At 71.9% G+C, this 55,280-nt stretch carries 52 protein-coding genes (2 of these 52 running past the window's edge); 19 read left to right on the top strand and 33 right to left on the bottom strand.

Annotated features, from left to right (window positions below):
* The 5 genes from argH to QSJ33_RS11775 all read right to left on the bottom strand — a co-directional run.
* Positions 1-451 carry the 5' end (the start) of an argininosuccinate lyase gene (gene argH / locus QSJ33_RS11795; protein ID WP_285726346.1) on the bottom strand. 899 nt of this gene lie to the left of the window's left edge, so 451 of the gene's 1,350 nt are visible here — the first part of the coding sequence; the start codon lies at positions 449-451; its stop codon lies beyond the left edge, outside the window.
* Complete coding sequence (locus tag QSJ33_RS11790; protein ID WP_285726344.1) at positions 444-1,520, bottom strand: M20/M25/M40 family metallo-hydrolase; 1,077 nt, start codon at positions 1,518-1,520, stop codon at positions 444-446. Before QSJ33_RS11790 ends, argH begins: the two co-directional genes overlap by 8 nt.
* Complete coding sequence (gene argB, locus QSJ33_RS11785; RefSeq protein WP_285726342.1) at positions 1,517-2,452, bottom strand: acetylglutamate kinase; 936 nt, start codon at positions 2,450-2,452, stop codon at positions 1,517-1,519. Before argB ends, QSJ33_RS11790 begins: the two co-directional genes overlap by 4 nt.
* Positions 2,453-2,596: 144 nt before the next feature.
* A complete protein-coding gene (locus tag QSJ33_RS11780; protein WP_285726340.1) occupies positions 2,597-3,586 on the bottom strand; it encodes an N-acetylornithine carbamoyltransferase in 990 nt (329 codons plus the stop codon).
* Positions 3,587-3,705: 119 nt separating this feature from the next.
* A complete protein-coding gene (locus tag QSJ33_RS11775) occupies positions 3,706-4,845 on the bottom strand; it encodes an aspartate aminotransferase family protein (RefSeq protein ID WP_285726338.1) in 1,140 nt (379 codons plus the stop codon).
* Between the two features lie 162 nt (positions 4,846-5,007).
* Between QSJ33_RS11775 and QSJ33_RS11770 the strand changes: the two genes are divergently transcribed.
* Genes QSJ33_RS11770 through QSJ33_RS11760 form a run of 3 tightly spaced genes read left to right on the top strand, consistent with a single transcriptional unit; the run spans position 5,008 to position 7,364 of the window.
* On the top strand, positions 5,008-5,412 hold the full coding sequence (locus QSJ33_RS11770) for an arginine repressor (protein WP_420801398.1): 405 nt from the start codon (positions 5,008-5,010) through the stop codon (positions 5,410-5,412).
* 55 nt (positions 5,413-5,467) lie between these two features.
* Complete coding sequence (locus QSJ33_RS11765) at positions 5,468-6,217, top strand: hypothetical protein (RefSeq protein WP_285726335.1); 750 nt, start codon at positions 5,468-5,470, stop codon at positions 6,215-6,217.
* A 4-nt stretch (positions 6,218-6,221) separates the two neighbouring features.
* Positions 6,222-7,364: a murein hydrolase activator EnvC family protein gene (locus tag QSJ33_RS11760; RefSeq protein WP_285726333.1), complete on the top strand. Its 1,143-nt coding sequence runs from the start codon at positions 6,222-6,224 to the stop codon at positions 7,362-7,364.
* 6 nt (positions 7,365-7,370) lie between these two features.
* Here the strand turns inward: QSJ33_RS11760 and QSJ33_RS11755 are convergent, their stop codons facing one another.
* Positions 7,371-8,558, bottom strand: a complete 1,188-nt coding sequence (locus tag QSJ33_RS11755; protein WP_285726330.1) for a type II secretion system F family protein — start codon at positions 8,556-8,558, stop codon at positions 7,371-7,373.
* A 95-nt stretch (positions 8,559-8,653) separates the two neighbouring features.
* Here QSJ33_RS11755 and QSJ33_RS11750 point away from each other — a divergent pair, with 95 nt between their 5' ends.
* The 9 genes from QSJ33_RS11750 to QSJ33_RS11710 all read left to right on the top strand — a co-directional run bounded on the left by QSJ33_RS11750 (position 8,654) and on the right by QSJ33_RS11710 (position 21,995).
* Positions 8,654-11,131, top strand: coding sequence for a hypothetical protein (locus QSJ33_RS11750; protein WP_285726328.1), 2,478 nt, complete (start codon positions 8,654-8,656; stop codon positions 11,129-11,131).
* Between the two features lie 329 nt (positions 11,132-11,460).
* Positions 11,461-13,422 (top strand): proton-conducting transporter transmembrane domain-containing protein, encoded by a 1,962-nt coding sequence (locus QSJ33_RS11745; RefSeq protein ID WP_285726326.1) that lies wholly within the window; start codon positions 11,461-11,463, stop codon positions 13,420-13,422.
* Complete coding sequence (locus QSJ33_RS11740) at positions 13,419-15,353, top strand: proton-conducting transporter transmembrane domain-containing protein (RefSeq protein ID WP_285726324.1); 1,935 nt, start codon at positions 13,419-13,421, stop codon at positions 15,351-15,353. Before QSJ33_RS11745 ends, QSJ33_RS11740 begins: the two co-directional genes overlap by 4 nt.
* A gap of 1 nt (position 15,354) precedes the next feature.
* Entirely contained in the window at positions 15,355-16,278 is a 924-nt protein-coding gene (locus tag QSJ33_RS11735; protein WP_285726322.1) for a respiratory chain complex I subunit 1 family protein, read from the top strand.
* A 3-nt stretch (positions 16,279-16,281) separates the two neighbouring features.
* A complete protein-coding gene (locus tag QSJ33_RS11730) occupies positions 16,282-16,917 on the top strand; it encodes a hypothetical protein (protein WP_285726320.1) in 636 nt (211 codons plus the stop codon).
* Between the two features lie 3 nt (positions 16,918-16,920).
* Complete coding sequence (locus tag QSJ33_RS11725) at positions 16,921-18,384, top strand: complex I subunit 5 family protein (protein ID WP_285726318.1); 1,464 nt, start codon at positions 16,921-16,923, stop codon at positions 18,382-18,384.
* The gene (locus QSJ33_RS11720) at positions 18,381-19,898 is read left to right on the top strand and encodes a hydrogenase large subunit (RefSeq protein ID WP_285726317.1); all 1,518 of its coding nucleotides are present in this window, start codon (positions 18,381-18,383) and stop codon (positions 19,896-19,898) included. The genes QSJ33_RS11725 and QSJ33_RS11720 overlap by 4 nt, the downstream gene beginning before the upstream one ends.
* A complete protein-coding gene (locus QSJ33_RS11715; RefSeq protein WP_420801396.1) occupies positions 19,895-20,683 on the top strand; it encodes an NADH-quinone oxidoreductase subunit B family protein in 789 nt (262 codons plus the stop codon). The genes QSJ33_RS11720 and QSJ33_RS11715 overlap by 4 nt, the downstream gene beginning before the upstream one ends.
* Before the next feature lie 160 nt (positions 20,684-20,843).
* Positions 20,844-21,995: a DUF4382 domain-containing protein gene (locus QSJ33_RS11710; RefSeq protein ID WP_285726313.1), complete on the top strand. Its 1,152-nt coding sequence runs from the start codon at positions 20,844-20,846 to the stop codon at positions 21,993-21,995.
* A gap of 51 nt (positions 21,996-22,046) precedes the next feature.
* Here the strand turns inward: QSJ33_RS11710 and QSJ33_RS11705 are convergent, their stop codons facing one another.
* From QSJ33_RS11705 to QSJ33_RS11660, 10 genes are all read right to left on the bottom strand, one after another.
* Positions 22,047-23,615, bottom strand: coding sequence for a serine/threonine-protein kinase (locus QSJ33_RS11705; RefSeq protein WP_285726311.1), 1,569 nt, complete (start codon positions 23,613-23,615; stop codon positions 22,047-22,049).
* The gene (locus QSJ33_RS11700; protein ID WP_285726309.1) at positions 23,615-25,027 is read right to left on the bottom strand and encodes an OmpP1/FadL family transporter; all 1,413 of its coding nucleotides are present in this window, start codon (positions 25,025-25,027) and stop codon (positions 23,615-23,617) included. The genes QSJ33_RS11705 and QSJ33_RS11700 overlap by 1 nt, the downstream gene beginning before the upstream one ends.
* A gap of 40 nt (positions 25,028-25,067) precedes the next feature.
* On the bottom strand, positions 25,068-26,042 hold the full coding sequence (locus QSJ33_RS11695; RefSeq protein ID WP_285726307.1) for a DUF535 family protein: 975 nt from the start codon (positions 26,040-26,042) through the stop codon (positions 25,068-25,070).
* Positions 26,039-27,289 carry a Glu/Leu/Phe/Val family dehydrogenase gene (locus tag QSJ33_RS11690; protein WP_285726305.1) on the bottom strand — a complete coding sequence of 417 codons (1,251 nt, stop codon included), beginning with the start codon at positions 27,287-27,289 and terminating at the stop codon, positions 26,039-26,041. Before QSJ33_RS11690 ends, QSJ33_RS11695 begins: the two co-directional genes overlap by 4 nt.
* 12 nt (positions 27,290-27,301) lie before the next feature.
* Positions 27,302-27,673 carry a ribosome silencing factor gene (gene rsfS / locus QSJ33_RS11685; protein WP_285726303.1) on the bottom strand — a complete coding sequence of 124 codons (372 nt, stop codon included), beginning with the start codon at positions 27,671-27,673 and terminating at the stop codon, positions 27,302-27,304.
* A 17-nt stretch (positions 27,674-27,690) separates the two neighbouring features.
* Entirely contained in the window at positions 27,691-28,314 is a 624-nt protein-coding gene (gene nadD, locus QSJ33_RS11680) for a nicotinate (nicotinamide) nucleotide adenylyltransferase (protein WP_285726301.1), read from the bottom strand.
* On the bottom strand, positions 28,311-29,354 hold the full coding sequence (gene obgE / locus QSJ33_RS11675; RefSeq protein ID WP_285726299.1) for a GTPase ObgE: 1,044 nt from the start codon (positions 29,352-29,354) through the stop codon (positions 28,311-28,313). Before obgE ends, nadD begins: the two co-directional genes overlap by 4 nt.
* Before the next feature lie 143 nt (positions 29,355-29,497).
* Positions 29,498-29,758: a 50S ribosomal protein L27 gene (gene rpmA / locus QSJ33_RS11670; RefSeq protein WP_285726297.1), complete on the bottom strand. Its 261-nt coding sequence runs from the start codon at positions 29,756-29,758 to the stop codon at positions 29,498-29,500.
* A gap of 119 nt (positions 29,759-29,877) precedes the next feature.
* A complete protein-coding gene (rplU, locus tag QSJ33_RS11665; protein ID WP_285726295.1) occupies positions 29,878-30,189 on the bottom strand; it encodes a 50S ribosomal protein L21 in 312 nt (103 codons plus the stop codon).
* A gap of 128 nt (positions 30,190-30,317) precedes the next feature.
* Complete coding sequence (locus tag QSJ33_RS11660; protein WP_285726293.1) at positions 30,318-32,540, bottom strand: TonB-dependent receptor plug domain-containing protein; 2,223 nt, start codon at positions 32,538-32,540, stop codon at positions 30,318-30,320.
* On the opposite strand from QSJ33_RS11660, the gene QSJ33_RS11655 reads away from it, so the two are divergent.
* Positions 32,539-34,008, top strand: coding sequence for a menaquinone biosynthesis decarboxylase (locus QSJ33_RS11655; protein ID WP_285726291.1), 1,470 nt, complete (start codon positions 32,539-32,541; stop codon positions 34,006-34,008). The two genes, QSJ33_RS11660 and QSJ33_RS11655, sit on opposite strands and share 2 nt — an antisense overlap.
* 44 nt (positions 34,009-34,052) lie before the next feature.
* Here the strand turns inward: QSJ33_RS11655 and QSJ33_RS11650 are convergent, their stop codons facing one another.
* The 11 genes from QSJ33_RS11650 to QSJ33_RS11600 all read right to left on the bottom strand — a co-directional run bounded on the left by QSJ33_RS11650 (position 34,053) and on the right by QSJ33_RS11600 (position 42,924).
* Complete coding sequence (locus QSJ33_RS11650; protein WP_285726289.1) at positions 34,053-34,595, bottom strand: outer membrane protein; 543 nt, start codon at positions 34,593-34,595, stop codon at positions 34,053-34,055.
* A gap of 224 nt (positions 34,596-34,819) precedes the next feature.
* Positions 34,820-35,176, bottom strand: a complete 357-nt coding sequence (rplS, locus tag QSJ33_RS11645; protein WP_285726287.1) for a 50S ribosomal protein L19 — start codon at positions 35,174-35,176, stop codon at positions 34,820-34,822.
* A gap of 110 nt (positions 35,177-35,286) precedes the next feature.
* Positions 35,287-36,093 carry a tRNA (guanosine(37)-N1)-methyltransferase TrmD gene (gene trmD / locus QSJ33_RS11640; RefSeq protein ID WP_285726283.1) on the bottom strand — a complete coding sequence of 269 codons (807 nt, stop codon included), beginning with the start codon at positions 36,091-36,093 and terminating at the stop codon, positions 35,287-35,289.
* Complete coding sequence (locus QSJ33_RS11635; RefSeq protein WP_285726281.1) at positions 36,093-36,695, bottom strand: exopolysaccharide biosynthesis protein; 603 nt, start codon at positions 36,693-36,695, stop codon at positions 36,093-36,095. The genes trmD and QSJ33_RS11635 overlap by 1 nt, the downstream gene beginning before the upstream one ends.
* Positions 36,696-36,735: 40 nt before the next feature.
* Positions 36,736-37,914, bottom strand: a complete 1,179-nt coding sequence (rlmN, locus tag QSJ33_RS11630; RefSeq protein WP_285726279.1) for a 23S rRNA (adenine(2503)-C(2))-methyltransferase RlmN — start codon at positions 37,912-37,914, stop codon at positions 36,736-36,738.
* A gap of 2 nt (positions 37,915-37,916) precedes the next feature.
* On the bottom strand, positions 37,917-38,180 hold the full coding sequence (locus QSJ33_RS11625; RefSeq protein ID WP_285726277.1) for a hypothetical protein: 264 nt from the start codon (positions 38,178-38,180) through the stop codon (positions 37,917-37,919).
* Positions 38,181-38,226: 46 nt separating this feature from the next.
* Positions 38,227-38,790: a thiamine phosphate synthase gene (locus tag QSJ33_RS11620; RefSeq protein WP_285726275.1), complete on the bottom strand. Its 564-nt coding sequence runs from the start codon at positions 38,788-38,790 to the stop codon at positions 38,227-38,229.
* The gene (locus QSJ33_RS11615; protein WP_285726272.1) at positions 38,787-39,776 is read right to left on the bottom strand and encodes an aldo/keto reductase; all 990 of its coding nucleotides are present in this window, start codon (positions 39,774-39,776) and stop codon (positions 38,787-38,789) included. Before QSJ33_RS11615 ends, QSJ33_RS11620 begins: the two co-directional genes overlap by 4 nt.
* A gap of 35 nt (positions 39,777-39,811) precedes the next feature.
* Positions 39,812-40,903: a hypothetical protein gene (locus tag QSJ33_RS11610; protein WP_285726270.1), complete on the bottom strand. Its 1,092-nt coding sequence runs from the start codon at positions 40,901-40,903 to the stop codon at positions 39,812-39,814.
* Between the two features lie 81 nt (positions 40,904-40,984).
* Positions 40,985-41,914 (bottom strand): outer membrane protein assembly factor BamD, encoded by a 930-nt coding sequence (gene bamD, locus QSJ33_RS11605; protein WP_285726269.1) that lies wholly within the window; start codon positions 41,912-41,914, stop codon positions 40,985-40,987.
* Positions 41,911-42,924 carry an alpha/beta hydrolase gene (locus tag QSJ33_RS11600; RefSeq protein WP_285726267.1) on the bottom strand — a complete coding sequence of 338 codons (1,014 nt, stop codon included), beginning with the start codon at positions 42,922-42,924 and terminating at the stop codon, positions 41,911-41,913. Before QSJ33_RS11600 ends, bamD begins: the two co-directional genes overlap by 4 nt.
* A 94-nt stretch (positions 42,925-43,018) precedes the next feature.
* Between QSJ33_RS11600 and prfB the strand changes: the two genes are divergently transcribed.
* The gene (gene prfB / locus QSJ33_RS11595) at positions 43,019-44,125 is read left to right on the top strand and encodes a peptide chain release factor 2 (RefSeq protein WP_285726264.1); all 1,107 of its coding nucleotides are present in this window, start codon (positions 43,019-43,021) and stop codon (positions 44,123-44,125) included.
* Positions 44,126-44,143: 18 nt separating this feature from the next.
* Here the strand turns inward: prfB and QSJ33_RS11590 are convergent, their stop codons facing one another.
* Together QSJ33_RS11590 and QSJ33_RS11585 are read right to left on the bottom strand one after the other, a co-directional pair.
* Positions 44,144-46,186, bottom strand: coding sequence for a spermidine synthase (locus tag QSJ33_RS11590; protein WP_285726262.1), 2,043 nt, complete (start codon positions 46,184-46,186; stop codon positions 44,144-44,146).
* Between the two features lie 48 nt (positions 46,187-46,234).
* A complete protein-coding gene (locus QSJ33_RS11585; RefSeq protein ID WP_285726260.1) occupies positions 46,235-46,702 on the bottom strand; it encodes a DUF6677 family protein in 468 nt (155 codons plus the stop codon).
* A 131-nt stretch (positions 46,703-46,833) separates the two neighbouring features.
* Here QSJ33_RS11585 and dcuS point away from each other — a divergent pair, with 131 nt between their 5' ends.
* The 4 genes from dcuS (at position 46,834) to QSJ33_RS11565 (ending at position 51,241) form a co-directional block, all read left to right on the top strand.
* A complete protein-coding gene (gene dcuS, locus QSJ33_RS11580) occupies positions 46,834-48,417 on the top strand; it encodes a DcuS/MalK family sensor histidine kinase (protein ID WP_285726257.1) in 1,584 nt (527 codons plus the stop codon).
* Positions 48,414-49,130: a response regulator gene (locus QSJ33_RS11575; protein ID WP_285726255.1), complete on the top strand. Its 717-nt coding sequence runs from the start codon at positions 48,414-48,416 to the stop codon at positions 49,128-49,130. Before dcuS ends, QSJ33_RS11575 begins: the two co-directional genes overlap by 4 nt.
* 231 nt (positions 49,131-49,361) lie before the next feature.
* Positions 49,362-50,669 (top strand): C4-dicarboxylate transporter DctA, encoded by a 1,308-nt coding sequence (dctA, locus tag QSJ33_RS11570; protein ID WP_285726253.1) that lies wholly within the window; start codon positions 49,362-49,364, stop codon positions 50,667-50,669.
* A gap of 80 nt (positions 50,670-50,749) precedes the next feature.
* Positions 50,750-51,241 (top strand): hypothetical protein, encoded by a 492-nt coding sequence (locus QSJ33_RS11565; protein WP_285726251.1) that lies wholly within the window; start codon positions 50,750-50,752, stop codon positions 51,239-51,241.
* Between the two features lie 92 nt (positions 51,242-51,333).
* On the opposite strand, the gene rpsR is transcribed toward QSJ33_RS11565, so the two are convergent.
* The 4 genes from rpsR to QSJ33_RS11545 all read right to left on the bottom strand — a co-directional run bounded on the left by rpsR (position 51,334) and on the right by QSJ33_RS11545 (position 53,440).
* Positions 51,334-51,600, bottom strand: coding sequence for a 30S ribosomal protein S18 (gene rpsR, locus QSJ33_RS11560; protein WP_285726249.1), 267 nt, complete (start codon positions 51,598-51,600; stop codon positions 51,334-51,336).
* A complete protein-coding gene (gene rpsF, locus QSJ33_RS11555) occupies positions 51,597-51,986 on the bottom strand; it encodes a 30S ribosomal protein S6 (RefSeq protein ID WP_285726247.1) in 390 nt (129 codons plus the stop codon). The genes rpsR and rpsF overlap by 4 nt, the downstream gene beginning before the upstream one ends.
* Positions 51,987-52,093: 107 nt before the next feature.
* The gene (gene pth / locus QSJ33_RS11550; RefSeq protein ID WP_285726245.1) at positions 52,094-52,699 is read right to left on the bottom strand and encodes an aminoacyl-tRNA hydrolase; all 606 of its coding nucleotides are present in this window, start codon (positions 52,697-52,699) and stop codon (positions 52,094-52,096) included.
* Between the two features lie 93 nt (positions 52,700-52,792).
* Complete coding sequence (locus QSJ33_RS11545; RefSeq protein WP_285726243.1) at positions 52,793-53,440, bottom strand: 50S ribosomal protein L25; 648 nt, start codon at positions 53,438-53,440, stop codon at positions 52,793-52,795.
* A gap of 218 nt (positions 53,441-53,658) precedes the next feature.
* Here QSJ33_RS11545 and ppk1 point away from each other — a divergent pair, with 218 nt between their 5' ends.
* Positions 53,659-55,280: the 5' portion of a polyphosphate kinase 1 gene (gene ppk1 / locus QSJ33_RS11540; protein WP_285726241.1), read on the top strand. It continues 499 nt past the right edge of the window; the window shows 1,622 of its 2,121 coding nt (coding positions 1-1,622); its start codon is at positions 53,659-53,661; its stop codon lies off the right edge, out of view.

The raw sequence follows: 55,280 nt of genomic DNA, 5'->3' as shown, positions 1-55,280 counted from the left end.
GCGCGTCCTGGTGCGCCCGGGCGAAGGCCAGGAAGGCCTCGGCCAGGTCGGCCACCCGCAGGCCCAGCCGCAGGAGGGCGTCCCGCAGGTAGAGCCGCAGGGCCAGGATCACCTGGTCGTTCCGGGAACGGGCCAGGTGGATGCGCTGCCCCGCCGGGCCCAGCCAGCGGGTGAGGTCCGCCTCGATGGCCGTGTGGCCGTCCTCCTGCTCGGGCGTGATGGGGAAGGCGCCCTGCTCGGCCAGGTGCGCGATGCGCCGCAGGGCCCGCACCAGGGCCGCGGCGTCGGCCTCGGGGATGAGGCCCGTGGCCGCCAGCATCCGCGCGTGGGCCGCGCTGCCCTTGGCGTCCCAGGGCAGCAGCGCCAGGTCCGTGTCGGGATCCTCCCCCACCGTGAACCGGTGGACGGCCGCGTCCAGGGGCAGGTCCTTCGCCCAGAGGGTGCTACCCATGGAGCGCCTCCTTCACGGCCAGGGCCTTGAAGAAGGCGGGGGCGAGCTTGGCGTAGAAGGCGATGCCGGCCTCCAGCTCGGGAAGGGTGAGGTACTCGTCGGGGCGGTGGCTGCGGAAGGTGTCGCCGGGGCCGGCCTTCACGGCGGGCACGTCGCCCAGGAAGGCCCAGTCGGAGGTGGTGCCGGAGCCCACGGGGCCCGCCTTGGCGGCGGCCGAGAGCGCCGCCCGCACGATGGGGTGGTTGGGATCGGTGCCCTTGGGCAGGTAGCGCTTGGAGTGCACGGCCACCTCGCTCTCCAGGAGGCCCTGGAACTGGGCGGCGAGGGCGTCGTGGTCCTGGTCGGGGCCCGTGCGGAGGTCCACGAAGAACTCGCAGGCGTCGGGTACCTGGTTCCGCCGCAGGCCCCCCTGGATCTGGGTGACCTGGGCCTTCTGGGAGCCCAGCAGGGGGTGGGCGGGGAAGTCCATGCCGGCGATCCGGGAGATGTCCCGGGCCGCCTTGTGGATGGCGTTCTCGGCGCCCAGCATCTGGGCGTGGGCCACGTGGCCGCTCTGGCCCCGGGCCGTGCACTTCAGCACGAGGAGGCCCCGCTGCGCCGCGCAGACCCGCAGGCCCGTGGGCTCGCCCACCACGGCGCCGTCGAGGGGGCCGAGCTGGTCCAGGATGGTGGCGAGGCCCGCCCCGCCGGTCTCCTCCTCCGCCGTGAGGGCCACCACCACCTCGCCCGGGAGGGGCTGGGCGGCCAGCTCGAAGGCCGCGAGGAGGATGGCGGCCACGCTGCCCTTGGCGTCGTTGGCGCCGAGGCCCTGGAGCCGCGGGCCGTGCCAGGCGGGCGTGAAGGGATCGCCGGACCAGCCGGCGCAGGGGGGCACGGTGTCCAGGTGGGAGTTCAGCAGCAGCCGCGGCCCGCCCACCTTTCCGAGGGTGAACCAGAGGTTGGCCCCCGACCGGTGGACCTCGAAGCCCTTGGCGGCGACGAGATCCTGCACCTGGTCGGCCAGGGGGCCCTCCTCGCCGGAGACGCTGGGCGTGCCGACCAGGAGCGTGAGCAGCTCGGCGGGGTTCATGGCTGGACCCCGGCCGGCGCGGGGGCCGCTTCCGGCAGGCCGGGCACGAGCATCGTGCCGCTGCCCTCGTTGGTGAAGACCTCCGCCAGCAGGGCGTCCGGCGCCACGCCGCTCACCAGGTGGGCGCTGGGCACCCCCCCGGCCAGGGCGGCCTTCACGGCCGTGGCCTTGGGGCGCATGCCGCCGCTCACCACGCCCTTGGCCTCGTAGCCGGCCAGTTCCGCCAGCGTCGCGTGGGGGATGAGCGAGGAGGGTCGCGACACGTCCTTCAGCAGGCCCGGCACCGAGAGCAGGAAGAAGAGCTTCTCCGCCTTGAGGGCCACGGCGAGGCTGGCGGCGATGGTGTCGGCGTTGGTGTTGTAGATGGCGCCGTCCTCCCCGCCGGAGAGGGGGGCCACCACGGGCAGGAAGCCGCCCTCCAGCAGGTGGCTGAGGACGCCGGGATCCACCGCCTCGATATCGCCCACCAGGCCGTAGTCCACCAGCTGGGGCTCCGTGGCGCCATCCGGCACGACGGAGACGGGGGGCCGCCTGGTGGCCTTCACCAGCCCCGCGTCCAGCCCCGTGAGGCCCACGGCGGGCACGCCGGCGGCCTGCAGCTCCGCCAGGAGGTCCATGTGCACCTGGCCGGCGAAGACCATCTTGGCGGCGTCCAGCACCTCGGGGCTCGTCACCCGCCGGCCCGCCACCTTCTGCACGGGGATGTGCATGGCCTCGCACACGGCATCCAGCTCCGCGCCGCCGCCATGGACCACCACCACCCGGATGGAGAAGGACCAGAGCAGGGCCAGCTGCTCGCAGAGGGCCTTCCGGAGCTTGGGCTCCGCCAGCACCTCGCCGCCCACCTTCACCACGAAGGTCTTGCCGCGGAACAGGCGGACGTACTGGGAGGCTTCCTTGAGGGCGGCGTAGGGATTGGGCGAGAGCGGCATGTCGACTCCGAATTCGATCAGGGGGCTTTCAGGAACGGGAAATCAGGTCATTCACCACGAAGACGGGAAGACCTCGAAGAAAGGAACGCGGAGCAGGCATTCGTGGTCTTCCTGTCTTCGTGGTTGATCCCTTCCTTTTCGGGTTCATCCGTTCAGCAGGCTGTGGATGGTGGCGCGCTGGACGTGGAAGCGGTTCTCGGCCTCGTCCACCACGCGGCTCCAGGGGCCGTCCAGGACGCTGTCGTGGACCTCCAGGTTCCGGCGCACGGGCAGGCAGTGGAGGAACACGGCCTCCGTTGCGGCCTTGGCCATGTGGGCGGCCGTGGGCATCCAGGCGCCGAGCTCCTTCATGGGCGCGGCGGGCAGGCCCGAGGTCGTGGAAGGGCCCCAGGCCTTGGCGTAGACGGCGGCGCTGCCTTCGAGGGCGGCGGCCTGGTCGTCGGTGTAGACGATCTTCCCGCCCGTGGCGGCGGCATAGGCCTCGGCCTCGGCCCGCACCTCCGGGGCCAGCTCGTAGCCCTTCGGCGCGGCCACGCGGATCTCCGCGCCGCAGGCGGCGGCGGTGAGCAGGAAGGAGTTGGGCACGGCCTTGGGCAGGGGCTTCATGTGGGGCGCCCAGGTCAGGGTCACGGGCACCTTCGTCGTGCCGTGGGTCTCCTGGATCGTCAGCAGGTCGGCGAGGCCCTGGTGGGGATGCTCCCGGGCACTCTCCATGCTGAGCACCGGCACGGTGGAGAAGCGCCGGAAGGCGTGGATGACGGGATCGAGCTCGTCCACGTCGTCCCCGTCGCCATGGGAGAAGGTCCGCACGGCCAGGGCGTCCGCGTAGCGACCCAGCACGGGCACGCCCTCCCGGACGTGCTCGGCCCGGTCACCGTCCATCACGGCCCCGTCCCGGTCCTCCAGCTTCCAGGTGCCCGCGCCCACCTCCAGCACGATCGCGTGGCCGCCGTGGCGCAGCATGGCCGCCTCGAAGCTGGCCCGGGTGCGCAGGCTGGGGTTGAAGAACACCATGCCGAGGATGCGGTTCGCGAAGAGGGCGCCCGGCGGGTTCTGCTTCCAGGCCGCGGCGGTGGCGAGGATCCGCTGGACCCCCTCGGGGCCCAGGTCGGCGATGCGGGTGAAGTGCTTCATGGAAACCTCGAAAAGGCTGGAACCGCGAATGGCTCGAATTGAAAACGGGAAGAGGGACGGTTCAGACGTGAGGGCTGTTCAAGGCATTTGCATTCGCGACATTCGCGCCATTCGCGGTTTCAAGGCTCGAAGGCCTGGATGGCGGCGACGAGGGCGTCGAGGGCCTCGGCGCTGACGTTGAGGGGGGGCATGAGGCGCAGGACGGTGGGGTCGCCGGAGCCGCCCACGAGGAGGTGCGCGGCCAGCAGGTGCTGCTTCAGGGCCGCGGCCCGATCGCAGCGCAGGCCCAGCAGGAGGCCCTCGCCCAGCACCTCCGTCACGGCGGTGCCGGCCAGGTCCTTCCGCAGCCGCGCCGCGGCGGCGGTGGCGTTGGCCATCAGTCCCTCCGACCCGATCACCCCCACCGTGGCCAGCAGGGCGGCGCAGGCCAGGGGGCCGCCGCCGAAGGTGCTGCCCAGGTCGCCCGCCTTCAGCTTCGACGCGACCGCGGCGGTCATGAGCACGGCGCCCATGGGCACGCCGGAGGCCAGGCCCTTGGCGGAGGTCATCAGGTCGGGCCGCACGCCGTAGTACTGCGCGGCGAAGGGCGTGCCCAGGCGGCCCATGCCGGTCTGGATCTCGTCGAAGACCAGCAGCGTGCCCGTGGCGTCGCACTTGGCGCGCAGGGCCTGGAACCAGGCCTTCGGGGCGGTCTTGATGCCGGCCATGCTCTGGATGGGCTCGAGGATGACGGCGGCCACGTCGGAGAAGTCGGCGGCGGCCAGGGCGGCGGGATCGCCCCAGGGCAGCCGCAGGCAGGGCACGAGCTGGTCCGCGAAGGGCCCGGTGATCTTGGGATCGTCGGTGACGGAGAGGGCCAGGAGGGTCCGGCCGTGCCAGCCGCCCTCGAAGGCCGCCAGCTTCTTCCGCCCCGTGAGCAGCAGGGCCACCTTCAGGGCGTTCTCGTTGGCCTCGGCGCCGCTGTTGCAGAAGAAGACCGAGTCCATGCCGGCGAAGGCCGTGATGGCCGCGGCCGCGGCGTCCCGCACGGGGAGCGAGGCGGCGGCGGAGTAGAAGAGCAGGGTTCCCGCCTGCCCGGCCACGGCCTTCACCACGGCGGGGTGGCCGTGGCCCGTGGCGCAGACGCAGTGGCCCCCGTAGAAGTCCCAGTAGGCCCGGCCCGCGTCATCGAAGATGCGGTCGCCCTCGCCCCGCACCACCTGGAAGGGGTAGGGCGCGTAGGTGGGCAGCAGGGCGGGAAGCGTCGGGGTGGCGGTCATGCGGGATCCTCTGCATGGGCGTGCAAGGATCTGCATAATCCGGCACGAGATTGCATAATATGCACAGCTCTTTTCCGGTGTGCAAGTGAAAATTTTGGAATCCAAGGTTATTCCCGTGAATTCCGTCTTGCGGGGTCATGCACAGTCATGCACCGTATATGCATGCATGTGGATGAGCTCATCCTCCGGCTGCTGGAGGCCCACCCCATCGCGGACCAGACGGATCTGCTGGCCCGGCTCTCGGTCGAGGGCCACGCGCTCACCCAGTCCACCCTCTCGCGCCGCCTGAAGCGCCTGGGGGTGCAGAAGGTCCAGGGCCGCTACCGCCGCGTGGAGGCCGCTGCCCAGGCCATGCCGGAGGCGGAGGTCTCCGCCGTCCCCCCCAACCTGCTGGTCGTGCGCACGGCGCCGGGGTTCGCCCAGGCCCTGGGCCTGGCCCTGGATCGCGATCCCGTGGCCGGCCAGATGGGCACCCTGGCCGGGGACGACACGGTCTTCGTGGCCGTCCTGCCGGAGCGCATGGAGGACGTGCGGGCCCACCTCGCGCGGGTGCTGGCGGCGCGGTAGGCGGGCTCGGCGTCCCGGGGCCTGGGTATCATCGAACCTTCCCCGGGGAGTTCGCATGGACCGTTTCGGAAGCTCGAAGCTGCGCATCGGCTGGGCGCTGGTGTGCCTCTTCCTCACGGGCCTGGTGCTCATGGGCATCCGGGGGCAGCAGGGTCCGGACGGCTCGCAGGTCGTGGCCTTCGGGACGGCGGTGCCCCTGGGCGCGGACTCGCTCCGCAGCTACACGGTGGGCAACCTCCAGGGCGTGATGTACTGGCTGGTCTCGCTGGTGGTGCTGCTGGGGGCCTACGTGCCCGTGAGCCAGTGGACGGCCGCGGCGGCGCGGGGGGAGCGGCTCAAGGGCTTCTTCGCCGGCACGGGCCTGGGCTTCGTCCACGGCCTGTTCCTGTCCCAGGTGGCGCTCATCCCGGTGTGGGCCCTCTGCTGGCGGCTGGTGGGGGAGGCCTGGCCGCCGGAGCTGCTCCGGGCCGACCTGCACGGCCTGCTGCTGGGGCTCCAGATGCTGCTCTGGGCGGTGCTCCTCTCGCGGCTGCTGAAATCCAGCGCGGGCCTGGCGCTGCTGCTGACCCTGCTCCTGCGGGAGCTGGGGCCGCGGCTGAGCTTCTTCCTCGATTTCGGCCAGGACATGGGCTGGTCCGCGGGCCAGGTGAAGACGCTCGACGTGATCGTGCGGCTGCTGCCCATGGCCCAGCTGCCCTCCGACCCCTTCTCGCCCCTGGCCCTGCCCCTCTCCATCGGCGGTCCCCTGGTGCTGGGGGCGCTGGCGATGCTCCTGCCCGCGGGGGGCGCGAAGCGCGGCAAGTAGGCCCGTGCGTCGAGGCTGCGCCCTCCTCCTGCTCACCGGGATCCTCGGGGCGCAGTCCCGCCAGGATCCGGCGCAGCTGCGGCAGAAGCTGGCCGCCATCCAGGGCCGGATGGCCCAGGTGGACCAGCAGCTGGAGGCCCTGAAGAAGCGGCGGAAGGGCGTGCTGGTGGACCTCCAGGGCATCTCCCTCCAGCGCGACCGGGCCCAGGCGCAGGTGGACGGCGCCCGCCTGCGCCGGGACCAGGCCCAGAACGAGGTGACGCAGATCGTGAAGGAACAGGCCCGCATCCAGGGCGAGGTGGCCAGGCTGCGGGAGGCGCTGCGCAAGCAGGTGCGGTGGCTGCAGGCCCTGGGACCCCTGGGCGAGCTGGGCCTCACCACGACCCTCAAGGATCCCGACGCCTGGCTGGTGAAGGGCCGCATGCTCGCCTGGGCCCGGCTGCAGGAGCGCAAGCAGCTGGACCAGATCCAGCGCCTCAAGGGCGATCTCGCCGAGAAGGAGAAGGCCCTCCGGGCGGTGCTGGCCCGGCTGGCGGTGGAGGAGCGGCAGGCCGCGGAGTACCAGGCCGCCCTGCGGCTCCAGGAGGACCGGCTCAACGGCTTCCTGGATGGCCTCCAGAAGGACGAGGCGTCCCAGCGCCAGGTCCAGACCGAGCTGGCGGAGGAGGCCCTGCAGCTGGAGCGCATGCTGGCGGGCCTGCTGAACCGGCCCCGCACCGAGGCCTTCGAGTCCTCCGTCGCCTTCGCCTCCCTGCGGGGCGAGCTGCCCCAGCCCGTGGCGGGCACCCTCGCCCAGGGCTTCGGCGAGCACCTGCATCCCAAGTTCCACACGAAGACCATGCAGAGCGGACTCCTGGTGGAGGCGCCCCTGGGGTCGCCCGTGCAGGCGGTGGCCGAGGGCCGGGTGGTCTTCGCCGACTTCTACCAGAGCTACGGCCCCATGGTGATCCTGGACCACGGTGGTGGGTGGTACACGCTCTACACCCACCTCCAGGGCATCGCCGTGGCCAAAGGCCAGATCCTCAAGCGGGGCGAGGCCGTGGGCGCCGTGGGCGACACCGTGGACGGCCCCCGCCTGGGCTTCGAGGTGCGCCACCTGGCCCAGCCCCAGGACCCGCAGAAGTGGCTGAAGGCCAAGTACCGGTAGTTCCGGCTACTGGACCATGTTCCCGGCGTTGAAGAGCGGCACGTAGACCGCCAGCAGGAGGCCGAGGACCACCACGCCCATGAACAGGATGAGGATGGGCCCGATGAGGGTGGTCACGGCGGTGGTGGCCTTCTCCACTTCCTGGTCGAAGAAGTCGGCCACGTGGTCGAGCATCTCGGGCAGGGCGCTGCTCTGCTCGCCCACCCGCACCATCTCCACGGCCAGGGGGTCGAGCAGCCTGGCCCGCTCCAGGGCCTGGTGGAGGCTGCCGCCGGCCCGCACCTGCTCCGTCACGTCGTGCAGGCCGGCCTTCATGCGCTCCGAGGGGCTGGTGCGCTGGACCACCTCCAGGGCCTGCACCGCCGGCAGGCCGCCGGAGAGCAGGACGCCCAGGGTGCGCGAGAAGACGCTGGAGTGGTACATGCGGTAGAGGGTTCCGACCTTGGGCAGCTTGAGCAGGCCCCGCTCCGCCAGCTTCCGGCCGGCCTCGGAGGCGATGAGCCAGCGGATGAAGACGGCCAGGACCACCAGGAGGCCGCCCTGCACCCAGAGGGTGGAGCTGACGACGTTCCCGATGCCGAGGAGCACCTTGGTGATGACGGGCATCTCCACGTCGCCCCCGGCGTAGAACTCCGCGAACCGGGGCAGCACCACGTTGAAGATCACGCCCAGGGCGATGAGCAGCACGACCACCAGGAACCCCGGGTAGAAGAGGGCCTCGATGATCCGCCGCCGGCTGGACTGGGCGAACTTCTGGAAGGTGAGCCAGCGGGCGATCACCTCCGGCAGGGTGCCGCTGCGCTCGCCGGCCACCACGTTGCTGCGGTACACCGGGGGGAAGGTGCCCGCCTGCTCCAGGGCGTCGGAGAAGGACATGCCCTCGCGGACCAGGTCCACCACCTGGCTGAGGCTGCGCCGCAGGAGGGGATCCTTGCCGTGGCCCACCAGCAGCTCCAGGGACTGCAGCAGGGGGATGCCGGCCTTCAGGAGGGCCAGCAGCTCCTGGTTGAAGAGCACCAGGGATTCGGTCTTGAGCTGCGCCCGGTTGCGGAAGGCCGTGTCGGTGCGGGTGACCTCCAGCGGGAAGCCCCCCTCGGCCAGGACCCGGGCCTGCAGGGCCTCGGCGCTGTCCGCCTCGTAGTCCCGGACCAGGACTTCGCCATTGGCATGGGTGAGCTTGACCGTGAAGCGCATGTGACCTCCGAGCATAGCGGAAAGGGCGCGGGAACCAGGAATTCACCGAACGGCCCGCCGTCCCGCGCTAGCCTCTTGGGATGCCCGGAGGCCCCTTGGCTCGCCGCACCCCCTTTCTGGTCCCCATCCTCGTCCTCCCGCTGACGGCCCAGGCCCCCGTGAGGGTCGAGGCGCCCCGTCCCGCCGACCTCGACCTGAGGGGTGCGGACCTGGCGGCGCTGGTGCCGAAGGACAACCGGGACGCGGCCCAGCTGGAGGCCGTCCGCCGGGCCTGGATGCCCCTGGTGGGACCCCTCAGGGACGCTGCCACCGTGCGCCTGCGCCTGCCCCTCGGCGAGGGCCGCCTGCCGATCCTGCTGGGGGCCTCCCAGGCCCTGAAGGCCCAGAATCCCGCCGTGCGGATCTACGTGGCCTACGACCCCCAGGCGGCGCCCATCCTCGACGAGACCGCCTGGGGCGCGGTGGAGGGCGGGGCCCTGCTGCCGGAGGACCTGGGCAACGATCCCTCGGCCTGGCGCGGCCTCCTGGCCAAGGCCCAGGAGACCTTCCCGGGGCGGTCCTGGACCCTGTGGCTGCCCGCGGATCCAGGCCCCCTGGCCTCCACCCTGATGGGCGACGGGGGCCACCTGGTGGTGCCCGGCGGGGGGCCCACGGCGCGGCTGGCGGCCCAGCTCCCCACGGGCTTCGACGACGTGGAGGGCGGCCAGGGGGACCTCACCCTGCGCAACCGCGCCGGGGAAGCCCGCCGCTGGACCTACGCGGCCGGCGCCTGGAGCGCGGCGCCCCTGCCCAAGGAACGCAACGAGGTGGCCGTCACCGCCGCCGATGCCTACAACGTGGGGGCCCTGCTGGCGAAGATCCGGGCCGCCCAGCTGCGGGACCGGGCGGCCGTGCGCACGCTCCAGGCGGACGCCGAGCTGGACCTGCACATCCAGGCCCCCACGGGCCGGGGCGGGGACCTCGGCTTCAGCTTCGGCTACTTCGAGAAGGCCGGGGAGTGGCCCGAGATGCTGCAGAAGGAGGTCCGCCTCAACGGCGTGAAGGCCAAGCTGGACGGCGAGGTCCAGCTGCCCCTCATCGAGAGCCGCCAGTCCATGTCCCTGCCCGTGGCCCTGGGCCTCACGGAGCGCTACCGGTACCGGGACGGCGGGCCCGCGGGTCCGGGCCGGCGGCGTCTCCGCTTCGAACCCGTGGACAAGGACCCCCTCCTCTTCAGCGGCGACCTGGTGGCCGACGAGGCCACGGGCCAGGTGCTGGAGGAGCGCCGCGAGCGCTCCGGCCTGCCCGGCACGGTGAAGAGCGAGCGGGAGATCCTCACCTACGGCGAAGTGGCGCCCGGCGTGCTGCGCCCCGTCGCCGTCCAGACCTTCGAGCGCTGGGCCAGCGCCGACGGCGTCGTGCAGGTGCAGCGCCGGTTCCGGTACAGCGGCTTCCGCCTCAACGGCCCGGACTTCGAGGCCGCCCGCGCCGCGGCCCGGACCTCGAAGACCACCATGCTGAAGGTGACGCCGGACGGGACGCGGTACTTCACCCGCCAGGCGGACGGCACCCGGCGCATCGAGGAGAAGCCCAAGAGCAGCGGGCGCGCCCTGGCCGGCGTGATCCTCGTGGATCCCGGCCTCACCCCGCCGGTGGTGCCCCTGGGCGGGCTCCTCTACTTCGACTACAACGCCTTCGGCAAGGGCGTGCAGCTGAACGCCCTCACGGCCATCCTCTACAACACCGCCAGCCTGGCCATCCCCCGGGGGCTCGCGGGCTTCGACGTGAGCGCCGACGCCACGGTCATGCTCCTCAAGGGCACGGAGCGCCCCGTGGTGAACGGGAAGCTCTCGGACCAGGATGGCGTGGGCCGCCGCTTCGGCAAGATGGGCCTGGAGCTGGGCCACGACCTGGGGGCCGGGTTCCGCCTGGAGGGCCGCGGCGACTTCCGCTACGACGACTTCAGCGAGGGCGACCGCAAGTACCGCACCCCCGGCTACGCCCTGCCCCCCTCCGGCCTCACCCGCGTGGGCACCCTCCAGGGCTCCTGGCTCTTCCGGGGCTTCCAGGTGCGGGCCTTCCACGGCTGGGGCACGCGGCCCGACGGCACCTACGGCCTGGCCTCGAATCCCCAGGCCGTGCCCGACGGCGGCAGCTTCCGCCGCTGGGGCGGCAGCCTGGGCCTGGACCGGGAGCTGAGGCCCGGCCTCTGGTTCCATGGCGATGCGGGCTGGGCCGGCGGCAAGGCCTTCGACCGGTTCAACGCCCTGGATGTGGGCGGCATGGGGGGGGTGGTGCGCATCGCCGGCATCCGCGCCAACGCCATCGCCGCGGACCGCGTGGCCTACGAGAAGGTGGGCCTGGCCATCCCCACGGGGCCCAACCTGCGGCTGTCCCTCAGCCTCGAGCACGCCGACGCCCGCAGCCTGGACGACCAGAAGACCTACGGCGTCACCGGCGTGGGGATCACTGGCGACCTCCCCGGCTTCTGGTGGTTCACCGCCGTGCGCGTGGACCTCGGCCTCGGCGTCCAGAGCGACATCACGGGCGTCAAGTCGGCGACGGGGTACATCGCCCTGCTCAGGGTGTTCTAGACAGAGGGGGGAGCCGGTCCCTCGTCGGAGAGGTCTTGCGAATCGCCGGAGGCGATTCCAAGAGGTCGGCGACGGGGTACATCGCCCTGCTCAGGGTGTTCTAGACAGAGGGGGGAGCAGGTCCCTCGTCGGAGAGGTCTTGCGAATCGCCGGAGGCGATTCCAAGAGGTCGGCGACGGGGTACCTCGCGCGGCTCCGGGTCTTCTGACCCGGAGGGCCTGAATCGGGTACCATGGCCGGGAGCCCTCCCGTCCGTGCATGCATCCAGGCCCGTTCCGGGCCGCCAGGCCCCGTGGACGACCGGGAGCGCCCTCCTGCCCGGGAGCCCGATGTCCACCCTGGACGTGATCCTGATCCTCGCCGCCGCCGGCTGCTGGGTGGGGTCTGCGCTCGTGGCGCTGGGGGCCCGGGACGACCGGCCGGGCCTCCTCCTGGGCCTGGCCGGGGCGATCCTCGCCTCCGTGGGGGCCCTCCACGCCCTCCTCGGCGGGCCCCCCTCCCGGCTGGACGTCGCCTTCTGGGGCGTGCCCGCCCGGCTGGAGGTGGATGCGCTCTCCGCGGCCTTCCTGCTGCCCCTCCAGGTGGTGGCGGCCCTGGGGACCCTCTACGGGCGGGAATACTGGCCCCTGGCCGCGGCGAAGGGATCGGGGCGCGCGCTCCGCTTCTTCTTCGGGACCCTGGCCGCCGCCATGACCCTCCTGTTCCTGGCCCGGCAGGGACTCCTCTTCCTGGTGGCCTGGGAGGCCATGGCGATCTCGGCCTTCTTCCTCGTGAACACCGAGCACGGGAAGCCCGAGGTGCGACGGGCGGGCTGGGTCTACCTGGTCTGCACCCACACGGGCACCCTGCTGCTGACGGCCATGGTGATCCTCCTGGCCCGGCGGCTGGGGGGGCTCCTGTGGGTGCCGGTCCCGCCCGGGCCGCCCGCGGCCCTGGATGGCTGGATCCTCCTGCTGGCCGTGGCCGGCTTCGGCTTCAAGGCGGGGCTCTTCCCCCTCCACTTCTGGCTTCCGCCCGCCCATGCGGCGGCCCCCAGCCATGTCTCGGCCATCCTCTCCGGCGTGATGCTGAAGACGGGCATCTACGGGCTTCTCCGGGTCTCGGGCCTGCTGCCTTCCGTGCCGCGGGGGGTGGGCGGGGCGCTCCTGGCCCTGGGCGCCCTCACGGCCGTGTACGGCGTGGGGAACGCCCTGGCCCAGCGGGACTACAAGCGCCTCCTGGCCTACTCCAGCGTGGAGAACCTGGGGATCGTGGCCATGGGCGTGGGGCTGGGCTGGACGGGGCGCGCCACGGGCGATCCCTGGCTGGCCGCCCTGGGCTTCGGCGGCGCGATCTTCCACGTCTGGAACCACGCCCTCTTCAAGAGCCTGCTCTTCCTCGGCTCCGGCTCCGTCCTCCACGCCACGGGCACCCGCGACATGGAGCAGCTCGGCGGCCTGGGCCGGCGGATGCCCCGGACGGCCCTCCTGCTGGCGCCGGCCCTGCTGGCGGTGGCGGCCCTCCCGCCCCTGGGGGCCTTCCTCAGCGAGTGGTTCCTCTACCGGGGCCTCTTCGCCTCCCTGCACCGGGGCTATCCCTGGTCGGCGGGGCTGGCCCTGGTGGCCCTGGCCTTCACGGGCGGGCTGGCGGCCGTGGCCTTCGCCCGGTTCTACGGGATCCTCTTCCTCGGTCAGCCGCGGAGCCCGGCCGGGGCCCACGCCCACGATCCCGGGGCCGCCATGCTGGTCCCCATGGCCCTCCTGGCCTTCCTCTGCCTGGCCGCGGGCCTCGCGGCCCCGCTGCTGCCGCCGCTCCTGGACCGGGCCGCGGCCCCGGCGGGGCTCTCCCTCCCCGGGATCCTGGCGACCGGCCTGGCGAGGGACCTGCGCCTCCTCCTGGGCCTGGAGCTCCTCCTCCTGGGCCTGGGCGCCTCGGCCCTGGCCTGGCTGCGCCGCCGGCCCGCCTCGGAACAGGCGCCGCCCACCTGGGACTGCGGCTACGCCGGCGGGACCGCCCGCATGCAGTACACCGGCAGCTCCTTCGCGGAGCCCTGGGCGGCCCTGCTGCCGGGCCTGCGGACCCGGATGCGCCGCCTGAAGGCGCTCTTCCCGAGGCCCCAGGCCTTCCGCTCCGAGTTCCAGGACGCCGTCGGCGGGGGGCTGGTGGATCCCTGGATCGGCCGGCTGGCGGCCCGGGCGCTCCGGCTGCGGCGCCTGCAGCCGGGCTACCTCTCCATCTACATCCTCTACGTGCTGCTCACCCTCCTGGCGGTCTTCCTGTGGCCCCTCCTGAGAGAGAGGCTGCTGGGATGAGCCCCTACCTCCTCGCGGTCTTCCTGGCGGCGGTCTCGGGTCTCCCGGGGCTGTTCCTCCGGAGGCGGGGCGGGGCGGTGGCGGCGGGGCTGCTGGGGCTCGCCGCGGTCCTGGGGATCGGGGCCGCGGTGCGGGTGCTCGCGGGGGGCGGCTCCGGGCAGGCGCGCCTGCCCGCGGCCCCCCTGGGCACGGCCGGCCTGCTGGTCCTGGACCCCGTGGCGGCCTGGTTCCTCCTCCCGGTGCTCCTGGTCTCCGCCTGCGGCGCCCTCTACGGCCTGGGCACCTGGGAGGAGGGCCGGCCCGGCGCCCGCTTCCTCCGCCTGGCCTACGGCGGCCTCACGGCGGCCCTGGCCCTGCTGGTGGCGGCGGCCCACCCGCTGGTCTTCCTCCTGGGCTGGGAGGGCATGGCCATCGCCGCCTTCGCCCTCGTGATGATGGAGGACCGGCATCCGGAGACCCGTCGGGCCGGCTGGATCTACCTCGTCTGCACCCACACGGGGACCCTCTGCCTCTTCGCGGCCTTCGCGCTGCTGCCGGCGGGCGCCGGCCCCTTCGCCGCCTTCCCGGCGGGCTTCGCCGCCAGCGGGCGGGGCACGGCCCTGTTCCTCCTCTGCCTGCTCGCCTTCGGGGCCAAGGCAGGCGTCATGCCCCTCCACCTCTGGCTGCCCCCGGCCCACGCCGCGGCCCCCAGCCACGTGTCGGCGCTCATGTCGGGGGTGCTGATCAAGATGGGGATCCTGGGCCTGGTGCGCCTGCTGTCCTGGGTGCCCGATCCGCCCGTCTGGTGGGGCGGGGTCCTCATGGGCCTGGGCGTCCTGTCGGGCGTCCTGGGGGTGGCCTTCGCCCTGGGCCAGCACGACCTCAAGCGCCTCCTGGCCTACCACTCCATCGAGAACATCGGGATCATCCTCATGGGGCTCGGCCTCGGGAGCCTGGGCCGGAGCCTGGGGCATCCCGTGGTGGCGGCCCTCGCCTTTGGCGGCGCCCTGCTCCACGTGCTGAACCACGGCCTGTTCAAGGCCCTGCTCTTCCTCGCGGCGGGCTCGGCGGTCCATGCGGCCGGCACCCGGGACCTGGACCGCCTGGGGGGCCTCGGCCGTCGCATGCCCTGGACCTCCGCCGCGTTCCTGGTGGGGGCCTGGGCCATCTGCGGCCTGCCGCCCCTCAACGGGTTCGTGAGCGAGTGGCTGATCTACCTGGGCGCCTTCCGGGCCATGGCGGTCTCGCGCTGGGCCTGGTCCGCGGGGCTGCTGGCGGCCCTGGCCCTCATCGGGGCCCTGGCCCTGGCCTGTTTCGCCAAGGCCTTCGGCGCGGTGTTCCTCGGGGCGCCCCGGACGCCGGCGGCGGAGGGGGTGCACGAAGCCCCGCGCGGCATGCTCGTGCCCATGGGGGTCCTCGCCCTGGCCTGCGGGGCGATCGGCCTGGCCCCGGCCCTGCTGGTCCCGGCCCTGGACCGGGGGGTGGCGGCGCTGATGCCCGGGCCGGCGCGGCCGTCCCTGGGCGGCTTGGCGAGCCTGCCCCTGCTGACGGGGCTGGCCCTGGTCCTGCTGGGGGTGGCCCTCGCCTTCGCGGTCTGGCTGCGGCCCCGCCGCCGGACGGGGGACCTGCCCACCTGGGACTGCGGCTACGGCCGGCCCACGCCCCGGATGCAGTACACGGCCTCCTCCTTCGCGGACGGCCCGGTCTCGGGCCTCCGCTGGGCGCTCCTGCCGCGGATCCACGACGCCCGGCCCGGAGGCCTCTTCCCGTCGCCGGCCCGCTACGAGAGCCATGTCCCCGACCCCGTGCTGGACCGGGTGGCCGATCCGGCCCTGCGCCGCTCGGCCCGGGGCCTGGCCCTGCTGCGCGTCGCCCAGGGGGGGCAGCTCCCCGTCTACCTGCTCTACGTCCTGCTCACCCTGCTCGCGCTCCTGGTCTGGATGGTGGTCTGAGATGCCCGGTCCCCTCGTCTTCCCCGCGCACGTCGCCCTGCACCTCCTCGTGGCGCTGCTGCTCCCGCCCCTGGTGCCGGGGCTCATCGCCAAGGTGAAGGCCCGCATGGCGGGGCGCACCGGCCCGCCCGTGCTGCAGCTCTACCACGACCTGGCGAAGCTGGCCCGCAAGGAGGCCGTGTTCAGCCGCACCACCACCTGGGTCTTCCTGGCGGGGCCGGTGGCCACGGTGGCCGCGGGCCTGGTGGCCTCGCTGCTGGTGCCCTTCGGCCACACCCCCGCGCCCGTGGCCTTCGAGGGGGACGCGGTCCTCTTCGCCTACCTGTTCGGCCTGGCCCGCTTCCTCACCATCCTCTCGGCCCTGGATACCGGATCGAGCTTCGAGGGCATGGGCGCGGCCCGGGAGGCGGCCTTCTCCGCCCTGGCCGAGCCGGCCCTCTTCCTCGGCTTCGCGGCCCTGGCCAAGGCCACCGCCAGCCTCTCCCTCACGCCCATGCTGCTGTCCCAGGGCCTGGCGGCGGGCCGGCTCACGGGGCCCCTCATCCTGGTGCTGGCCGCCTGGGCCATCGTCTACCTGGCCGAGAATTCCCGGATCCCCGTGGACGATCCCAACACGCACCTGGAGCTGACGATGATCCACGAGGTGATGGTGCTGGACCACTCGGGCCGGCCCCTCGCCCTGGTGCTCTACGGCGCGAGCCTGAAGCTGGTGGTGCTGGGGGCGCTGCTCATCGATCCGCTGCTCCCCGCCACGGGCCGCGGCTGGCTGGACTGGCTGGTGTTCCTCGGCGGCCTGGGGCTCCTGGCCGTGGCCGTGGGCCTGGTGGAGAGCGCCACCGCCCGCTTCCGCATGACCAAGGTGCCCCAGTTCCTCGTGGCGGGGGTGCTCGCCTCCGCCTTCGCCTTCCTGCTGCTGCTGGTGTAGCCCATGTCGCCCGATCTCCTCATCGCCCTCGTCATGCTCACCAACTTCACCCTGGTGGCCACCAGCCGCATCAACAAGGCCATCCAGGTGGCGGTGGCCCAGGGGGTCATCCTGGGCCTCATGCCCCTGGCCATGGGCCTGGGCCGGCACGTCCACATCCTGGCCATGGCCGCCGCGGCCATCGCGGTGAAGGGCTGGTTCATCCCCTTCCTCCTCCGCCGGGCCCTGCGCCACGTGAAGATCCACCGGGAGGTGGACCCCTTCATCGGCTACACGGCCTCCCTCCTGCTCTGCGCCGCGGGCACAGGCCTGAGTCTGGTCCTGGCCCACAACCTCCCGCTGAAGCCTGGGGCCACGCCCGCCTTCCTCGTCCCCGCCGCCCTCGCCACGCTCTTCACGGGCTTCCTGCTCCTGGTCTCCCGGAGGAAGGCCCTCACGCAGGTGGTGGGCTACCTGGTGCTGGAGAACGGCATCTACCTCTTCGCCCTGCTGCTGGTGGAGGACATGCCGGTGCTGGTGGAGACGGGCATCCTGCTGGACCTCTTCGTGGGGGTGTTCGTGATGGGGATCGTCATCAACCACATCCGCACGGCTTTCGATTCCACGGACACCCGGCACCTGGCCGAGCTGAAGGACTGACCGATGGCCTGGATCCTCATCGCCCTCCCCCTGGCCGCCGCCGCGGCGGCCTTCCTCGTGGATTCGCCTTCGGTGCGGGCCCGGCTTCTGCCGGCGACGGGGAGCCTGCACCTCCTGCTCCTGCTCTGGACCCTCCGGCGCTGGGCGTCCCTGCCCGCCGGGGCCTGGCTGGGCCTGGACGCCCTGGGCGGCTGGGTGCTCCTCGTGATCAGCGTGCTCTTCTGCATCTGCGCCTTCTACGCGCCGTCGTACCTGGCCCTGCGGCCGGAGCGGGACCACCGGATCTTCTGCGTGAGCCTCCTGGGCTTCCTGGGCCTGGCCTCGCTCCTGGCCGAGGCCCGCCACCCCGGCGTGGCCTGGGTGGCCATGGAGACCACCACCCTGGTCACGGCCCCCCTCGTCTACTTCAACCGCAACCGCCGCTCCCTGGAGGCCACCTGGAAGTACCTGGTCCTCGGCTCCGTGGGCATCGCCCTGGCGCTCCTGGGGACGCTCTTCATCGCCTACGCCGCCCACATGGGCGGGGTGGAAGAGCCGCTCCAGTACCCGCGCCTGATGGCCGAGGCCGGGCGTCTCTCGCGGCCCTGGCTGCGGGCGGGCTTCGTGCTCACCCTGGTGGGCTACGGCACGAAGATGGGCCTCGCGCCCCTCCACACCTGGAAGCCGGACGCCTACGGCGAGACCCCGGGCATCGTGGGGGCCCTGCTGGCGGGCGGCGTCACCAGCTGCGCCTTCCTGGCCCTCCTGCGGATCTATGCCGTCATGGCCGCGGCGGGCGAGGACGTCTTCGCCCGGGAGATCCTGGTGGGCTTCGGCCTCCTCTCCATGGCCTGGGCCCTGGTCTTCATGGTGGGCCAGACGGACTTCAAGCGCCTGCTGGCCTATTCGAGCGTGGAGCACATGGGCATCCTCGTCCTCGGCATCGGCATCGGGGGCGGGGCCACCCGCTTCGCGCTCTACCACCTGGCGGCGAACGCCCTGGTGAAGTCCGTGCTGTTCCTCTCCGCCGGCAACATCCACCGCAGCTACGCGAGCAAGCAGCTGCCCCACGTGACGGGGGCCATCCGCAGGACCCCGGTGTCGGCGGGCCTCTTCCTCCTGGGCTTCCTGGCCATCACGGGCCTGCCCCCCTTCGCGCCCTTCATCAGCGAGTACAACATCGCCGCCGCGGCCCTGGGGGGCGGCCACGTCCTGGCGGGGGCCCTGTTCCTGCTGCTGCTGGCGGGCATCTTCCTGGGCATGAGCGACACCGTGGTGAAGGTGGTCTTCGGCACCCCCAGCCCCCAGCGCGTGCGGACGCCCTACCGGGACACGCCCGCCACCACGGCGCCCCTCATCGCGGCCCTGGGCCTGGCGCTGCTGCTGGGCCTGTGGCTGCCCGGCCCCCTGCGGGCCATGCTCGACGGCGCGGCGGCGACGGTGGCGGGGCACGGTCCTGTGGTCCGGATCGCGGAGGTGCGGCCATGAGCCCGACCGCGCTGCTCGTCCTCCGCAACGGCCAGGCTGCGCCTCTGCGGGAGGTGCCCGACCTTCCCCCCGCCGCCTTCCGGGAGGCCGTCCTCGAGGGCGTGCGGGACGGGCGACGCCTGGCCTGCCTCTGCGCCGAGTCGGACCGGCGGCTCATCGCCGTGCTGGCGGACGATGGCGCGGGGACCCTCCACGTGGCCCGCACCCGCCTCGACGAGCCCCGGTACCCCTCGCTCACGCCGGACTGCCCCCAGGCCCACCTCTTCGAGCGCGAGCTGGCCGAGCAGTTCGGGATCGTCCCCGAGGGCCACCCCTGGTTCAAGCCCGTGCGCAGCCACCGGCCCTGGAACGGGGCGGCGGACCCCTGGGACCGCCCGGCGGACCTCCCGCCCGCGGTGATGGACTTCTACCGGGTGGCGGGCGACGAGGTCCATGAGGTGGCCGTGGGCCCGGTCCACGCGGGCGTCATCGAGCCCGGGCACTTCCGCTTCCAGTGCCACGGAGAGACGGTTTTCCACCTGGAGATCGCCCTCGGGTACCAGCACCGGGGGATCGAACGGGCCCTCGTGGGCGGACCCCACCCTCTCACGTTCAAGATGGCCGAGACCGCTGCGGGCGACACCACCATCGCCCACGCCTGGGCCCACTGCCGGGTGCTCGAGGGGCTGTCGGGCGTCCAGGTGCCGGCCCGCGCGGACCGGGTGCGGGGCGTGGCCCTCGAGCTGGAGCGCATGGCCAACCACGTGGGCGACCTGGGTGCCCTCTCCGGCGACGTGGGCTTCCTGCCCACGGCCGCCTTCTGCGGGCGGATCCGCGGCGACTGGCTGAACCTCAGCGCCGAAGGCTGCGGCAGCCGCCTGGGCCGCGACTGGCTGCGGCCCGGTGGGCTGCGGCAGGACCTCGACCCGCTCCGGGCGGAGCGGATGCTCCCGCGGGTGGGGCGGAGCTGGCTGGAGACCCGGGATGCGGTGGAGCTGCTCTGGGGCGCCGCGTCCGTGATGATCCGCTTCGACGCCGCCGGCCGGCTCGATCCGGTCCAGGCCCGGGAGATCGGCCTGGTGGGCGTGGCCGCCCGGGCCTGCGGCATCGACCGGGACGTGCGGCGGGACCATCCATTCGGGCCCTACGGCGCCCATCCCGTGAAGGTCGCCCTGGCCCAGAGCGGGAACGTCCACTCCCGCGCCTGGGTCCGCTGGGAGGAGCTGGCCGCCAGCACGGCCTTCCTCTCGGCAGCGCTGGAGGACCTCGCGGGCTCCCCCGGCGACCCGAAGCCGGACCCGCTCCCGCCCCTCGCCCCGGAGCGCCTGTGCGTGGCCCTCACGGAAGGGTGGCGCGGCGAAGTGCTGCACCTCGGCATCACGGACACCGCCGGCCGCTTCGCCCGCTACAAGCTGGTGGATCCCTCCTTCCACAACTGGTTCGGACTGGCCCTCGCGCTCCGCGGCGAGCAGGTCTCGGACTTCCCGCTGTGCAACAAGAGCTTCAACCTCTCCTACTGCGGGCACGACCTATGATGCACATCCTCCTGTCCCGCTGGCGCCAGGGCCACCGCACGCTGCCCTATCCGAAGACGATCCCGCCGCTGCCCGAGCGCTTCCGGGGCCGCCCAGCCATCCACCCGGAACGCTGTCCCGAGGGCTGCGGGGCCTGCGCCGAGGCCTGCGCCACGGAGGCCATCACCCTCGAGGCCTCGGGCCCCCGCATCGACCTGGGGAGCTGCCTCTTCTGTCCCGACTGCGTGGAGGCCTGTCCCGAGGGCGCGATCTCCTACACGCAGGAGCATCGCCTGGCCACGCGGACCCGCGGGGACCTCGTCGCCTCGTCGGACGGGGAGTACCGCCTGGCCGCGGCCCTGGATGCGGAACTGATGCGGGTCTTCGGCCGCTCCCTGAAGCTGCGGGTGGTGAGCGCCGGCGGCTGCAACGGCTGCGAGGTGGATGTGAACGTGCTGGGCACCCTCGCCTGGGACCTGGGACGCTTCGGGATCCAGGTCGTGGCGTCGCCGCGCCACGCGGACGCCCTGCTCATCTGCGGCCCCGTGACGCGCAACATGGAACTGGCCCTGCGCAAGACCTACGAGGCCGTGCCCGGGCCCAAGCTCGTGATCGCCGTGGGCGCCTGCGCCATCGCGGGCGGTCCCTACTTCCGCCAGGAGGAGCAGCTCGGCGGGGCGGCCGCGGTACTGCCGGTGGATCTCTTCATTCCCGGCTGCCCGCCCCATCCCCTGACCATCCTCGACGGCCTGCTGCGCCTGCTGGGACGGCTGGAAGGGGAGGCCCGCATCGGGATTCCAACTTAAGGACTAACAAAAAAGTGAACACTCGCCCGCGGCTCCGGCGGTGGCGGCCGGCGGTGGCCTGTTCAAACACCCATTGCAGGCCGACTTATCGAATTTGCTGGCGCGCCGGGCCGCAGGGCCAACACTTGGCCCGGGTATTCGGATCCTGAAGGAGGAGCGCATGCGCACTTGGCGAGGCATGATCACCACCGCGGCGGGGCTGGGGCTGGCCCTCCTGGTGGCCTGCGGCGGTTCGTCCAGCTCCAGCAGCACCGGCGCGATGAATGTCCATCTGGTGGACGGCCCCATCAGCGGTTACCAGCAGGTCAACGTCAACATCCAGTCCGTGGAGATCGGCAGCGGCAGCGGCTGGATCACCCTCGGCACCCCGAACAAGACCATCAACCTGCTGAACCTCACGGGCGGCGTGAGCGAGACCCTGGCCTCCGGCGCGACGCTGCCCGCGGGCCACTACAGCCAGATGCGGCTCATCCTCGGCTCGGGCAACTCCGTGATGCTCGCCGACGGCACCACCCAGCCCCTCACCGTGCCCTCGGGCATGCAGACCGGCATCAAGCTCATCGTGAGCTTCGACGTGGCGGCCGGCACCACGGCGGATGTGTGGATCGACTTCGACGCGGCCCACTCCATCCAGGTGGTGCAGGCCGGGGCCTCCGGCCAGTACCTGCTGCGGCCCACGATCCGCGCCTTCGACAAGACCGTGACGGGTTCCATCCACGGAACGCTCACGGACGGCGCCACGGCGGCCGGGCTGCCCGGCGCCATGGTCTACGCCGAGACCCTGGACGGATCCGGCCACGCCGCCGTCGTCCGCAGCACGGTGACGGATGCCACCGGGGCCTACACCCTGGACCTCCTGCCCGTGGGCGCCACCTACTACGTGGTGAGCCAGCCGGTGGTGGGCACGACCCCGAAGGCCTATGACGCCAAGGCCAGCGACGCCTTCGCCCTCTCGGGCACCTCGCCGGTCTTCACCTACAACGCGGCCTTCGCCGGCGACGCGGCCACCGGGACGATCTCCGGCGGCGTGACCCCCGTGGCCACCAGCGCCCAGAGCGATGCGGTGAACCTCCTGCAGTCGCTGGCCACGCCGACCTCCGGGACCTTTACGTTCATCGTGGGCAGTGGCCTGGTCACCGTGGGCACCTCGACGGAGACCTATGCGTTCTCGAACGTCCCGGCCGGGGCGTACTCGGTCCAGGCCGTGCGGTCGACGCTGAACCCGGACGGCACCACCACCGTGTCCCTCTCGACGGTCCAGTCCGCCGCCGTGACCGCCGGGGCCACGACCACCGTGAACCTGGGGCTCTGAGCTCCGCGGGGTGCGGGACGGCCCGCCCGGTTCCGGGCGGGCCGTCCCGGCTCAACCTGCCAGGCGGGCCAGGACGGCGAGCACGTCCTCGTCCCCGGGGCGCTGGCCGGGATCCTTCCGGCAGAGCCGCTCGATGAGGTCCACGAGGGGTTCCGGCGCGTCCGGGCGCAGGGCGCGCAGGTCCGGCAGGGCGGTGCCGCGATGCTGGTCGAGGATCTCGAAGGGCGTCTCGCCGGTGAAGGGGGGGTGCCCGGCCAGGAGCTCGAAGAGCAGGATGCCGAAGGAATAGCGGTCGGCGGCGGGACCCACCTGGGTCTTCGTCTGGGCCTCAGGGGCGGCGTAGAGGGGCGTGCCCAGGAAGGCGTACGTGGTGGTGAGGGTCTCCGAATCCACCACCCGGGAGATGCCGAAGTCCATGATCTTGATGCGGTCGCCGGCGAGCAGGATGTTGCCGGGCTTGAGGTCGCGGTGGACCACGCCATGGGCGTGGGCGTAGGCCATGCCCTCGGCGATCTCCCGCGCAAGGCGCAGCAGGTCCGGCAGGGCGGGCGGGCCATCCTCGCGCAGGGCCTGGTCCAGCCGCCGGCCGGAGACGTATTCCATGGCGAGGTAAGGTGTTCCCTCCTCCGGCCCGGGATCGAGCAGGCGCACGATGCCGGGGTGGTCCAGCCGGGACCCGAGGCGGGCCTCCTGGCGGAAGCGGCCGAGGAACTCGGGGTCGTCCTGCCGGTACGGGTGGAGCACCTTCAGGGCCACGGGGGTGCCCTTGGCCTCGTGCCGCGCCAGGTAGGTGCTGGCGAAGCCGCCCCGGCCCAGCAGCCGTTCGATCCGGTAGGGGCCGATGCGGTCGGGATCCCGGAACCCCTGCGCCTGGGCCCGCCGACGCGTCCTCAGGAAGGCCCAGACGCCCCCGGCCAGGAGGGCCGCGCCGCCGGCCAGGAGCAGGGCGCTCCGCCAGGGATGGCCGCCGGACGGAGGAGCCGGCGCGGGGGGAGGCGCCGCGGCCGGGGCGAGGGCCGCGGGGGCCGGCGCAGGCGTCGCGCGGGCCCCCGCGGAGGCCTGGGGGCGGTCTGCCGCCGGATCGGGTCCCGGCTCCGGCCGCGGAGCCGCCTGCGGCGGCGCCGGCGCTGGGGCCGCAGGCACCTCGGGGGCGGGGGACGGGGTGGAAGGGGGGAGCTGGCGTTCGGTGGCCGGGGTGGGCCCCGGGGGCGGGGCCTGGCCCGGGCCCGGCGCGGTGGCCCCGGCCGGGGGCGGGGCCGGACGGGCCGTGGCCTGCGCCAGGCGGCGCAGGAGGTCCTCCCGTTCCGGGGCCGGCTCCCCCTTGGCGGCGGCCTGGGCCAGGAGGGTGGCCGCCGGATCCCGGTGCCCGAGCTCGAGCTCGCAGCGGGCCCGGCGGGTGTAGGGGTAGTAGTGGAGCAGGAGGTTGTTGCCGTAGATGACCACCCGCCCGGCGGAGGCGGGGCGGAGCTCGATCGCGCGGTGGTAGGCGGCGCTGGCGGCGGCCCAGTCCCCGCGCCGCTCAGCGTCCAGGCCGTCCTGGTAGGCCGCGTAGAAGGTCGGCTGGGCCTGGGCGAGGAGGGCAGGCCCGACGAGGAGCCCCAGCAGCGATCCGGCCTTCATCACCGCTCCCCGACGAAGAGGTACCGCAGCGCCCGCTCCACCGGCTGCCGGTCGAACTGGCAGATGAGGGAGAGGTCCAGCCGCTGCTCCCGGATCCGCTCCGTGCCGATGGAGGTGGGCGGCGTGTGGCTGAGGATCTGGTCAATCTCCAGGAACTGCGAGGCCTGGCGCCGCGACCAGCCGTAGCGGTAGGCCACGTCCAGGCTCAGCGGGCCCCGCTTGAACCCGCTGCCGATGGAGGCCCACTTCATCACCCGCTGCTCGCCCGTGTAGCGGTCCGTGACGGGCTGGGGTTCCCGGCTGAGCCCCGCCCGCAGCGGGATGACCCAGTTGCGGTCCGTGAGCCACAGGTATTCCACGCCGAGGTGGACCGCGGTGGCATCGGGGGTCCGGTCGCCCTTGTCGAAGTCGAAGAAGCTCTGGCCGTTCAGGTAGGCCGATCCGGACATGTACCGGGTGGTGGACCACAGCGTGTGGGTCAGGTCCGACGTGACCAGCCACTGGTCGGCGGGCCGGAAGGCGAATCCCACGCCCGTGCTGGAGGGCCAGTGCAGCCCGGTGGCGACCGAGGTCGGCCGCCCGGGGGCCCGGGGGAGGCTGGTCTCCAGGTCGGTGCTGAAGGTGTAGTCGGCGTGGAAGCCGGTCTGGTGGACCAGTCCCAGGCTCCAGGTGGGCCAGCGCCAGATGAGGCCGAAGTTGTAGTTCCCGCCGTCCAGGGCATTGGCCTGCCGGAAGGCCACGGAGGTGGTCGTGAGCCCCGAGGTCTGGACGCTGGAGGAATCGAGGCTCCAGCGCCCCCGCCACTGGTTGTAGGCCACCCCCAGCAGGATGCGCTGGGAGACCTCGTAGGCCACGGCGAAGGAATAGAGGTCGATCTGGCCGGACTGGTTGATGCTCTGGGCGAGGTGGGTGGGCACGCCGGAGCCCGTCGCGAGCGGGGACTCGTCGAGGGTCCGGTCGCCGTCCTCGTTCTGGGCGAAGGCCCGCTGGACCGAGAGCTGGAGCACCAGGTTCCGTCCGCCCACCCGGAGGGGCGCGGTGGCGGAGGCGAAGAGCGGGTCGAAGCGGGTGCTGCTGGTGAGGGTGTCGCTCACCGTCAGCGAACGGCCCTGGCCCGTGGTGGCGAAATCCTGGTAGCCCACGTTCCGCTGGGTCCCCCGGGCCACGAAGCTCACTTCCGGTTGGAGCAGCTGGGCCAGTCCGGCGGGGTTGAAGGAGACCGCGGTCGCATCGTCCGCCACGGCGATGAAGGCGCCGCCCAGCCCCATGGCCCGGGCCCCGGCCCCCAGCACCGTGAAGTTGGTGCGGGACTGCTCGGAGATCAGCATCCCGATGGGGCTCTGGGCGCCCAGGGAGAGGGCCGCCGCCCCGAGCAGGGCGATCCCGAGGCTGGATCGGAGGGGCAGAGGCATGGCAGCGGTTCCGGCGAACCTCCATCATGCCGTACCCGGATCAGGAGGCGGCGGGCCCCGGGTCGTGATCCTCCGGCGGGAGCGCCGGCGCCAGGGCCGTCCGGATCTGGGCCGCGAGGTCGTCGAGCAGGGCATAGCGCCGGGCGTACATCGTCCGCTTGTTGGGTTTGATCTCGTCGCGGGTGCGGCGGCGGGCCTTCCGCGGCAGGTAGAACCATCCGTCCAGGGCCGGGCGCCCGCCCAGCTCCTCCCAGAACGCGTCGTAGTCGAAGGTCAGCTCGTGGACCCAGGACAGGTGGATCAGGTGCTTCCGCCGGTGGACCTGGATGCTGTTGCCCGCGCCGAGGAACTCCCGGGCGCCCAGCCCCCGGGCGATCTCCTGGGCGGCGAACACCACCAGCGCCTTGGGACGGAGCCCGTGCATGGCCTTCTGCAGGGCCTTCATGAACCCGCCCTCGCCCTCGGAGCGCCCCTGGACGCAGCCGGCGTACATCACCAGCCCGTTCGGGCGCCACTCCAGGGCGAAGGAGAGGGAGGAGATCCGGCCGCCCTGCTCGGGGCACCGGAGGGTGACGGCGAACTCGCCCTCCTTCCGGAACCGGTTGTCGAAGCCCAGGCAGAGCTCCGCCGGCCCCAGCTCGCCCAGGTCGAAGCAGGCGAGCACGGCGCCCTCGCCCTCCTGACGGAGCAGGGCCTCGCGGATGGCGCCCCCCCGCCAGAGCACGAAGGAGTAGGTCTCCCGCATCACCTTCGTCCGGCGCGACTGGCCCCAGCGCGAAGAGAGGTACACCCGCATGGGCTTGAAACGCAGGAGCGGGTTCGCCTCGGCGAAGGGCTGCAGGTCGCGGGATTCCATGCGGGTGAACCACCCGAGGGCCTCCACCGGGCGGGCGGCGGCGATCAGGGCCCAGCGCAGGTTCTGCTTCAGGCGGCGGAGCAGGCCTTCGGCGCGGTAGGTTTCCGTGCTCAGCACCCAGGCGCGACGGGCGGCTACCCAGGTCGCGCGGAGCCTCATGCGTAGAAGCCGCGGTACTTCATGGCCTGGGCCACCCGGTCGAGGGCCAGGATGTAGGCGCCGATGCGGGGGTTGGTCTTGTACTTGTCCGTGGTGGCGAAGGTGGCCTGGAATGCGTGGGTCATGTAGTCCACCAGGCGCTCGTTGACCTCGCGCTCCCGCCAGTAGAAGCCCTGGCGGTTCTGCACCCACTCGAAGTAGCTGACGGTCACGCCGCCGACGTTCGCCAGGATGTCGGGCACCACGAGGACGCCGTGCTCCAGCAGGATGGGATCCGCCTCGGGCGTGGTGGGGCCGTTGGCGCCCTCCACGATGACCTTGGCCCGCACCTGGGCGGCGTTGGATTCGGTGATCTGGTTCTCCAGGGCGGCGGGCACGAGGATGTCCACCGCATGGGTGAGCAGGGCGGCGGGGTCCATGGGCTCGGCGCCCTTGAAGCCGGCCACCGTGCGGGTCTCGGCCACATGCTTGAGGAGGGCGTGGATGTCCAGGCCCCGGTCGTTCTTGACGGCGCCCTGGAGGTCGCTGACGGCCACCACGCGGGCGCCGGCCTCGTGCAGGAGGCGCGCGGCCTGGCTGCCCACGTTGCCGAAGCCCTGCACGGCCACCGTGGCGCCGGCCAGGGGCTTGCCCAGGCGCTGCATGGCCTCCCGGGCGGTGATGAGGATGCCGCGGCCCGTGGCCTCGGTCCGGCCGAGGCTGCCGCCCAGGCCCAGGGGCTTGCCGGTCACCACGGCGTTCTCGGTCTGGCGCACGTGCATCGAATAGGTATCCAGCACCCAGGCCATGGTCTGGGCGTCCGTGCCCATGTCCGGGGCCGGCACGTCGCGGTCGGGGCCGATGATGTCCATGATCTCGGCGATGTAGCGGCGGGTAAGCCGCTCCTTCTCGCCCAGGCTCAGGCGCGAGGGGTCGCACACGATGCCGCCCTTGCCGCCGCCGAAGGGCACGTCCACCACGGCGCACTTCCAGGTCATCCACGCGGCGAGGGCCTTCACCTCGTCCAGGGTGACGTTCATGTCGTAGCGGATGCCGCCCTTGGCGGGGCCGCGGGCGATGTTGTGCTGCACCCGGTAGCCCGTGAAGACCTCCCACTGCCCGTTGTCCATGAGCACCGGCAGGCTCACGATCATCGAGCGGCTGGGGGCCATGAAGACCTTGAAGAGCGCGTCGTCCAGGCCGTAGAGCTGCGAAGCCACCCGGAGCCGCGCCTGCATCGCCTCGAAGGGGTTCGTGTGATTCTGCATGGAGGGACTCTCCTATCGCGATTCGGAGGCGGGATGGACCTCGGCGGGCAGTTCCAGCTCCCGCCCGGCGCTCCAGAGGCCTTCAAGGTTGTAGTGCCGGCGGGTGTCCTCGTCCATGACGTGGATCACCAGGTTGCCGTAGTCCAGCAGGATCCAGGTGCCGTTCGAGGCGCCCTCGCTGGAGATGGGACGCTCGCCCGTCAGCTTCAGGGCCTCCTCGATGGCGTCCGCGATGGCGCGGTTCTGGCGGTCGCTGGTGCCGCTCATGAAGGCGAAGGTGTCGGTGAAGCTGGCGAGGCCCGTCACGTCCAGGAGGCGGATCCGGAAGGCTTTCTTGGACCGGGCGGCGTCGACGACCGCCGCGAGCCGGGAATCAAGGGACATGCGGGCTCCAGAGCAGGCTAACGATACAGGTTTTCAGAACGGATGGCAGCCAGAACTTGGGGGGGGAGACCCCCGGGATCCGCCGAGGGATCGGCGGCCAGGCGGCCCCTCAGCGCGGTGGACGCAAGGTCGAGGTCCGTGGGCGGCAGCCACACCCGCTCGCCGGGCCGGCCGGACCACTGGTCCGCGGGACGGAGCCCCGGCACGGCGAGGTCGTCGAGGCGGGTGCCGGGGCGGGGCGAGATGGCCACGGAGGCCAGCTGGAAGATGCGCGGGGCGCGGTGCCAGTGGGACAGGCCCGGCAGCTGGTCGCTGCCCATGATGAGGATCCAGCCCGACCCTGGTTCGCGGGCGGCCAGGTCCTCCAGGGTGTCCACGGTGTAGCTCCGCCCCCCGCGGGCCAGCTCCAGCGTCTCGATCCGGAACGGACCGTCCGCCGCCTCCAGGAGGCGCTCCAGCAGGCGCAGGCGGACGGGGCCCGCCGGGCCGCCGGGATCCGGCTTGTGGGGGGACAGGGCGGTGGGGATGAAGCGGAGCTCGTCCAGCTCCAGGTGTTCCAGGGCGAGGCGCGCCAATTTCAGGTGGCCGTCATGGGGGGGGTTGAAGGCCCCGCCCAGCAGGCCCACGCGCCGGCTGGTCACGCCTCCGCCTCCCGGGCCAGGTCGGCGCGGGGATCCGCCTTGAGGGCGCGGTCCACGGCGAAGGCCAGCTCGCGCAACCCCTCGCCGGTGACGCCGGAGATGTAGATGGGGGACTGGCCCCGCTCGGCGCAGAGGGCGGCGAAGGCGGCCTTCCGGTCCTCGTCCTGCAGGGCGTCCAGCTTGGTGCCCACGAGCCACCGGGGCTTGGCCGCCAGCACGGGGCTGAAGGCCGCCAGCTCGCCTTCGATCACGCGCACGGCCTCGGCGGGCCCGGTGACGGGGTCGGCGAGGTCCACCAGGTGCAGGAGCATGCGGGTGCGCTCCACGTGGCGGAGGAACTGGATGCCCAGGCCGGCACCATGGGCGGCGCCCTCGATGAGGCCGGGGATGTCGGCGATGACCCAGCTGTCCAGGGCGTCGCCGCCGAAGCGGTCGAGGCTCACCACGCCGAGCTGGGGCTCCAGGGTGGTGAAGGGGTAGCCGGCGATCTTGGGGCGGGCGGCGCTGAGGCGGCTCACCAGGGTGCTCTTGCCGGCGTTGGGGAAGCCCGCCAGCCCCACGTCCGCGATGAGCTTCAGCTCCAGGTCCAGGGTGCGCGCCTCGCCCTCCTCGCCGGGCTGGTGGTGGCGCGGCGTGCGGTTGGTGGAGCTCTTGAAGTGCGTGTTGCCCAGGCCGCCCCGCCCGCCCCGGGCCACGCAGACCGTCTCGCCCTCGGCCATGAGCTCGGCCAGGACCTCGCCGGTGTCCGAGTCGCGGGCCACGGTGCCCAGGGGCACGTCCAGCACCACGTCCTCGCCGTCCTTGCCGTGGCGCATGCAGCCCTCGCCCTGGCGGCCGCGGTCGGCGGCGAAGTCCCGCTGGTTCCGGTAGGGGTTCAGGGTGTTGAGGGCCCGGTTGGCCCGCAGGAAGACGGAGCCGCCCTTGCCGCCGTCGCCGCCATCGGGGCCGCCTTCGGGGGCGAACTTCTCCCGGCGGAAGCTCATGGCACCGGAGCCGCCATGGCCGGCGGCGACGCGGAGCTGGACGTGGTCAAGGAACATTCGGGCCTTTGGCTGGGGAGATCAGGTGGGCATAAGCATAGGCCGGGCTACGCCCGGCCTATGCGCAGGGAGATCGGGGTGTGCGCAGCGCGCCCTTAGATCCTTGAAGCGCATGCGCTGCAAGGAGAACCCCCGGACAACCTTCACCCCTCGATGGGATCGATGTGGATGAAGCGGCCGTGCTGGCCCTTGTCCTGGAAGCGCACCTTGCCGTCGATGAGGGCGAACAGGGTGTGGTCCTTGCCCATGCCGACGTTGACGCCGGCCTTGAACTTGGTGCCGCGCTGGCGGACGAGGATGGAGCCCCCGGGGACGACCTCGCCGCCGAACTCCTTCACGCCCAGGCGCTGGGAGTGGGAATCGCGACCGTTGCGGCTGGAACCGACGCCTTTCTTGTGAGCCATGGAATCACCTCTTCAGAAATCAGATGTCGTGGACAGGGAAGGATGCGAACGCGGGTTTCACCCGGGTGAGCATCGGGGGTTCCGGGGGTGTGCGCGCAGCGCGGAACCCCCGGAGGGCATCACCCCTTGATCGCCTTGATCCGCACTTCCGTGTAGCCCTGGCGATGGCCCTGGGTGCGCTGGTAGGTGGTGGTGCGCTTCTTCTTGAAGATGATCACCTTCTTGGAGCGGTCGTGGGTGATGACCTCGGCCTCCACCTTGGCGCCCTTCACGGTGGGCTGGCCCACCTTCAGGTCCCCGTTGTTGTCGATGAGCAGGACCTGCTCGAAGGTGACGGCCTGCTTGGGCTCCTTCTCCAGGAGCTCCACGCGGAGGATGTCCCCCTCGGCGACGCGGTACTGCTTCCCGCCGGTCTGGATGATTGCGTACATGGAAACCTCTTCGGTTGGGGCGTGCGGGCGGCACTCGGTCGGAGGCGCTTGGGTGCCCGCAGCCAGGGCAAGGCCCATCAGAATCGCGGGAAATCCCTTGAGGGTCAAGGCTAAATCTCGATCCCCACTCAGAAGGCGACGGTCAGGCTCAGCTGGATGGACCGTCCCGGCTGGGGGAGCAGCGAGTTGTAGTAGCTCCGGCTCCCCGTGTAGGCGGTGCCGTCCCAGGTGCCCGGGGTCGTGCCGGCCCCGGCGTCCCGGAGGCCCGGGTGGTCGTACGCCCGGTCCAGGAGGTTCGCCACCCGGAGGGCCAGCCCGAACCCGCGGGCGGGCAGGTCCCGGGCCTGGAGGGCCAGGTCCACGGTGAGGTAGCCCGGGACCTCCCCCACGGGATTGGTGGCCACCGTGGGCCGGCGCCCCTCGTACCGGGCCAGGAGGGAGCCGCTGAACCGGGCATCCAGGACCACGGTGCTGCCCAGGTAGACCTTGTGGTCGGCCAGGTCCCCGCTGCGGGCGGAGGCCGGGCCCCCGGGGCGGTTCCGGTCCTCCGCCCGGAAGATCCGGCTGTACCACCCCCAGACCTTCCACTGGCGGACCGTGTAGACCGGCAGGAGCCATTGGAAGCCGAGGTCCGCGCCGGTCACGTCCTGGTCGCCCGAATTGGCGACGAGGCCGTTGACCAGCTGGATCTTCCCCGTGTTCCGCACCTGGTAGGCGTCCAGGCTCACGGCATAGACCGGGTCCGTGTAGGCGAGGCTCAGCTCGGCGGTGTGAGAGCGCTCGGGGTCCAGGTCGGGGTTGGCCCCGGTGCCGATGGTGGCGCCGTAGAGCTGCCGGGCGGTGGGCTCCTGGTAGGCCTGGCCGTAGAGGGCCTTGAGGCCCCAGGCCCCGAAGGTACCCACGTAGCCGCCCCGCAGGGTGGTGGCGCCGCCGTAGATGCCGTTGTGGTCCGTCCGGAGGCCGAGGTTCAGCTGGTGGGCGGCACTGAGGCGGACCCGGGCCTGGGCGTAGATCCCCCGGTTCTCCACGCTGAAGTGGTTGGGGTCGGAGAGGCGGCCGGCCGGCGGGTCCTGCCGCGTGGCGTCGGCGCCGTAGAGGTAGGCCTTCTGCAGGGTCCGGGATTCGAAGCTCAGGCCCAGGTTCAGGGCCAGCCAGTCCTTCGCCTGGATCTCGACGTCCTGGCCGAAGGAGAGGCTGCTGTTGAGGCTCTGGTAGCTGGTGAGCCGCCAGCCGGGCGCGGAGGGCTGGCCGGTCTGGGCGTAGGCGGACTCCACGTCGTAGCTGTCGTTGGCGAGGTCGCTGCGGCGGTAGCGGGCCAGGGAGGTGGCCCTGATGGCGGGGGTCCAGTCCTCCGTGTGGCGGACGAAGAAGGCGGTGTCGGGACGGGCCCAGGTGCCCAGGCTCTGGGACTGGTCGCCGGGATAGGTGTAGCCGTAGCCCGAGCGGATCAGGAGGCTCTGGAACCCGAACTCGGTCTGGCCGAGGCCCAGCCGGAGGTCCACGGCCCGGTTCCGGTGTTCGGAGTCCGGCCGGCCCTGGAAGCCCCCCCAGATGTGGGGATCCTCGAAGTAGCGGGCATTCGTGAACTCGTACCGGTCCGCGGAGCCGGTGTCCAGGTGGCCGTCGTCCCCGCGGAGGGCGAGGGTCAGGGTGGCCCGTCCCCAGCGCGCCGCGGCCTGGGCATCGACGATGCGGGCGCCGAAGCTGCCGGCGGTGAGGCGGCCGCGGACGGAGGCCCCGTCCTCGGCGGGGGCCTTCCGGGTGATGAGGTTGATGACCCCCATGAAGGCGTTGGCCCCGTAGACCGAGGAGGCCGGCCCGTAGACCACCTCCACCCGCTCGATGGCCGCGAGCGGGTAGGTGACCAGGGGCGTGTCGGCGGTGCCGTACCAGAGGTGGTTGAGGGCCTGGCCGTCCACCATCACCAGGAAGGGGTCCCCGATGTCGTTGCGGTAGCCCCGCCAGTAGTCCTTGACGTAGTTGGCCCCGTAGGAGCGGCTGAGGTCCATGCCCGGCAGGTCGTCGAGGAGCTGGGACAGCTCGGTGTAGCCCCGCTCCTCCAGGTCGGACCGGCTGAGCACGATCATCGTGGCCGGGGCCTCGGAGAGCTGCTCCTTCGACCGGGACGCGGAGACCACGGGCGTCCGCAGCAGGGCCAGGAGGTTCCGGCCGTCGACCTCCTGGGCCGGGGCCACCGCGGCCACGGTCAGCAGGAACGGCAGGGGGAGGTACCGGGTGGCCAGGGCAGATCTCCAGAGTGAGGTGGAGGACCTATCGGCCGGGGCGGCCCGGACAGGAATTTTGGCCGTGGCTCCCCGGCCTTTTGGGAAGATGGAGGCCGGAGCATCCATGGGCCGCGACTTCCAGACCTTCCTCAAGCAGCTCGAGGCCGCGGGCGAACTGGCCCGCGTGGCCCCGGAGGTGGATCCCGTGCTGGAGATGGGGGCCATCGCGGACCGGGTGTCCAAGCAGCCCGGGGGCGGGAAGGCCCTCCTCTTCGAGAAGCCCCTCGGGAAAACCATGCCCGTGGCCATGAACGCCTTCGGCAGCCTCCGGCGCATGCAGATGGCCCTGGGGGTGGACCGGGAACCCCGGGGCCTGGACGCCGTCGCCGACCGCATCGAGAAGCTGGTGCAGGAGGCCATGCCCAAGCCCGGCACGGGCTTCTTCGAGAAGCTGGCCAAGCTGCCTGTGCTGGCCGAGGTCTCCAACTGGATGCCGAAGACCGTGCGGAAGGGGATCTGCCAGGAGGTGGTGCTGAAGGGCGACCAGGTGCGGCTCTCCGACCTGCCCGTGCTCACCACCTGGCCCGAGGACGGCGGCCCCTTCATCACCCTGGGCCTGAGCCACACGCGGAACAAGCAGACCGGCCACCGGAACACCGGCCTCTACCGCCTGCAGGTCTTCGACGACCGGACGCTGGGTTTCCACACCCAGCTCCACCACGACGGCGCCCGGAACCGCCACGGCTACGGGCGGGACGAGCGCATGCCCGTGGCCGTGAGCTTCGGCGGGGATCCGGCGCTGACCTACGCCGCCACGGCGCCCCTGCCGCCCTTCCTCAGCGAGGTGATGTTCGCGGGCTTCCTGCGGGGCGAGGGCATCGAGATGGTGCCCTGCGTGACGAACGACCTGGAGGTGCCCGCGGATTCCGAGATCGTCATCGAGGGCTACGTGAATCCCGGCGAGCTTCGGCGCGAGGGGCCGTTCGGGGACCACACGGGCTACTACTCCCTGGCCGACGACTACCCGGTGCTGCACGTCGAGGCCCTCACGATGCGGCGGAATCCCGTGTTCCCCGCCACCATCGTGGGCCGCCCGCCCCAGGAGGACGCCTACCTGGGCCTGGCCACGGAGCGCATCTTCCTGCCCCTCCTGCGCCTGGTGCTGCCGGAGATCCGGGACATGCACCTGCCCGCCGCCGGGGCCTTCCACAACCTGGTGATCCTCTCCATGAGGAAGGAATACCCGGGCCACCCCCAGAAGGTCATGAACGCCATCTGGGGCACGGGCCAGATCATGTTCACCAAGGGCATCGTGGTGGTGGACGAGGACATCGACCCCCACGACCTCACGGAGGTGCTCTTCCGCCTCACGAGCAACGTGGATCCGAAGCGCGACCTGCTCTTCACGGAAGGGCCCCTGGACGTCCTGGACCACAGCTCCGACCGCTTCGCCTTCGGCTCGAAGGTGGGCATCGACGCCACCCGCAAGAACCGGCCCTTCGACGGCTTCCCCCGCGAGTGGCCGCGAGACCTGGTCTTCCCGGAGGAGATCCTGGCGCGCGTCGACCGGCGGTGGAAGGACTACGGCCTTTAGCAACTCGGGCCCCGCGAGGGGCCCGAGCATAGACGAGGGACTGTCTAGAATCGAATCGTCACGCCGGCCTGGAGGGCGTCGGCGTTGAAGTTCGAGTCGATCTTGCTGTAGGTGTAGCGGAGCTCGGTGCCCACGGTGGCGTTCCACTGGTACCCGGCGCCGACGGCGACGCCCAGCTTGGTGGTGTCCGTGCTGATCTTGCCGTAGCCCGGGGCCTCCGAGGAGAAGGACCAGCGCACGGCGGAGAGGCCGCCCGTGAGGTAGAAGCCCTCGGGCTTGCCGGCGATGAAGAAGAGGTAGTCCGCGCCGAGGCCGAAGTTGGTGGCGTTGTTCTTGATGCCCGACAGCGTGGCCTCGGGGAAGTAGTTGAAGTCCAGGCGGGGGCGGATCATGTTGCCGGCGCCGAGGTCGAAGGTGCCGTGGACGCCCACGCCGAGGCCGGGCTTGCTGTCGACGAAATCCTTCAGGTCGCCCAGGGGGGCGTTCACCATGCCCTGCACGCCGAAACGGGGTTCCTCGGCCTTCAGGGGGGCCGCCAGGGCGGCGACGGCCAGGCTGGCCAGGGCGAAGCGGGAAAGGCTCTGCATGCATCCTCCGATGGGCACCGATCCGCAGTGCGCGGATCTTTCGCGCCGGGACCGATTCTGCCGCACCGTGCGGATCGGGTGTCGCGGAAATGTCATGGAACCGGGTTTCCTCTGGCTCCCATCTGGCTGTCTAACTGCGAGTTAAGTTGCGCGTTGCAACACGGCATGGGGCCCGTACAGAAGCAGGGCGCCCACCGGGCGCCCTGCTTCGGAGGCGGAAAGGCCTACTCCGCGTTCTCGCGGCGCTCCTTGAGGCGACCGGCCTTGCCCAGCTTCTCCCGGAGGAAGTAGAGCTTGGCGCGGCGGACCTGGCCGTGGCGGACCACTTCCAGCTTGTCGATGGTGGGGCTGTGCAGGGGGAAGATGCGCTCCACGCCCACGCCGCTCGCGATCTTGCGGACGGTGAAGGAGGTGCGCATGCCGCCGCCGCGGATGCCGATGACGATGCCCTGGAAGAGCTGGATGCGCTCCTTCTCGCCTTCCTTCACCTTCACGTGCACCTTGACGGTGTCGCCGGGGGTGATGCGGGGAAGGTCCGAGCGCTGCAGGCCCGCTTCCAGACGGTCGATGATGTGGCTCATGTGGGCTCCTGGGCCAGCGGTCCCAAGCCTTGGTTCAGGCGGACATGGCTCGATGGTCCCCGGAATGGGGAGTCCCCCAGTCTAGCGGAAGGACGGGAAAAGGGAAGGGTTCAGTCGGCGGGCCCGGCCCCCGGGCGCCACCCCTTCCACCCCTTGGGCTTGGGGCGGTCCCCGTCGGCCGGGTGCTCCACCTGCCAGGCGGCCCACTGGGCGGGCCGGTCCAGGGCGGGGAGGCGGTCCCGGAGGTAGGCGGCCCAGAGGTCGGGGCGCAGGCGCTTCGTCCGGGCCATGGCCTCCCGCAGGCGCCAGAGGCGGATGGCGCCGTGATCGCCCCCCTGGAGCACCGCCGGGACCTCCAGGCCCTCGAAGACCGCCGGCCGGGTGTAGTGGGGGTGGTCCAGGAGGCCCGTGGCGAAGCTGTCCTCCTCGGCGCTGGCCTCGTTGCCCAGCACGCCGGGGAGCCAGCGGCAGACGGCGTCGATGAGGACCAGGGCCGGCAGCTCCCCCCCGCTCAGGACCGCCTCCCCCACGCTCAGCTCCTCGTCCACGCAGCGATCCACGGCCCGCTGGTCCAGGCCCTCGTAGCGGGTGCAGACGAGGATCAGCTGGTCCAGGCGGGCCAGCTCCAGCACCTTGGCGTGGGTGAGGGGCGGGGCCGCGGGGCTGAAATGGACGACGCGGCCGAGGCCCGAGCGGGGCACGGCGGCCAGGGTGTCCCGCAGCACCTCGGGTCGCAGCACCATGCCCGGGCCCCCGCCGAAGGGGGCGTCGTCCACGTGGCCGAAGGCGTTCCCGGCGAAGGGCCGGTAGCTGTGGGTGTGCAGGGCGTGGCCCAGGTCCCGGAAGGCGCGGCCCGTGATCCCGAGGCGGGCGGCCTCGAAGAATTCGGGGAAGAGGGTCAGCGCGTCGAATCGCATCACTGCATGATCGCGTGGATGGCCTTCAGGGTGCCCCGGGCGATGAGGCCGAAGCTGGAGGCGAAGTAGAGGGTGTTGGCCAGGGCCGCCGCGGTGGCCACCCAGGCCCAGAGGGGGCGCTCCTCCAGGAGGGCGGCGCCCAGCAGGCAGAGGATGGCGGCGGGGAGCACGTTGCCGAAGGGCAGGGGGACGGGAATGGCCAGGAGGAAGCCCGTCCAGGCCGTCACGAGGCCCACCCAGCGGCGGTTCAGGGGGCGCTGTACGGAACCCGGCCACCGGAGCCGGTCCAGCTGGGTCTCGAAGCGGGCCAGGGCCTTCTTGATGTGGCCCTTGTGGATGGGCTGGGCCTGCACCCGGCGGGGCACCCAGGGATGGGGCACCCCCCAGGCCAGCTGGAGCCCCATGGCCAGGATGCCGAGGCCGCCCACGGGAGCCATGCCCAGGTTCACGCCCGGGATCAGGCTGGGCAGGGACAGGAGGAGGACCAGCAGGCCGTAGGTCTGCTCGCCCGCGGCATCCAGCAGCGCTCCGAGGGTGACGGCGCCTTCCGCGTCCAGCAGGGCGTAGAGGGTCTCGAAGAAGGGCTTGGGTCGGGAGGGCACGGCACCAGGATGACGGAAATCGGGCCCCGGTCCTCGGGCGTCAATCACCTTTGGCGGGCAGGGGTCCCCGGCGGAGGTCCCGGACCAGCTGGCCGCAGGCGCCCGCCACGTCCTGGCCCCGGCTGCGCCGCACGCTCACCGCCAGGCCGGCGTCCACCAGCAGGCGGCAGAGGGCGCCCACCCGGGCCTCGTCCGGGGGCTCGAAGCCGCTGCCCTCGTGGGGATTGAAGGGGATGAGGTTGACCTTGCTGGGGAACCGCCGGGCGAAGGCGGCCAGGCGCCGTCCGTCCTCCAGGCTGTCGGTGACGCCCTTGAGCAGGACGTACTCCAGGGTGATCCGCTCACCGGACTGGAGGGGGAAGCGGCCCAGGGCCGAGGCCAGGGCCTCCAGGTTCCAGACGCGGTTCACGGGCATGATGCGCGACCGGTGCTCGTCGGTGGTGGCGTTGAGGCTGAGGGCCAGGCGCGGGCGTTTCGCGAACGCCCCCAGCCGCTCGATGCCGCTCACGAGGCCCGAGGTGGAGACGGTGATGCGCCGGGGCGGGATGGCCAGGCCCTTGGGATCCGTGAGGAGGGCGAAGGCGGCCATGAGGTGGTCCAGGTTGTGGAGGGGCTCGCCCATGCCCATGAACACCAGGTTCACGGGGACCTTCGTGGTCCCCGCCCCTTCGGGGCCGTGCTCCGCACGGTGGGCCCCCGCCTCCTGCTGCGGGCTGACCGGCACGCCCTCGGGATGGCCGTGGTGGTTCAGCATGGCCACCACCTGCCCCACGATCTCGGCGGCCGCGAGGTTGCGGAGGATGCCCATCTGCCCCGTGGCGCAGAAGGTGCACCCCATGGCGCAGCCCACCTGGCTGGAGAGGCACAACGTCACCCGGCCCTCGTACGGCATGTGGACGCCCTCCACCTGCCGGCCGTCCGCAAGCTGGAAGACGTGCTTGGTGGCGCCGTCCTCCGAGGCCTGGCTCTGGAGGATCCCCGGCCAGCGGAGGTCCACCTCGGCGTCGAGCCGGGTCCGCAGGGCCTTCGACAGCATCGTGAACTGCGCCCAGTCCGTCCAGCGGTGCCGGTAGAGGCCCTCGAAGAGCTGCGCGCCCCGCCAGGCGGGCTCGCCGAGCCCGCCCAGCAGCCGCTGGAGTCCGGCCAGATCCAGACCCGCGGCATTGATCCGGCCCAGGGGCGCCGCTTCCGGTGCGGGCCGGTCCCAGGCGGCGGCCAAGCCTAGTCCATCCGGATCTTGAAGGATTTCATGAGGCGCTTGTCCGCCTCGGAGAAGGGGAGGGGCGGTTCCGGTCCCTCGGAGCCGTCCTCGAGGCGATCGGGGCGGAGCCGGATGGGGGCCGCCTCGAGGATGAGGACCAGCCCATAGCCCTCGGCCTGGATCTGGAAGGCCAGGCTCCGGCAGTGGTCGTCTTCCGCGAGGGCCTTCACGAGGGAATCCCCCAGCTCGCTCACCAGGTGATGCAGGCGCTCGGGCAGTTCCATGGGGGCCTCCGGGCCCCCATGGTAGCAGCGGGCCGGGGGCGCTCCCTCAGCGGTCCCAGGCCGTCCGGAATCCGGCCACGGCCGCGATCGGATCGCCGGTCCAGAAGGGGCGGAGGGCGGCCAGGCCATCCAGCCGGGGATGCCGCAGGGCCGGGGCGTCCCCGGGCGTCACGCCGCCCAGGGCGAGGATCCGCGGGCCCTCCGCGGGCAGGGCGTCCAGGAACTGGTGGAAGCGGGGAAGGCCCCAGGGCGCGCCCTTGCCGGGGCTGGGCAGGATGGGGGAGGCCAGCAGCTGGGCGCCGCCGCGCCGGTCTTCCCACTGGCCTTCGTCGTGCAGGGGGCGCGACAGGGGCAGGAGGCCGGGATCGACGGGGGGATGGTCCTCGGGCGCATGGAGGCCGCAACCCGCCGCGAGGGCCACGTCCAGCCGGCCCCCCACCCAGATCTCCACCTCGGGGGCCGTGTCGCGGCACCAGCGGGCGGCCTCGAGCAGGGCCCGGGCCTCCAGGGCCTTCTCGCGGAGGAGGAGGGCGTCGATGCCCGAGCGGAGGACGGGGCGCCAGCGGTCCGGCGCGAAGCCCTGGCCCGGCGTGATGGCCAGCAGGATCATGCGAAGAGGCCTTCCAGCAGGGCGGGGTCGGCCTTCGGGAGGGCCAGCACGGCCGCGTTCTCCGCCACGTGCTCGGGCCGGCCCATGCCACAGAGGGCGGTGGTCACCCCCGGGCAGGACCGCGCGAACTGCAGGGCCGCCTGGGCGGGGGTGCGGGCGCCGAGGGCCGCCACCAGGTCCGCGGGCAGCTGGGCCAGGATGCGGGCCTGCATGAGGGAGGCGGAGACCTGCACGGAGAGCCCCAGGGCCTGGGCGGCGCGGAGGGGGGTCAGGGCCTCGCCGCCGAGGGTCTGGGTCGGGGCCAGGAAGGCCTCGGGCAGGGCCAGGTTCAGGGGCAGCTGGATCCACCGGAAGTGGTGGTCCCGGCCGCCGGCGGCCTCGGCGGCGGCCCACAGCCGCTCCAGGCTCAGGTGGTCCGGGCGGCTGGCCGGCACCCTGAACCCGTTCCAGGTGGCGGTGCCGTAGGCCCGGATCCTCCCCGCGCGGACGAAGCCCTCGCAGGCCTCGAAGGCCTCCCGGATCATCCCGTAGAAGCGGTCGGGCCCGAGGTGGGGCAGCTGCTGCTCGGGGTTGTGCAGGTGGAAGAGGTCGAGGGTGTCCACGCCCAGGGCCGCGCGGCTCACCTCCAGCTGGTGGGCCAGGTAGCGGGGCGTGAGGGCGTGGCAGCCGTCGACCACCTCGTCCGCGGAGAGGATCCCGGGGCCCGCCAGGACCCGCTGGAACCAGTCCCCCGGGCGCTCCGGCGTGACCCCGTCGCCCATGGGCAGGTAGCCGGCCTTGGTCGACACGAAGCAGGTTCCCTGGGGCAGGCCCCGGAAGGCCTCGCCGAGGGCCCGTTCCGAGCGCCCCATCCGGTAGTTGGCGGCCGTGTCGAACACGGTGCCCCCCGCCGCGTGGAAGGCCCGGGCCGCGGCCACATAACCCGCATCGGCGGCCGGCGTGGGCTCGCCGAGGTAGGTGCCGAGGCCGAGGGTGCTGGGCGCCATGGGGAACCTCCGCCCCCCAGTCTGGCAGGGCTGGGTCAGGGCCCCACCACCACCGTGGCCACGGCGCGGATGCGCTGTTCCGCGAGGGGGGTCACCACCACGTGGTAGGTCCCGGGCGTCGTGGGGGCCGTGTAGTGGCCATCACTCGTCAGGATGCCGCCGGTGCCGCGTCCCTCCAGGAGCCACCACTGCACGGGGCGCTGACGGGGCGGCAGGCCACCCACGGTAGCGGTGAAGGCGAGGGTCCCCCCGGGGGTGACCTGGGCGGTGGCTGGGCTGATCAGGACTGTGGCCTTCACGGGGTCCGTGGCGGCCGTGACCTCGATGGGGACAGTCTGGATCACGGTGGGGGACCCCACGCTGCGCATCTGCAGCTGGATCGTGCCGGGCTGGTCCGGGAGGGTGACCACGCCATCCGGGTTCACGCTGCCGCCGCCGGAGAGGCTCCAGGCGATGCGGGTATCGGAGATGCCACCAAGGCCCTGGTCGAAGAATTGGGTGGTGCCGGCGGGGAAGCGTGCCACCCCCCAGAGCATGACGAAGTAGGGCTGACTTGGGGCCTCCACCACGATCTGGAGGGTCTTCTGGAGGGTGGGGTCCGCGAGGCTGGTGGCTGTGAGCGTGCAGGTCCCGGGGGTCGCAGGGGCCGTGAAGAACCCATCGGGGTCGAGCTGGCCGCCGCCGCTCAGGCTCCAGGCCACCGCATGGTTGCCGAGGTCGTTGAAGAGGGCCCGGAACAGCTGGGAACCGCCCGTGGCCAGGCGCGGGGAGCCACCGGGATTGACGAAGATCTCGGGGGACCCCGGGACCACCTGGACAGTGGCGGTGACCGAGACGCCGCCCCGGCTCGCCATCACATGGAAGGTGCCGGGCGCGGCCGGGGCGGTGTAGTACCCCTGGGCATCGATGGATCCCCCGGCGCCGCCCTCCACCACGGTCCAGACGACGGAGACCGCGTGGCCCCCATCGTCCGTGGCGGAGAACTGGAAGCCATCCTCCGTCGCCATCCGGGTGCCCGTCTGGTTGAGGTGGAGGCCGTCGGTGGCGGAGGACTTGGAACCGCCTCCGCCGCAGGCGAAGCTGGCCAGGAGGAGGACGACGGGCGCAAGCCGGGGGAGGGAGGCCATGGCGGATCCTGTTGGGAATTTCCGGCCAGTATAGCCGATGGGCAGGCCTCGCTCGGCCCCCCGGAGCCAGACCCTTGGGCCCTAGCTGTCCAGGGACTCCTTCACGCCGGCGCTGCCCATGGCCACGAGGCGGTCGGAGGCGCGGGAGGCCCACTCGGATTTGGGATAGCTCTCCACCAGCTTCTGGTAGTAGTCCTTCGCCTCGGCGCGGAACCCGTCGATGCGCTCCTTGAGGAAGGCCTGGAACGCCTTGCCGTATTCCTTCCCCTGGTCCGGCGTCAGGTCGGTGAAGGCCTCCTTCTGCAGCTTGGCCAGGTAGTCCTTGTTGAACTGGGTGACCTCTTCGGTGGTGAGGGTCCGCTGGCGCAGGGCCTCGCCCAGGTAGTAGTAGGCCCGCTCCCGGTCCACGTAGTCGGGGTAGGTCACCAGGAGGTCCTTCAGCCGTCGCTCGGCGGCGGGATAGTCGAAGATGTTCACGTAGAAGATGCCCACCTGGAGCTCGTGTTCGGCGATGCGGCGCCAGCACTGGACGATCTTGGCCTTGGCCTCGGTGGCGTAGGGGCTGCCCGGGGATTCCGCCAGCAGCTGCTGGAAGGAGGCCAGGGCCTTCCGGGTCTCGGCCTGGTCGCGCTCGGCGCTCTCGATGGCGGAGAAGTGGCAGAGGGCCTTGTGGTAGAGGGCATAGTCCCGCATGTCGCTGCGGGGGAAGTAGTTCAGGAAGCTCTGGTACTCGACCTCGGCCTCGGGGTAGCTGGGACTGCCCTGGAAGAAGTAGCTGTCGCCCAGCATGATCTTGGCCCGGGGGAACTCGGCGGAACCCGGGAGGTTCTCCTCGAGGACGCGCAGGCTGCGCCGGGCCTCGTCGTACTTGCCCTGCTTCATGAGCCGGTCCGAGGTGGCGAGGAGTTCCGCGGCGGTGACCCCCTTGCCGGCGGTCTTGGGCTTGCGGCAACCCATCCCCAGGCCCGCCAGGGCGGCGGCGAGGGCCAGGAGGGCGACGGTGCGCTTCATGCGGACTCCGGAGACAGCGGGTTCAGGATTTCGGGGGCGGGCGGGGCGGCGGCCCCGGTCCCTTGAGGCATGGCGGGACGGGCCGAAGGGTTCCAGGCCTCCCGCAGGTGCTCCAGCCAGGGTTCGGCCAGGGCCTGGGCCCGGGAGCGGTGGCGATCATGGAAGACTTCGTGGTAGATCCCGGGCAGGCGGTGCCGTTCCAGCAGGTCCGGCCGGACGGCGGACCAGAGGGCCTCCGAGCCGTCGGGGTCCACCACCGTGTCCGATCCGGACTCCAGCAGCAGGATGGGGCGGTCGAGCTCCTGGCCCAGGGGGAGGATCTCGGCCCGGCCCTCCTCCAGGGCGGCCCCGAAGGCGGCCGTGGCCAGGCGGTGGCAGAGGGGATCTGCCTCGTAGCGCTGCACCAGCACGGGATCCGAGCAGACCTGGCCCTTGTCGCCGTGGAGCTGGATGGGCCGGTGGGGGGCGAGCAGGCGGAGGATCCGGGAGAGGATCACCAGGGCGCGGGTGTTGGCGCGCACCGCCACGCTGGGGCTGGAGAGGATGAGGCCGTCGAGCGTGTCCGCATGCCAGAGCAGGGTGAGGAGCGCCACCAGGCCGCCGAAGCTGTGGCCGAGCACCACCTGGGGGCAGACCGGCAGGGGGGGCATGGGCACCCCGTCCACGACCCGGGGCCTGGCCCCGGTGCGGTCGGCGTCGTAGCGCCGCTCCTGGCGGAGGAAGAGGGCGAGGTCGTCCACGAAGGCCCGGATGCCCACCGCATCGCCGCGGATGCCGCCGGAGCGGCCGAAGCCTCGGTGGTCCATGCTCGAGACCGCCCAGCCCAGGTGGTGCAGCCAGTGGGCCGTGTGGCGGTAGCGCTCCCCGTGCTCGCCGTAGCCGTGGGAGATGACCACGCGTCCCCGGGGTTCGGGGTGCTCCCAGCGGGCCCAGGCCAGGGGCGTGCCGCCATGGCCGGTCAGGACCCCACGGGCGGTGGGCTCCAGATCGGCGGGCAGGACGGGGATCAACTCTGGCATCCCCCCAGAATACCGTGGGGGCGCCATGTCCCACGTTGGTTTAAAGTGGAGGGTTCCCCCGCGGCGGGGGACGGAGAGGCGGACGATGGACTTCGAGACCCTGGTGCGGGCCAAGAACGAGCTGGAGCCCCGGGTCCGCCAGCTCGTCGCCCATCTGGATCCCGAACGGAAGGCCCTGGAGCTGGAGCAGATCGAGGAGCGCACCACGGTGCCCGGCTTCTGGGACGATCCCGAGGCCGCGAAGCCCCTGCTCCAGAAGCGGGGGTCCCTGGGCGGCGACATCGCCCTGGCCCGGAAGCTCACCGGGGGCATCGAGGACCTGGAGACGGCCCTGGAGCTGGCCCGCGAGGACGGGGACATGTTGCTGGAGGCCGGGACCGTCGAGACGGACCTCCGCAAGGCCGTGGAGGACGCCGAGCTGCGCATGATGCTCAGCGGCGAGCTGGACGGCAGCCACGCCATCGTGGCCATCGCCCCCGGGGCCGGCGGCACGGAGAGCCAGGACTGGGCCGCCATGCTGCTGCGCATGTACCTGCGCTTCTGCGAATCCAAGGGCTGGGCCACGGAGATGATCGACTACCAGGATGGGGAGGAGGCCGGCATCAAGGGCGCCACCTTCATCGTCGACGCCCCCTTCTCCTACGGCTACCTCCGCGCCGAGGCGGGCGTCCACCGCCTGGTGCGCATCAGCCCCTTCGACGCGGCCAAGCGGCGCCACACCAGCTTCGCCGCCGTGTACGTGAGCCCCGAGCTGGACGACACCATCAACGTGGACATCCCCGAGAAGGACCTGAAGATCGACGTGTTCCGCGCCAGCGGCGCCGGCGGCCAGCACGTGAACCGCACCGAGTCCGCAGTGCGCTTCACCCACCTGCCCACGGGCATCGTGGTGAGCTGCCAGAACGAGCGGAGCCAGATCAAGAACCGCGCGACCGCCATGAAGGTGCTCCAGGCCCGCCTCTACGAGCTGGAGCAGCGGAAGTTCCAGGAGAAGGTGGCCGCCGCCAGCGGCGACAAGGCCGACGTGGCCTGGGGCAGCCAGATCCGCAGCTACGTCCTCCAGCCCTACCAGATGGTGAAGGACCATCGCACCGGCGAGGAGACCAGCCAGACCCAGAAGGTGCTGGACGGGGATCTCGACGGTTTCATCCGCGCCCAGCTGCTGGCCAAGAGCCTCAAGGCCGAGGGCTGATCCGGCGGGAAGGAAGGCTCACTTCAGGATCCGGAACAGGTTGCTGAAGTCGTCCCGCCAGACCAGCGGTTCGACCCGCAGGGGGTCCGCGTCCTCGCTTCCGGTGAAGGGGGCGGTGGCGAACGCCGCTTCCGAGCGGGCGAGCACGATCCAGGTGGAGCCGTAGATGCCGTCCTCGTCGTCGCCATCGGTATCCACCAGGCGGGTCGCCAACCCGTACCGCAGGGCGGCGGCCTGTACCACCGGCTTCAGGTCCAGGTAGCGGTTGGAGATGTGCACGGCGAGGAAGCCCCCGGGGGCCAGGTGGCGCAGGTAGAGGGCGAAGGCCTCCCGCGTGAGCAGGTGCACGGGGATGGCGTCGCTGGAGAAGGCGTCGATGGCCAGCAGGTCGTAGGCCTCGGGGGGCTCCCGGTCGAGGCTCAGGCGCGCGTCGCCCAGGACCACCTCCACCCGGCCCGGGCAGTCCCGGAGGAAGGTGAAGTCCCGGCGGGCGAAGGTCTCGACCAGGGGGTTGATCTCGTAGAACCGCACCAGATCGCCGGGCCGCCCGTAGACCGCGAGGCTGCCCGCGCCCAGCCCCACCACGCCGAGCCGCCTCGGCCGCGGGGGGAGGCTGGCGATGGCGAGCCCCACGCCGGAGTCGGGGCTGTAGTAGGTGAGGGGGAGCCGCGCCCGGGCCGGATCCAGGAACTGGGCGCCGTGGAGGATGGTGCCGTGGGCCAGGGACCGCCAGGTGTGGGCCCGGTCGTCGAACACCCGCAGGGCCCCGTAGAAGTTGCGGCCCCGGTCCACGGCCTCGCGCTGCTCGGCGAGGTCGGTGAGGATCGTGTGGCCCAGGAGGCCCCCTGTGAGGAGGCCGAATCCGAACACCGCGACCCGCCAGGGCCAGGGCTTCATCCCCCGGCGGTCCCGGATGACGGAGACCAGGGCCAGGAGGGCGAAGGCCGCCAGCGCGAGGGGGAGCTCGAGGTAGCTCCGGAAGAGGTGCGGGGCTGCGACGGCCACGAACAGGCCGCCCAGCGCGCCGCCGAGGCTCAGGCGGAGGTAGAAGCCCGTGAGGTGGCGCGGGTGGGGCTTCAGGCGCGCCAGTTCGCCGTGGGCCGTCATGCAGGCGACGAAGAGGCCCGCGTTGAAGGCCAGCACCTGCCAGCGCACCGCCCCCCGGCGGAAATCCGGGAGCAGCAGGAGGGCCATGCCCGCCAGGCAGAGGGGCAGCAGGGAGAGGAACAGCCCGCGGCGGTACCAGCGCTCGCTGTCGAAGCAGAGGATGAAGCTCAGCAGGTAGAGGGCCAGGGGCACCACCCAGAGGAACGGGATGGGGGCCACGTTGGTGCTGAGGTGGCTGGTGACGGCCATGAGCAGCACGGAGGGGAGGGCCGCGAGGAGGATCCAGGACAGCTGCCGTCCCGCCGCGGGGGCCGGGGGCGGGACCTCGACGTGGTCCCGGACCAGGGTCCGGGCGTTCCTCCGCGCCAACGCGAACACCAGGGCGGCGAAGGCCAGGAAGCCGAGGGACCAGGTCCAGGCCTGGACCCGCAGGGGGAGGAAGGGCTCCACGGCCACGGGATAGGCGAGCAGCGCCAGCATGGAGGCCAGGTTGGACAGGGCGAAGAGGCGGTAGGGCACCTGGCCCTGGCGCGCCACCCAGGCCTGCACCAGGGGCCCCGTGGTGGCGAGCAGGAAATAGGGCAGGCCCACCGTCACCGCCAGCAGGCCCAGCAGGTGGCCGAGGGGCTGCTCCGAACCCGTGGGCCGGAAGCCCGGGTGCAGGCGCAGGGGAAGGCAGGCGGCCGCCAGCAGGAGGAGCGTCCCGTGCACCAGCACCTGCCGGCGGTGCGACAGGTGCCGGACGAGGGTGTGCGCGTAGAGGTATCCGCCCAGGAGCAGGAGCTGGAAGAAGAGCAGGCAGATGGTCCACACCCCGGCGCTGCCGCCGAACCAGGGCAGCACCAGCTTCCCCACCAGCGGCTGCACCTCGAAGAGCAGGAAGGCGCTGAGGAAGATGGTCAGGGCGGGGAGACGCAGCGAGACCTCGGGGGAAGCCTCGGGCCGGGAATCCATGGCAACTCCGGGGTGTCGGCCCCTACTGTCGCATGGATGGCGGGAGGGCTACTCGCCCCTGGCGGCCTGCTCCTGCTCGTCTTTCGGGAGGCGGAAGACCCAGCGGCCCGTCACGCGGTCCCAGAGGTCGAAGCAGCAGAGCCAGTTGAGAAGACCGGCCACCATCACGTAGCTGGCGCCGTATTCCTGGGTGAGGGTGCGGACGGGTTCCGTGCCGGCGCCCCCGAAGGCCCAGGCGAAGGCGCCGTACACGGGGCCGATGCCGGTCGTGGCCAGCGCCCCGAGGGTGGGCAGCCAGGCGCCGGGCGTGGGGACGTAGACGCCCCCCTTGATGCCATGCACGGCCCCGAACTGGAGCTGCAGCGCCCCCAGGAGGCAGAACAGCACCCACACGCCGAAGAAGACCCTGGCCCGGCCCTTCTGGCCGATCATCCAGTAGCCGGCTCCGGGCACCAGCCATTGAAGGAGCAGGGGCTTCCAGGCGGCCTTCAGGGCCTTCTGCCTGCGCAGGGGCATGGGGAGCTTCGGAAGGGGCTTCTCGTCGGCCATGGGCCTAGATTACCCGAGAACCGGGCCCGACCCGCCGGCCTCGCCTTTCCCGGGCCGTCCGCCCTACGATGGTCCCTACCATGCCCAGGATGCGCCCCGTGCTTCAGCTCAGGACCCGGATCACGATCCTGGTGTCGCTGATCCTGGGGCTGGCCCTGCTCGTCACGGGCGTCATGGTGGACTGGCGCATGGCCCGCCAGACCCGGGAGGCCCTGGGCGGGAAGGTGGCCCTGCTCTCCCGGATCACGGCCGAGGCCGAGGTGGTGCGCGAGGGGCTGGCGGGGCGGCGCCTCCCGGCCGAGGTCCAGGCCTACGCGGAGCGGATCCGGCAGGAATCCGGCGTGGACTACGTGGTGGTGGTGGACATGCAGGGGCGGCGCCTCTCGCATCCCAATCCCGCGCAGCTCGGCGAGCGGTTCGCCGGGGGCGACGATGCCGACGTGTACCGCGGCCGGTCCTACCTGTCGGCGGCCAAGGGCACCCTCGGGCTGTCCATGCGGGCCTTCACGCCCGTGCGGGACGGCGACCGGCAGGTGGGGGCGGTGGCCGTGGGAATCCTGCAGTCGGGGGTGGACCGCACGATCGTCAGCGTGCGGAAGCGCATCGCCCTGGGGGGCCTCATCGGCTTCGGGGCCGGCATCCTGGGGGCCATGTACCTGGGCGGGCGGGTGAAGAAGATCCTCCTGGGCATGGAACCCCAGGAGATCGCCACCCTGCTCCAGCAGCGCAACGCCATGCTGGATTCCGTGCGGGAGGGCATCCTCGGGGTGGACCGGGAGCTCCGGGTCACCATCGTCAACGAGGAGGCCCAGCGGCTGTTCGCCCGGGCGGGAAGCCACGGCGAGCTGGTGGGCCGCCCGGTGGAGGAGGTGCTGCCCAGCTCGCGCCTCCGGACCATCGTGGAGACGGGGCAGGCGGAGTACGACCAGGAGGGCGACATCCTGGGCCTGCCCATCCTGACCAACCGGGTCCCCGTGCTGGTCGAGGGCCGCATGGCCGGGGCCCTGGCCACCTTCCGGGACAAGACGGAGATGAACCGGCTGGCGGAACAGCTCACGGGAGTCCGGTTCTACGCCGATGCCCTCCGGGCCCAGACCCACGAGTTCATGAACAAGCTGCATGTGATCCTCGGGCTCGTGCGGCTGGAGGAGTACGAACGGCTCAAGACCTTCATCGCCGGGGTGGTGGGGCGGCTGGACGACGAGGTGGGCTTCGTGGTGCAGCGGATCAAGGATCCGGTCGTCGCGGGCTTCCTGCTGGCCCGGTTCGCCTCCGCCCGGGAGCAGGACATCCTCATGCAGCTGGATCCCGAGGCCTCGCTGCCCCCCCTCCCCGACGACGCGGTGGCCCACGACCTCGTCACGGTCCTGGGGAACCTGCTGGAGAACGCGGTGGAGGCGATCGGGACCGGGCCCCAGCGGGAGATCCGGGTGGCCCTGCATCCCGAGGGCGCCCGGCTGCACCTGGCCGTGGCGGACAGCGGGCCGGGGCTGCCCGGGGAGATCCTGGCGGGGGCCTTCGCGCGGGGCTACTCCACGAAGGGCGAGAACCGCGGCCTGGGGCTCTGGCAGGCCGCCCGCACAGTCGAGGCGCGGGGCGGCCGTCTCGAGGGCCGGAACGGGGAGGCGGGGGGCGCCGTCTTCTCCGCCTCGCTCACCCTGCTTCCCGGGGAGGCGCCATGATCCGCGTGCTGCTGGTGGAAGACGATCCCATGGTGGCCGAACTCAACCGCATGTACCTGAGCCGGGTGGCGGGCTTCGAGCTGGTGGCCTCCGTGCGGGGCGCCTCCGAGGCCCTGGCGCTGCTCCAGTCGCGGCCGGTGGACCTCCTGCTGCTGGACATCTTCATGCCCGGCCAGAGCGGGATCGAGCTCATGGCCGAGATCCGCCGGCAGGCCCTGGAGGTGGACGTGATCTTCGTGACGGCCGCCCGGGACACCGCCACCCTCGACCGGGCCCTGAAGCTGGGGGCCATGGACTACCTCATCAAGCCCTTCGAGTTCGAGCGGCTCAAGCAGGCGCTGGAGCACTACCGCGAGACCCGGCACATGATCCGGCGCGGGGAGGCCCTCGACCAGGCCGAGCTCGACCGGCGCCTGGCCCGCCGTCCCACTGAGGGCCGGAAGGCGGAGGGCCTGCCCAAGGGGCTGGACCGGAACACCCTGGACAAGGTGCTGCAGGCCATCACCGCCTGGCCGGAGGCGACCCCCTGGTTCACCAGCGAGGCCATCGGCCAGCAGGTGGGCCTCTCGCGGGTGTCCGTCCGGAAGTACTGCGAGTTCCTCTGCGAGCTCAAGGTGCTTCGCATGGAACCCGGGTACGGCACCGGCGGGCGGCCGGTCCACCGCTTCCTGCTCCAGAAGGGCTACCTGCGCGAGGTCCAGCGGTACCTCTGAACCTCCGGGCGAACGGACGGGGTCCGCTTTCAAAAGTTTCAGATCCCGGAATCAACTTCCAGAACGCCCCGCCTCCGGCCGGGCGGCCGAGAATCTGGAAAACCACCTGGTGGTCGTGTGGTTGCCCGCCCGGCACGTCCCGCGACCCGGTCCTCTTTCCCACCGCCTCCGCATCCGGCCTCACCCAGGGCCGCCCCGTCCCCGTACCCGCATTCCCGAAAGGACTCCCGCATGCTCAAGCGAGCCGCTTCCAAGCTCTACAACTGGGTCGCGTTCATGATTCTCCTCGGCGCCGTGCTGGGGCACTTCTATCCCGGCGTCGCCGTGAAGATGCAGCCCCTGGCCGATGGCTTCATCAACCTGATCAAGATGCTCATCCCGCCGGTGATCCTCTGCAGCGTGGTGCTGGGGATCGCGGGCTCCGGCAGCATCAAGAAGGCCGGCCGCGTGGGCGGGAAGGCCATCCTCTACTTCGAGGTGGTGAGCACCCTGGCCCTGGTGATCGGCCTCGTGATGGCCAATGTCTTCGGGCCGGGGCGGAGCTTCCACGCCGACCCCGCCAAGCTCGATCCCAAGCTCGTGGCCGGCTACGTCACCCAGGCCCAGCACCTCACCATCACGGACCACCTGCTGAAGATGATCCCCAAGACCCTGTTCAGCGCCTTCACGGACGGGGACATCCTGCAGGTGCTGCTGATCTCCGTGCTGCTGGGGTTCTCGGTCGCGGCCCTGAACGACAAGTACAAGGCCCCCCTCATCGGCTTCCTGGAGGGCCTCAGCAAGATGTTCTTCGGCGTCATGAAGCAGATCCTCTACCTCGCCCCCCTGGGCGCCGGCGCGGCCATCGCCTACACCATCGGCAAGTTCGGCCTGAAGTCCCTGCTGCCCATGGCGCAGCTGATCCTGCTCTTCTACGCGACCTGCGCCGTCTTCATCTTCGTGGTGCTGGGGCTCATCGCCCGGCTGGCGGGCTTCAACATCTTCAAGGTGGTGGGCTACATCAAGGATGAGCTCCTGCTCGTCATGGCCACCAGCTCCTCCGAGTCCGCGCTGATCCCCCTCATGGAGAAGATGGAGAAGCTGGGCCTCTCCAAGTCGGTCGTCGGCCTGGTGATCCCCACGGGCTACTCGTTCAACCTGGACGGCACCAACATCTACATGACCCTGGCCTCGCTCTTCATCGCCCAGGCCATGGGCATCGAGCTCACCCTGGGCCAGCAGCTGGGCATCCTGGTGGTGGCGATGATCACCAGCAAGGGCGCGGCCGGTGTGACCGGATCCGGCTTCATCACCCTGGCGGCCACCCTGGCGGTGGTGCCGGGCATCCCCGTGGCCGGCATGGCGCTGATCCTGGGCATCGACAAGTTCATGTCCGAGGCCCGGGCCATCACCAACCACATCGGCAACTGCATCGCCGCCGTGGTGATGGCCAGCTGGGAGAAGGAGCTGGACTGGGAGACGTTCCACGCCACGCTGGGCGGACGGTCCGAGGCCGCACCCCTGGCCGAGATGCCGGCCCTGGCGGGCGAGACGGAGTGACCCGGCAGCAGGGCCGCGCGCGGGGGCTCCGGCCCCCGCGCGCCGTCTCCCCCCGGGTATGATCCCCGGGGAGGTCTCCCATGGGCGCCTACGACTGGGAAGCGGAACGGGGCACCTTCGCGCGTGCGGCGAGCGCCCTCGGGGAGGAGCGGACGCTGGACCTGCTGGACCAGGCCGCGGAGGCGGCCACGTCCGGCGATCTGCGGCGGGCGGCGGGCGCCCTCGAGGAGATCCGCGTCGCCGTGGTCGCCTCGCGGCTCTTCCACCGCTGGGACAACGGCATCGGGTGCTTCACCAGCCTGATCCGCTTCATCCGCCAGATGTCGCCCGAGACGGCGGTGCCGAAGGAGTACCAGCGCCTCCTCGACGCCATTCCCAGCGGCCGGTTCGACGAGGAGATGACCTCGCGCCAGAAGGCCTTCTGGTACGGCTCGCCCCGGGAGGCCGTCGGCGGCACCCTCCACCTTGTGCGCCACGGGGGGAAGTCGACGCCGCCGGGGCGGCGGAGGTGGGGCCTGGCCCTCCTCCTCGTGCTGGCGGCCTTCGCCGTCACCTGGCTTCTCTGGAAGTGAGGTCCCCCCGCCGGCCGCCGCGAGGAGGCTTCCGTGCGGAAAAAAGGGGGGGCCGAATGGCCCCCCCTTTTGAAAAACCACCAGCGCCCGGACTAGTCCGTGGCGAAGGGCAGCAGGGCGATGTTGCGGGCGCGCTTGATGGCTTCCACGAGCATGCGCTGGTGGTTGGCACACACGCCGCTGGTGCGGCGGGGCAGCACCTTGCCGCGCTCGGGGGTGAAGGCCTGGAGGGTCTTCACGTCCTTGTAGTCGATCGTGAGGGACTTCTCGACGCAGAACTTGCAGAACTTCGCGCGTCGTCCCCCAAAAGCCTTCTTCTTCTTGGGCTTGCCCTTCTTGGCGTCAGCTCGGCGCTTCATCCGACCACCTCCTCAGGTGCGCGATCCTTGATGCCGGCCTGGGCCTTGCGCTTGCTCTCGCGCTCGATGCGCTGCTTGGCGCGGCCCGCGGCCTTGTCGGCCTCGTCCATGCGGACGCTCAGGAACTTGATGACCGCATCGTGGTTGCGGAAGCGGCGCTCCAGCTCGGCGATGAGGTCGGGGCCCGCGTTCATCTCGAACAGCGTGTAGTAGCCCTCGCTGAACTTCTGGACCTCGTAGGCCAGCTTCTTGCGGCCCCACTTGTCGGTCTTGAGCAGCTCGCCACCCTGCTCGGCAATGATCCCCTCGAACTGCTTGACGAGCTCATCGCTCTGCTCGTCCGTCAGCGTGGGGGAGGCGATGAAGATGGTCTCGTAGCGACGCATCTGTCCTCCTTGTGGATGTGAAGCCCCCTCATGGATTCCAGGGAGCAAGGAAGACGCCCCCCAGCGGAGGGCGCGAACAGGTAGTTTCGCCCGGAAGGGCCCGGAAATCAACGGAAAGTCTGGGATCCGGCGTCCCCGTCCCCCACGGGCTCCCAGAAGGCCGCGGGGTTCACCCGGTTGCCCAGGGCCCCCAGGTCCTCCGCCCCGGCCAGCAACGCCAGGAACCGGGCGAAGGGGGCGTCCAGGGCGTCGATCCGGTCCCATTCCGCCTCCGTCCAGTGGCCGAGGACGAAGTCCGCCAGGGGCCGCTCGAAGGGGCCGATGCCCAGGCGCAGCCGGGCGATCTCCTGGGTCCCCAGGTGCTCGAACACGGAGGCCAGGCCGTTGTGGCCCCCCGCCGAGCCGTCCAGCCGGAAGCGGCCGGTGCCCAGGGGCAGGTCCTTGTCGTCGTAGAGCAGGACCATGCGCCGGGGGTAGAGGCCCGCGGCCGCGGCCTGGGCGCAGGCCTGGCCGCTGAGGTTCATGTAGGTGGAAGGGACCAGGGCCTGCAGTCCCTCCCCGAGGGGATAGAGCGTCCCCGAGGGGAAGCGCTTCGCCGGCGCCGGGGCCAGGTTCCGGTCCGCCATCCAGCGCTGGAGCATGAGCCGCCCCAGGTTGTGCCGCGTGTCCTGGTAGTCGGGGCCGGGGTTGCCCAGAGGCACAAGCGTCCACATGGATCCGCTCCAGCGCCCGGGCTTCGCCCGGGCGTCAACAAAGAACGCGGCCAAGGCCGCGTTCTTTGCATGGAAGACTGAGGGTTCAAGGCCCTACTTCTTCTCGTCCTTCTTGCCCTTCTTGACCACCTCGGGCTCGGCGGCGCCGGTGGCCTCGGCGGGGGCGACCTCCTCCTCCGCGGCCTTGCCGTGGATGGAGCAGACCACCTGGTGGGCGTCGCCGACCAGGGTGACGTTGGGGATCAGGGAGAGCTGGTCGAAGCGGAGGCTGTCACCCACCTTGAGGGCGGTCACGTCCACGTCGATGTGCGCGGGGATCAGGCTGGGCAGGCACTCCACCTCGATCTCGCGGTGGGCGAAGTCGAGCACGCCCCCCTCGCTCTTCACGCCGATGGCGGTGCCGGTCAGGCGCACGGGCACCTTCACGCGGACCTTGTGGCTCATGTCCACGCGCATGAAGTCCACGTGGCGGAGGCGCCCGGTGATGGGGTCCCGCTGCAGGTCCTTGATGATCACGTGGCGCTGGATGTCCGTGCCCTCGCGCTGGAGGAACATCACGGAGTTCATGCCGGCGTCGGTGGCCAGCACCCGGGCCACGGACTTGGGGCTGATGGCGATGGCGACGGGGGGCTCATTCAGGCCGTAGACCACGGCGGGGATCATCCCCTGCTTCTTGAGGTCGCGGATGGCGGCCTTGCCGAACTTCTCGCGCTTGGGGACGACCAGGACGTCCTGGGACATGGGTTCCTCCTACCTGGCAGCCTCCGCACTCGGGCGGGCTGCCCTCTCGTTGGGGCGGGTCCGGGCGGACCGTTCGGATTCCCCCGATGGGGAACCGAACCTCCGATCTTGCCCGAAAAACCCTTGGATTCCAAGGAGGGATTCCCGCCGGGGGGGGCGCAGTCCCGGGGTGGGATCCGGCTACCATTCACCGCAGAGGACCCTCCGTGTCGCATCCCATGCCCCGCCCCGAAGACCTCCTGAACCGGGAGCTGAGCTGGCTGGACTTCAACGCCAGGGTCATGGAGGAGGCCGAGGACCCCTCGGTGCCCCTCCTGGAGCGGGTGAAGTTCCTGAGCATCGTCTCCAACAACTGGGATGAGTTCTTCATGGTGCGGGTGGCCGGCATCTGGCGGCAGATCGACGCCGGCATCACCCAGCCGGGGCCCGACGGGCTCTCGCCCCGGCAGCTCCTGGAGCGGGTGGCCTCCAAGATCCACGCCTACTCCGCCCGGCAGCACGAGCTCTTCCACGCCATCCTCGAGCCCCAACTGGAGGCGGAAGGCATCGTCATCCTGGATCCGAAGGACCTGGACCCCGCCCAGGCGGCCTTCGTCCTGGACCACTTCGAGCGGGCCCTGCTGCCCCTCATCACGCCCCTGGCCGTGGACACGGGCCATCCCTTCCCCCGCCTGGGCAACCGCGTGCTGGTGCTGGTGGCGGAGCTCGAGCCGGAGGCCAGCCTGCTGGACGGCGACCTGCCGGCGTCGGAGCTCTCCTTCATCCACGTGCCCACCACCCTGGCCACGCGCTTCCTCCGGGTGCCCTCGGCGCCCGGCACCCACGCCTTCGTGATGCTGGAGGACGTGGTGCGCCACCACCTGGCCCGGCTCTTCCTGGGCTACGCGGTGCGGAGCTGCCATGCCATCCGGGTGACGCGGGACTCCGACCAGCCGGTGGAGGAGGATCCCTCCGAGGACCTGCTCAAGACCGTGGAGGAGAGCCTCCGGGACCGGCGCCGCGGCGCCGTGGTGCGCCTCCAGTACGAGAAGGGGCTCTCCGCCAAGGTGCTCGACCTGCTCATCGAGGAGATGGAGCTGAGTCCGGAGGACCTGTACCCCAGCTCCGGCCTCACGGCCTTCTCGGACCTGATGCAGCTCTACGCCCAGGTGGACCTGCCGCGCCTGAAGGACGCGCCCCTGCCGCCCCTGCCGGTGCCCCAGCTGGACCAGGCGGCGAACCTCTTCGACGCCATCTCCCGGAACGACATCCTGCTGCACCACCCCTACCAGAGCTTCGACGACAGCGTGGCCCGCTTCGTCCGCGAAGCCGCGGACGATCCGCGGGTGCTGGCCATCAAGATGACCCTCTACCGCGTCACCCAGAACAGCCCCGTGGCGGCGGCCCTGGAGCGGGCGGCCGAGCGCGGCAAGCAGGTGGCCGCCATCGTGGAGCTGCGGGCCCGGTTCGACGAGGCCGCCAACATCGCCTGGGCCCGGCGGCTCGAGAAGGTGGGCGTCCACGTGGTCTACGGCCTGCCCAACCACAAGATCCACTGCAAGGCCTGCCTCGTGGTGCGCCAGGAGCGGGAGGGCATCCGCCGCTACTGCCATCTGGGCACGGGCAACTACAACGAGCGCACCAGCCGCATCTACTCCGACCTGGGGCTCCTCACGGCCCGGCCCGAGCTGGGCGAGGACCTCGCCAACCTCTTCAACATGCTCACCGGCTACACCCGGCCCCCGCGGTTCCACGAGCTCCTGGTGGCGCCCCAGCACCTGAAGAAGGGCCTGACGGCGCGCATCCTCCGGGAGATCGACCACGCCCGGGCCGGCCGGCCGGCCCGCATGATCCTCAAGAT

Origin of the sequence: Geothrix rubra (assembly GCF_030268065.1) — a bacterium.
In the GTDB taxonomy this organism is placed as follows: domain Bacteria; phylum Acidobacteriota; class Holophagae; order Holophagales; family Holophagaceae; genus Geothrix; species Geothrix rubra.
This window is presented reverse-complemented; position numbering and strand designations above follow the sequence as displayed.

Bases quoted from the DNA above. Each gene is read 5' to 3' on its own strand.
- QSJ33_RS11790 (WP_285726344.1), bottom strand. From the start codon at position 1,520: ATGAACCCCGCCGAGCTGCTCACGCTCCTGGTCGGCACGCCCAGCGTC.
- argB (WP_285726342.1), bottom strand. From the start codon at position 2,452: ATGCCGCTCTCGCCCAATCCCTACGCCGCCCTCAAGGAAGCCTCCCAG.
- QSJ33_RS11780 (WP_285726340.1), bottom strand. From the start codon at position 3,586: ATGAAGCACTTCACCCGCATCGCCGACCTGGGCCCCGAGGGGGTCCAG.
- QSJ33_RS11775 (WP_285726338.1), bottom strand. From the start codon at position 4,845: ATGACCGCCACCCCGACGCTTCCCGCCCTGCTGCCCACCTACGCGCCC.
- QSJ33_RS11770 (WP_420801398.1), top strand. From the start codon at position 5,008: ATGCATGTGGATGAGCTCATCCTCCGGCTGCTGGAGGCCCACCCCATC.
- QSJ33_RS11765 (WP_285726335.1), top strand. From the start codon at position 5,468: ATGGACCGTTTCGGAAGCTCGAAGCTGCGCATCGGCTGGGCGCTGGTG.
- QSJ33_RS11755 (WP_285726330.1), bottom strand. From the start codon at position 8,558: ATGCGCTTCACGGTCAAGCTCACCCATGCCAATGGCGAAGTCCTGGTC.
- QSJ33_RS11745 (WP_285726326.1), top strand. From the start codon at position 11,461: ATGTCCACCCTGGACGTGATCCTGATCCTCGCCGCCGCCGGCTGCTGG.
- QSJ33_RS11740 (WP_285726324.1), top strand. From the start codon at position 13,419: ATGAGCCCCTACCTCCTCGCGGTCTTCCTGGCGGCGGTCTCGGGTCTC.
- QSJ33_RS11735 (WP_285726322.1), top strand. From the start codon at position 15,355: ATGCCCGGTCCCCTCGTCTTCCCCGCGCACGTCGCCCTGCACCTCCTC.
- QSJ33_RS11730 (WP_285726320.1), top strand. From the start codon at position 16,282: ATGTCGCCCGATCTCCTCATCGCCCTCGTCATGCTCACCAACTTCACC.
- QSJ33_RS11725 (WP_285726318.1), top strand. From the start codon at position 16,921: ATGGCCTGGATCCTCATCGCCCTCCCCCTGGCCGCCGCCGCGGCGGCC.
- QSJ33_RS11720 (WP_285726317.1), top strand. From the start codon at position 18,381: ATGAGCCCGACCGCGCTGCTCGTCCTCCGCAACGGCCAGGCTGCGCCT.
- QSJ33_RS11715 (WP_420801396.1), top strand. From the start codon at position 19,895: ATGATGCACATCCTCCTGTCCCGCTGGCGCCAGGGCCACCGCACGCTG.
- QSJ33_RS11710 (WP_285726313.1), top strand. From the start codon at position 20,844: ATGCGCACTTGGCGAGGCATGATCACCACCGCGGCGGGGCTGGGGCTG.
- QSJ33_RS11705 (WP_285726311.1), bottom strand. From the start codon at position 23,615: ATGAAGGCCGGATCGCTGCTGGGGCTCCTCGTCGGGCCTGCCCTCCTC.
- QSJ33_RS11700 (WP_285726309.1), bottom strand. From the start codon at position 25,027: ATGCCTCTGCCCCTCCGATCCAGCCTCGGGATCGCCCTGCTCGGGGCG.
- QSJ33_RS11695 (WP_285726307.1), bottom strand. From the start codon at position 26,042: ATGAGGCTCCGCGCGACCTGGGTAGCCGCCCGTCGCGCCTGGGTGCTG.
- QSJ33_RS11690 (WP_285726305.1), bottom strand. From the start codon at position 27,289: ATGCAGAATCACACGAACCCCTTCGAGGCGATGCAGGCGCGGCTCCGG.
- rsfS (WP_285726303.1), bottom strand. From the start codon at position 27,673: ATGTCCCTTGATTCCCGGCTCGCGGCGGTCGTCGACGCCGCCCGGTCC.
- obgE (WP_285726299.1), bottom strand. From the start codon at position 29,354: ATGTTCCTTGACCACGTCCAGCTCCGCGTCGCCGCCGGCCATGGCGGC.
- rpmA (WP_285726297.1), bottom strand. From the start codon at position 29,758: ATGGCTCACAAGAAAGGCGTCGGTTCCAGCCGCAACGGTCGCGATTCC.
- rplU (WP_285726295.1), bottom strand. From the start codon at position 30,189: ATGTACGCAATCATCCAGACCGGCGGGAAGCAGTACCGCGTCGCCGAG.
- QSJ33_RS11655 (WP_285726291.1), top strand. From the start codon at position 32,539: ATGGGCCGCGACTTCCAGACCTTCCTCAAGCAGCTCGAGGCCGCGGGC.
- QSJ33_RS11660 (WP_285726293.1), bottom strand. From the start codon at position 32,540: ATGGATGCTCCGGCCTCCATCTTCCCAAAAGGCCGGGGAGCCACGGCC.
- QSJ33_RS11650 (WP_285726289.1), bottom strand. From the start codon at position 34,595: ATGCAGAGCCTTTCCCGCTTCGCCCTGGCCAGCCTGGCCGTCGCCGCC.
- rplS (WP_285726287.1), bottom strand. From the start codon at position 35,176: ATGAGCCACATCATCGACCGTCTGGAAGCGGGCCTGCAGCGCTCGGAC.
- trmD (WP_285726283.1), bottom strand. From the start codon at position 36,093: ATGCGATTCGACGCGCTGACCCTCTTCCCCGAATTCTTCGAGGCCGCC.
- QSJ33_RS11625 (WP_285726277.1), bottom strand. From the start codon at position 38,180: ATGGAACTGCCCGAGCGCCTGCATCACCTGGTGAGCGAGCTGGGGGAT.
- QSJ33_RS11620 (WP_285726275.1), bottom strand. From the start codon at position 38,790: ATGATCCTGCTGGCCATCACGCCGGGCCAGGGCTTCGCGCCGGACCGC.
- QSJ33_RS11615 (WP_285726272.1), bottom strand. From the start codon at position 39,776: ATGGCGCCCAGCACCCTCGGCCTCGGCACCTACCTCGGCGAGCCCACG.
- QSJ33_RS11610 (WP_285726270.1), bottom strand. From the start codon at position 40,903: ATGGCCTCCCTCCCCCGGCTTGCGCCCGTCGTCCTCCTCCTGGCCAGC.
- bamD (WP_285726269.1), bottom strand. From the start codon at position 41,914: ATGAAGCGCACCGTCGCCCTCCTGGCCCTCGCCGCCGCCCTGGCGGGC.
- prfB (WP_285726264.1), top strand. From the start codon at position 43,019: ATGGACTTCGAGACCCTGGTGCGGGCCAAGAACGAGCTGGAGCCCCGG.
- QSJ33_RS11590 (WP_285726262.1), bottom strand. From the start codon at position 46,186: ATGGATTCCCGGCCCGAGGCTTCCCCCGAGGTCTCGCTGCGTCTCCCC.
- QSJ33_RS11585 (WP_285726260.1), bottom strand. From the start codon at position 46,702: ATGCCCCTGCGCAGGCAGAAGGCCCTGAAGGCCGCCTGGAAGCCCCTG.
- QSJ33_RS11575 (WP_285726255.1), top strand. From the start codon at position 48,414: ATGATCCGCGTGCTGCTGGTGGAAGACGATCCCATGGTGGCCGAACTC.
- dctA (WP_285726253.1), top strand. From the start codon at position 49,362: ATGCTCAAGCGAGCCGCTTCCAAGCTCTACAACTGGGTCGCGTTCATG.
- QSJ33_RS11565 (WP_285726251.1), top strand. From the start codon at position 50,750: ATGGGCGCCTACGACTGGGAAGCGGAACGGGGCACCTTCGCGCGTGCG.
- rpsR (WP_285726249.1), bottom strand. From the start codon at position 51,600: ATGAAGCGCCGAGCTGACGCCAAGAAGGGCAAGCCCAAGAAGAAGAAG.
- rpsF (WP_285726247.1), bottom strand. From the start codon at position 51,986: ATGCGTCGCTACGAGACCATCTTCATCGCCTCCCCCACGCTGACGGAC.
- pth (WP_285726245.1), bottom strand. From the start codon at position 52,699: ATGTGGACGCTTGTGCCTCTGGGCAACCCCGGCCCCGACTACCAGGAC.
- QSJ33_RS11545 (WP_285726243.1), bottom strand. From the start codon at position 53,440: ATGTCCCAGGACGTCCTGGTCGTCCCCAAGCGCGAGAAGTTCGGCAAG.